Annotated in this window: 51 protein-coding genes and 2 pseudogenes (2 of these 53 running past the window's edge); 43 read left to right on the forward strand and 10 right to left on the reverse strand. The window is 60.6% G+C overall.

What is annotated here, in order from left to right:
• On the reverse strand, positions 1–675 hold the 5' portion of the coding sequence (locus GH665_RS08560) for a GNAT family N-acetyltransferase (RefSeq protein WP_153135495.1). 27 nt of this gene lie to the left of the window's left edge; the window shows 675 of its 702 coding nt (coding positions 1–675); the start codon lies at positions 673–675; the stop codon falls past the left edge of the window.
• Between the two features lie 112 nt (positions 676–787).
• Between GH665_RS08560 and GH665_RS08565 the strand changes: the two genes are divergently transcribed.
• Entirely contained in the window at positions 788–1750 is a 963-nt protein-coding gene (locus GH665_RS08565) for a GlxA family transcriptional regulator (RefSeq protein ID WP_153135496.1), read from the forward strand.
• A gap of 228 nt (positions 1751–1978) precedes the next feature.
• Here the strand turns inward: GH665_RS08565 and GH665_RS08570 are convergent, their stop codons facing one another.
• Positions 1979–2947: a LysR family transcriptional regulator gene (locus GH665_RS08570; RefSeq protein ID WP_153135497.1), complete on the reverse strand. Its 969-nt coding sequence runs from the start codon at positions 2945–2947 to the stop codon at positions 1979–1981.
• A gap of 130 nt (positions 2948–3077) precedes the next feature.
• Between GH665_RS08570 and GH665_RS08575 the strand changes: the two genes are divergently transcribed.
• From GH665_RS08575 to GH665_RS08605, 7 genes are all read left to right on the forward strand, one after another.
• Positions 3078–4424 carry an MFS transporter gene (locus GH665_RS08575; RefSeq protein ID WP_246216167.1) on the forward strand — a complete coding sequence of 449 codons (1347 nt, stop codon included), beginning with the start codon at positions 3078–3080 and terminating at the stop codon, positions 4422–4424.
• Positions 4425–4558: 134 nt separating this feature from the next.
• Positions 4559–5629, forward strand: coding sequence for a porin (locus tag GH665_RS08580; protein ID WP_246216168.1), 1071 nt, complete (start codon positions 4559–4561; stop codon positions 5627–5629).
• A 114-nt stretch (positions 5630–5743) separates the two neighbouring features.
• Positions 5744–7243 carry an FAD-dependent monooxygenase gene (locus tag GH665_RS08585; protein WP_153135498.1) on the forward strand — a complete coding sequence of 500 codons (1500 nt, stop codon included), beginning with the start codon at positions 5744–5746 and terminating at the stop codon, positions 7241–7243.
• 4 nt (positions 7244–7247) lie between these two features.
• Positions 7248–8585 carry an amidohydrolase family protein gene (locus GH665_RS08590; protein ID WP_153135499.1) on the forward strand — a complete coding sequence of 446 codons (1338 nt, stop codon included), beginning with the start codon at positions 7248–7250 and terminating at the stop codon, positions 8583–8585.
• A gap of 11 nt (positions 8586–8596) precedes the next feature.
• On the forward strand, positions 8597–9571 hold the full coding sequence (locus tag GH665_RS08595; RefSeq protein WP_246216169.1) for an alpha/beta hydrolase: 975 nt from the start codon (positions 8597–8599) through the stop codon (positions 9569–9571).
• 39 nt (positions 9572–9610) lie between these two features.
• The gene (locus tag GH665_RS08600) at positions 9611–10453 is read left to right on the forward strand and encodes a fumarylacetoacetate hydrolase family protein (protein WP_153135501.1); all 843 of its coding nucleotides are present in this window, start codon (positions 9611–9613) and stop codon (positions 10451–10453) included.
• A gap of 60 nt (positions 10454–10513) precedes the next feature.
• Positions 10514–11524, forward strand: a complete 1011-nt coding sequence (locus GH665_RS08605) for a VOC family protein (protein ID WP_153135502.1) — start codon at positions 10514–10516, stop codon at positions 11522–11524.
• Between the two features lie 40 nt (positions 11525–11564).
• Here the strand turns inward: GH665_RS08605 and GH665_RS08610 are convergent, their stop codons facing one another.
• A complete protein-coding gene (locus tag GH665_RS08610) occupies positions 11565–12545 on the reverse strand; it encodes a LysR family transcriptional regulator (RefSeq protein WP_153135503.1) in 981 nt (326 codons plus the stop codon).
• A gap of 76 nt (positions 12546–12621) precedes the next feature.
• Between GH665_RS08610 and GH665_RS08615 the strand changes: the two genes are divergently transcribed.
• Together GH665_RS08615 and GH665_RS08620 are read left to right on the forward strand one after the other, a co-directional pair.
• Positions 12622–13515, forward strand: a complete 894-nt coding sequence (locus tag GH665_RS08615) for an MBL fold metallo-hydrolase (protein ID WP_153135504.1) — start codon at positions 12622–12624, stop codon at positions 13513–13515.
• Positions 13516–13534: 19 nt separating this feature from the next.
• The gene (locus GH665_RS08620; protein ID WP_153135505.1) at positions 13535–14533 is read left to right on the forward strand and encodes an alpha/beta hydrolase; all 999 of its coding nucleotides are present in this window, start codon (positions 13535–13537) and stop codon (positions 14531–14533) included.
• A gap of 109 nt (positions 14534–14642) precedes the next feature.
• On the opposite strand, the gene GH665_RS08625 is transcribed toward GH665_RS08620, so the two are convergent.
• A complete protein-coding gene (locus GH665_RS08625) occupies positions 14643–15734 on the reverse strand; it encodes a LysR family transcriptional regulator (RefSeq protein WP_246216170.1) in 1092 nt (363 codons plus the stop codon).
• 35 nt (positions 15735–15769) lie between these two features.
• Here GH665_RS08625 and GH665_RS08630 point away from each other — a divergent pair, with 35 nt between their 5' ends.
• From GH665_RS08630 to GH665_RS08640, 3 genes are all read left to right on the forward strand, one after another.
• A complete protein-coding gene (locus GH665_RS08630) occupies positions 15770–17590 on the forward strand; it encodes an adenine deaminase C-terminal domain-containing protein (protein WP_246216171.1) in 1821 nt (606 codons plus the stop codon).
• Positions 17591–17776: 186 nt separating this feature from the next.
• Positions 17777–18502 (forward strand): YczE/YyaS/YitT family protein, encoded by a 726-nt coding sequence (locus tag GH665_RS08635; protein WP_153135506.1) that lies wholly within the window; start codon positions 17777–17779, stop codon positions 18500–18502.
• 309 nt (positions 18503–18811) lie between these two features.
• Positions 18812–19894 carry a porin gene (locus tag GH665_RS08640; RefSeq protein ID WP_153135507.1) on the forward strand — a complete coding sequence of 361 codons (1083 nt, stop codon included), beginning with the start codon at positions 18812–18814 and terminating at the stop codon, positions 19892–19894.
• A 58-nt stretch (positions 19895–19952) separates the two neighbouring features.
• Here the strand turns inward: GH665_RS08640 and GH665_RS08645 are convergent, their stop codons facing one another.
• Positions 19953–21227, reverse strand: coding sequence for a LysR family transcriptional regulator (locus tag GH665_RS08645; protein ID WP_153135508.1), 1275 nt, complete (start codon positions 21225–21227; stop codon positions 19953–19955).
• A 437-nt stretch (positions 21228–21664) separates the two neighbouring features.
• On the opposite strand from GH665_RS08645, the gene GH665_RS08650 reads away from it, so the two are divergent.
• The 7 genes from GH665_RS08650 (at position 21665) to GH665_RS08680 (ending at position 30167) form a co-directional block, all read left to right on the forward strand.
• The gene (locus tag GH665_RS08650; protein ID WP_153135509.1) at positions 21665–22966 is read left to right on the forward strand and encodes a gallate dioxygenase; all 1302 of its coding nucleotides are present in this window, start codon (positions 21665–21667) and stop codon (positions 22964–22966) included.
• 160 nt (positions 22967–23126) lie between these two features.
• The gene (locus tag GH665_RS08655; protein ID WP_153135510.1) at positions 23127–24224 is read left to right on the forward strand and encodes a porin; all 1098 of its coding nucleotides are present in this window, start codon (positions 23127–23129) and stop codon (positions 24222–24224) included.
• Between the two features lie 75 nt (positions 24225–24299).
• Positions 24300–25649 carry an MFS transporter gene (locus GH665_RS08660; protein ID WP_153135511.1) on the forward strand — a complete coding sequence of 450 codons (1350 nt, stop codon included), beginning with the start codon at positions 24300–24302 and terminating at the stop codon, positions 25647–25649.
• A gap of 66 nt (positions 25650–25715) precedes the next feature.
• On the forward strand, positions 25716–26741 hold the full coding sequence (locus GH665_RS08665; RefSeq protein ID WP_153138319.1) for an amidohydrolase family protein: 1026 nt from the start codon (positions 25716–25718) through the stop codon (positions 26739–26741).
• Between the two features lie 2 nt (positions 26742–26743).
• Positions 26744–27427: a 4-carboxy-4-hydroxy-2-oxoadipate aldolase/oxaloacetate decarboxylase gene (ligK, locus tag GH665_RS08670; RefSeq protein ID WP_153135512.1), complete on the forward strand. Its 684-nt coding sequence runs from the start codon at positions 26744–26746 to the stop codon at positions 27425–27427.
• A 13-nt stretch (positions 27428–27440) separates the two neighbouring features.
• Positions 27441–28148 (forward strand): substrate-binding domain-containing protein, encoded by a 708-nt coding sequence (locus GH665_RS08675; protein WP_408274586.1) that lies wholly within the window; start codon positions 27441–27443, stop codon positions 28146–28148.
• Between the two features lie 246 nt (positions 28149–28394).
• Positions 28395–30167, forward strand: a complete 1773-nt coding sequence (locus GH665_RS08680) for a tannase/feruloyl esterase family alpha/beta hydrolase (RefSeq protein ID WP_153135514.1) — start codon at positions 28395–28397, stop codon at positions 30165–30167.
• A gap of 209 nt (positions 30168–30376) precedes the next feature.
• Here GH665_RS08680 and GH665_RS08685 read toward each other — a convergent pair whose 3' ends face one another.
• The gene (locus GH665_RS08685; RefSeq protein WP_153135515.1) at positions 30377–31291 is read right to left on the reverse strand and encodes a LysR family transcriptional regulator; all 915 of its coding nucleotides are present in this window, start codon (positions 31289–31291) and stop codon (positions 30377–30379) included.
• Positions 31292–31442: 151 nt separating this feature from the next.
• On the opposite strand from GH665_RS08685, the gene GH665_RS08690 reads away from it, so the two are divergent.
• From GH665_RS08690 to GH665_RS08775, 18 genes and pseudogenes are all read left to right on the forward strand, one after another.
• Entirely contained in the window at positions 31443–32324 is an 882-nt protein-coding gene (locus GH665_RS08690) for an NmrA family NAD(P)-binding protein (protein ID WP_153135516.1), read from the forward strand.
• Between the two features lie 208 nt (positions 32325–32532).
• Positions 32533–33432 (forward strand): LysR family transcriptional regulator, encoded by a 900-nt coding sequence (locus GH665_RS08695; RefSeq protein WP_030103005.1) that lies wholly within the window; start codon positions 32533–32535, stop codon positions 33430–33432.
• A 131-nt stretch (positions 33433–33563) separates the two neighbouring features.
• On the forward strand, positions 33564–34250 hold the full coding sequence (locus tag GH665_RS08700) for a histidine phosphatase family protein (RefSeq protein ID WP_153135517.1): 687 nt from the start codon (positions 33564–33566) through the stop codon (positions 34248–34250).
• 24 nt (positions 34251–34274) lie between these two features.
• Entirely contained in the window at positions 34275–35291 is a 1017-nt protein-coding gene (locus GH665_RS08705; RefSeq protein ID WP_153135518.1) for a phosphotransferase, read from the forward strand.
• Between the two features lie 42 nt (positions 35292–35333).
• Positions 35334–36098, forward strand: a complete 765-nt coding sequence (locus GH665_RS08710; RefSeq protein ID WP_153135519.1) for an SDR family oxidoreductase — start codon at positions 35334–35336, stop codon at positions 36096–36098.
• Between the two features lie 68 nt (positions 36099–36166).
• On the forward strand, positions 36167–37411 hold the full coding sequence (locus GH665_RS08715) for an acyl-CoA dehydrogenase family protein (RefSeq protein WP_153135520.1): 1245 nt from the start codon (positions 36167–36169) through the stop codon (positions 37409–37411).
• 250 nt (positions 37412–37661) lie between these two features.
• A pseudogene (locus GH665_RS08720) lies at positions 37662–38000 on the forward strand (AMP-binding protein); the annotation flags it as partial.
• A 617-nt stretch (positions 38001–38617) separates the two neighbouring features.
• Entirely contained in the window at positions 38618–39220 is a 603-nt protein-coding gene (locus tag GH665_RS08725; protein ID WP_153135521.1) for a 2'-5' RNA ligase family protein, read from the forward strand.
• Positions 39221–39349: 129 nt separating this feature from the next.
• Positions 39350–39751: a DnaJ family domain-containing protein gene (locus GH665_RS08730; protein ID WP_046568955.1), complete on the forward strand. Its 402-nt coding sequence runs from the start codon at positions 39350–39352 to the stop codon at positions 39749–39751.
• Positions 39748–40329 carry a tRNA adenosine(34) deaminase TadA gene (gene tadA, locus GH665_RS08735; protein WP_281357227.1) on the forward strand — a complete coding sequence of 194 codons (582 nt, stop codon included), beginning with the start codon at positions 39748–39750 and terminating at the stop codon, positions 40327–40329. The genes GH665_RS08730 and tadA overlap by 4 nt, the downstream gene beginning before the upstream one ends.
• A 27-nt stretch (positions 40330–40356) precedes the next feature.
• Positions 40357–41283: a muramoyltetrapeptide carboxypeptidase gene (gene ldcA / locus GH665_RS08740; RefSeq protein ID WP_153135522.1), complete on the forward strand. Its 927-nt coding sequence runs from the start codon at positions 40357–40359 to the stop codon at positions 41281–41283.
• A gap of 316 nt (positions 41284–41599) precedes the next feature.
• A complete protein-coding gene (locus GH665_RS08745; protein WP_153135523.1) occupies positions 41600–42340 on the forward strand; it encodes a GntR family transcriptional regulator in 741 nt (246 codons plus the stop codon).
• Between the two features lie 338 nt (positions 42341–42678).
• Positions 42679–44154, forward strand: a complete 1476-nt coding sequence (locus tag GH665_RS08750) for an NCS1 family nucleobase:cation symporter-1 (RefSeq protein ID WP_153135524.1) — start codon at positions 42679–42681, stop codon at positions 44152–44154.
• A 24-nt stretch (positions 44155–44178) separates the two neighbouring features.
• Entirely contained in the window at positions 44179–45045 is an 867-nt protein-coding gene (locus GH665_RS08755) for an aspartate/glutamate racemase family protein (protein WP_153135525.1), read from the forward strand.
• 259 nt (positions 45046–45304) lie between these two features.
• Positions 45305–46255: an allantoinase PuuE gene (gene puuE / locus GH665_RS08760; RefSeq protein ID WP_153135526.1), complete on the forward strand. Its 951-nt coding sequence runs from the start codon at positions 45305–45307 to the stop codon at positions 46253–46255.
• The gene (gene uraD, locus GH665_RS08765) at positions 46252–46773 is read left to right on the forward strand and encodes a 2-oxo-4-hydroxy-4-carboxy-5-ureidoimidazoline decarboxylase (protein WP_106351861.1); all 522 of its coding nucleotides are present in this window, start codon (positions 46252–46254) and stop codon (positions 46771–46773) included. The genes puuE and uraD overlap by 4 nt, the downstream gene beginning before the upstream one ends.
• Before the next feature lie 73 nt (positions 46774–46846).
• Positions 46847–47860, forward strand: a complete 1014-nt coding sequence (gene alc, locus GH665_RS08770) for an allantoicase (RefSeq protein WP_153135527.1) — start codon at positions 46847–46849, stop codon at positions 47858–47860.
• Entirely contained in the window at positions 47857–48369 is a 513-nt protein-coding gene (locus tag GH665_RS08775; protein ID WP_153135528.1) for an ureidoglycolate lyase, read from the forward strand. The genes alc and GH665_RS08775 overlap by 4 nt, the downstream gene beginning before the upstream one ends.
• A gap of 99 nt (positions 48370–48468) precedes the next feature.
• On the opposite strand, the pseudogene GH665_RS08780 reads toward GH665_RS08775, so the two are convergent.
• The 3 genes and pseudogenes from GH665_RS08780 to uraH all read right to left on the reverse strand — a co-directional run.
• Positions 48469–48812 (reverse strand): annotated as a pseudogene (locus tag GH665_RS08780) (type II toxin-antitoxin system HipA family toxin); the annotation flags it as partial.
• Positions 48813–48955: 143 nt separating this feature from the next.
• Entirely contained in the window at positions 48956–50149 is a 1194-nt protein-coding gene (locus GH665_RS08785; RefSeq protein ID WP_153135529.1) for a urate hydroxylase PuuD, read from the reverse strand.
• A 307-nt stretch (positions 50150–50456) separates the two neighbouring features.
• Positions 50457–50810 carry a hydroxyisourate hydrolase gene (gene uraH / locus GH665_RS08790; protein WP_012433320.1) on the reverse strand — a complete coding sequence of 118 codons (354 nt, stop codon included), beginning with the start codon at positions 50808–50810 and terminating at the stop codon, positions 50457–50459.
• Positions 50811–50996: 186 nt separating this feature from the next.
• Between uraH and GH665_RS08795 the strand changes: the two genes are divergently transcribed.
• Both GH665_RS08795 and GH665_RS08800 read left to right on the forward strand, forming a co-directional pair.
• Complete coding sequence (locus tag GH665_RS08795; protein ID WP_153135530.1) at positions 50997–51182, forward strand: hypothetical protein; 186 nt, start codon at positions 50997–50999, stop codon at positions 51180–51182.
• A 144-nt stretch (positions 51183–51326) separates the two neighbouring features.
• Positions 51327–52724, forward strand: a complete 1398-nt coding sequence (locus tag GH665_RS08800) for an 8-oxoguanine deaminase (protein ID WP_153135531.1) — start codon at positions 51327–51329, stop codon at positions 52722–52724.
• A 67-nt stretch (positions 52725–52791) separates the two neighbouring features.
• Here GH665_RS08800 and GH665_RS08805 read toward each other — a convergent pair whose 3' ends face one another.
• Positions 52792–53724, reverse strand: a complete 933-nt coding sequence (locus GH665_RS08805; protein ID WP_012433318.1) for a LysR substrate-binding domain-containing protein — start codon at positions 53722–53724, stop codon at positions 52792–52794.
• Positions 53725–53975: 251 nt separating this feature from the next.
• On the opposite strand from GH665_RS08805, the gene GH665_RS08810 reads away from it, so the two are divergent.
• The 3 genes from GH665_RS08810 to GH665_RS08820 all read left to right on the forward strand — a co-directional run.
• On the forward strand, positions 53976–55577 hold the full coding sequence (locus GH665_RS08810; RefSeq protein ID WP_153135532.1) for an ABC transporter ATP-binding protein: 1602 nt from the start codon (positions 53976–53978) through the stop codon (positions 55575–55577).
• 66 nt (positions 55578–55643) lie between these two features.
• Positions 55644–56750 (forward strand): ABC transporter permease, encoded by a 1107-nt coding sequence (locus tag GH665_RS08815; protein WP_106351863.1) that lies wholly within the window; start codon positions 55644–55646, stop codon positions 56748–56750.
• An 18-nt stretch (positions 56751–56768) separates the two neighbouring features.
• Positions 56769–57671: the 5' portion of an ABC transporter permease gene (locus tag GH665_RS08820; protein WP_153135533.1), read on the forward strand. 27 nt of this gene lie beyond the right edge of the window; 903 of the gene's 930 nt are visible here — the first part of the coding sequence; its start codon is at positions 56769–56771; its stop codon lies beyond the right edge, outside the window.

The following is a 57671-nucleotide window of genomic DNA, read 5'->3' on the forward strand; positions in this document are numbered from 1 at the left end:
GTTGAGGCGAAACGTGCGACGCAATTGGAACCCCAGCCGTTCATACAACTGAATCGCGGAAAGGTTGTCGCTGAACACGTGTAGAAACGGCGTGTCGCCCCGTTGCTCGATTTCTTTGCGCAAGAGTCTCATGAGCCGCCCGGCGAGACCTTTTCCGCGATGGTCGCTATCCACGCAAACGGCACTAATCTCAACATACCCGTCGAGGCGCATCCGTTCACCGGCCATCGCAATGAGATGCCCCTGGTCGCGAATTCCGATGTAATTGCCCATCTCGCCAGTCCGCCTGCCAAAAGGTCCAGGCTTGGTCTTCTGGACCAGATCGAGCATGTCGTCCGCATCCGCGTGGCCCAGCCGGATTACGTCCCGGTCGTCCGTACTTCCGGCTTCGCGGTTCAGGGCGATCATTTGATGGATCACGCCCAGGTACGTCGTTTGTAGTCCGGCGACCGGATCAATCGGCTCCGTGGATAGCAGGGCGACCTGCTCCTGAGGCCCCAAAAGTCGATGGAGCGCCTGGTATGCAGCGGGCGTTTCGGAGGCCAGCGCAGCGAACGGCGCCACGTCGGGATGGAATCGACGGGCGAGGCCGGCGCCTTGCCCAAGGTGCGCCTGCTTCGTTGTGAGGGCCGCCCAGATCGGACGGTTGAGCTCAGCCTGATTCGAATCTCTCATGATTGCTCCTTTTGTCAGACAGCGCATATCTTCGCCGCATTGCTGCGCAGTCTAGGCCTTCCCGTGGACCTGGGCTATAGTCGTAAAAGACATTAATCGAGGTATTTGCGACATGCGATTTGTCATTTTCGCGCTTGATGGTTTATTCGACACGGGGCTTACGGTGCTGCTGGACACCTTCGCGACGGCCAACGAACTGGCCGCTGCTCAGGGGGTTGCCACACCGCCTCTCGATGTAAGGGTGGTTGGCGTGCGCAGGCGCATTCGGACCGCGCACGGACTGTCGATGCTGGTAGAACCGGCAAGCACCGTTCCCCGACCGGACTGGGTGGTGGTGCCTGCGCCGAACGTCAGGCAGCCGGAGCGCCTGATCGAGGCGTTCGAGCGCCGCGACATCCGCGACGCGACGGCGCACCTTCGTACCTGGCACGCTGAAGGCGTCGGCGTTGCGGCCGCGTGTATCGGTACGTTCCTGCTGGCCGAGGCCGGGCTTCTGGATAATCGCGAGGCAACGACCACCTGGTCATTGGCGCCGTTTTTCCGCCAACGCTATCCGGCTGTCAATCTGGACGATTCACGGATGGTCGTCGCCTCGGATCGCCTGGTCACAGCGGGTTCGGCGATAGGCCATCTCGACCTCGCGCTATGGTTGCTGCGTCAGGCAAGCCCCGAACTTGCGACGCTCGTTGCCCGCTTCATGCTCATTGACAAGCGTTCGTCGCAGGCCGAATACATCATTCCCGATTACCTCGCCCACGCCGATCCCCTGGTCGCGCGATTCGAGCGATGGGCCCGCACGAATCTTTCGCTGGGTTTTTCGCTTCAGGCAGCGGCGGGAGCACTGTCCGTTGGACCACGCACCTTGCAGCGCCGTACCGAGGCAGTACTTGGCAAGTCACCCTTGGCGTTCTTCCAGGACCTGCGTATCGAACGGGCGCAGAACCTCGTCTCGATTGGCTACGACCTCGACACAATCGCAAGCGAGGTGGGCTACGCCGACACGGCAACATTGCGAACCTTGCTGCGGCGGAAGCTCGGCCGTGGGGTGCGGGAACTTCGTGCCGAAATGCGCTAGTGTCCCGGCAACGGATTGGCATTTCTTCGCGAACCGTGACTGGAAAAACAGCGTTCACCCATCAACGACAGCAAGATGCTGTGATGGCTTTTTCAATGGGAGCTCGCTAGTGCGCGGCACCAGTCACCGTATGGGAATGGCCTTGGCGGTCTGGTTCTGATGGCATACGGTGCTTAACGAAAAAAACGTTTGCCGTTTGGATCCCGGATCTCCGGAAGAAGCTCGCTGTCACGCTCGCCGCGACCGTTTGCCGGACGTAGCCGTTCCGTTGACCTCAGCCCGTTCAACAACCGGCAGGGCGAGTGCCGTTTCCCGCAATAGCGCACGCAACCAGGAGATGGCCGGATCGCGTTCCTGATATTTGTGCCACTGCACCTTCTCCACGAACTTCGGAATCCTGATCGGGCATTGCAGGATCCGCAGTGGAAACCGCTGTGCCATCTGAAGGGCTAGCCGCGTGGGCAGCGTGGCGATTCTCGACGTACCGAGGAGCAGTTCCGGGACCAGGGTGAAAGTCGGCGAAATGACATCCTGGCGGCGAACCTGTTTGCCGGTGGAGATCATCTGCGCGTCCAGGGTCACGCGCCTGCCGCCGCCCCATTCGACACCGACATGCGCCGATTCAAAATACTGATCGGTGGTAATCGTATTACCTTTGACCGGGTGGTCTGCGCACACCAGACATGTAAACGTGTCTTCAAACAATTTCTCGGCAGGGTGCCCCGCAACCGTGTTGAACTCGGGTGCAATGAGCAGCTCCACCTCACCGCCTTCCAGATGCTCCGGCGACTGTGGGCTGAGCGCCCTCAGGTCGAACTGCATCAATGGCGCAAGCCTGGCCGCTCTTCTTACGACTTCGGAAAGAAACACGCTGATCACGTAGTCGGACGACTCTATCGTGAAGCGCCGCGTCGAGGTGGCCGGATCGAACGTCGGTCTGGCGCGTGTGATGGTCTGAATTTGCAGCAGAACGTCTCTGACAGGTTTGACGAGTTCCGTGGCTAGCGGTGTCAGGACCTGTGTCTTGCCCACCGGCACCAGCAGCTCATCTTCGAAGTACTCGCGCAGGCGGGCGAGGGAGCAGCTCGTGGCGGGCTGGCTGAGAAACAGCCGTTCGGCCGCGCGGCCAACGCTGCGGGTGGACAGGATCGCGTCGAGCACGACCAGTTGGTTCAGATCGAGTTTGTTAAAACGCATCGTCGTATGACATTTACAGAATGGATGCTCTGCATTTAAACAATAAATTTTGTAAATGTCTCGCGAAATCTATACTTGCTGCAAATAGCGGCCCTCTGTGGCGCGCACAAAACCTTCGGAGACAGAGAATATGGAGGACCGCCGTAATCGCCAGTCAATCCTGCGGCAGTGGGGGCTGGTTGCCTGCCTGACTGTGGTGAGCATGCTGGCCCAGATCGACAAGAACATTCTCGTGCTGATGGTAGGGCCGATTCAACGGGACTTCGGGGCGAGCGATGTCCAGATCAGCCTTCTGATCGGCGCGGCATTTGCGGTTGCCAATATTGTGGTTGGGCTGCCCGCCGGCTGGTTGGCGGACCGGTTCAACCGGCGCGTTGTGATTGCCGTGGGCGTGGCGATCTGGTCGCTTGCCGTGGCTTCCAACGCAGTCGCGTCGGCGTTCGTGGCGCTCCTGGTGGCGCGAATCGTCGTGGGCGGCGCGGAAGCGTTGATTCCACCTTCGTCCTACTCGTTGATTCGCGACGGGGTCGACGAACAACGCCGGGCGCGTGCATTGTCCGTGTACACAATGTCGCTGATGCTCGGAACCGGGTTGTCGCTCGTACTGGGTGGCCCGTTGCTGGGTGCAATCCAGTCCGCCGGTATCCGCTCGATTCCCTTCATCGGTACGGTCTCGCCGTGGCAGGTCACGTTGTTTTTGATCGGCGTCGTCGGGCTGCCCATGAGTCTGCTCATTTTTCTTGCGAAGGAGCCGGGGCGGCAAGAAGAAGCATCCGCGGATGCGAGTCGCAGTCTGGCGGGCGTCGGCCGCTATCTTGTCGCGAATCGGGCGATATTTCTGCCGCTGACCTTGTTCGCCGTCTCCCACGCGATGATTACTTTCGGCCTTGGGAGCTGGATGCCGACCATGACCGCGCGCCGCTTCCATCTTGGTCTGCGGGAAATCGGCCTGATGCAGGGTGGCCTGCTGCTGACGATGGGGCCGCTCGGTCTGTGGTTCGCCGGCATGGCGATGGATCGGAAGGGAGGCAGGAGCCTCGCGGGCGTTGCACTGGTCGGTGTGCTCGTGACGATTGCCGTGACGGCGCTGACCGTCACGATGTGTCTGATCGGATCGGTGAGCGCATTCTGGGTCGTCGACGCCATGGTGGTGCTGTTCTCGTGGACGTTCATGGCAGTCACGTCGACAGTCGTGGCGAAAGTGGCGCCTGCATCGATAGTGGGCGCTGTCATGGCGATCGTCCTCGTTCTCAACGGGCTGATCGGACAAGGTGGCTCTCCCACGTTGATTGCATTGGTCAGCCAGCATGGTTTTGGAGGAAGCCCCGATGCATTGCCCCGTGCGATGGCTTCGGTATTCGCCGCTGCGGGCGCGGTCGCGCTTTGGGCCGCTATCGTTCTCTACCGCACGTTTCTTCGACAGGGCGGCGTAGTGGGTCCCGTCGCGTTAGGCGTTCACATTGGCGACGTGCGATGAAAATAGAACCGTAGGCCGAAAGGCTTGCCGACGATCGCGACCGGATATAGCGATCGGTGTGATCCCTGTTCGTGCTGCGAATCGCAGTTATAGCGGTCGTATCTGAACAGGGTTTGTGGAGGAGGTCAGGAGACATGGAAATGAAAACAAAATTATTAATTAGTATAACGATTTATATGGCTATTTCAGGCAGTGCTTATGCCCAATCGAGCGTAACCCTTTCGGGACTGCTCGGAACCGGCATTTCGTACAGCAATAACGCGGGGAAGGGCAGCAGCCTGTATCAGATGACCGGTTCCCATGCGGTGCCGTTCTGGGCAATATCGGGCAGAGAAGAACTGGACACGGATACATCCGCGTTCTTTCGGCTCAGTCAGTATGCTTTTATTAACAATGGCACGAGCTCGCCTTTCGAAAGCTACCTTGGTCTGAAATCCAGCAGAGTGGGGACGCTCACGCTAGGGTCCATGTACGACCTTCTTGCTGATCTTGTTCCCTTCACGTCTGAACGCTTCACCTCTTTCCTGGCGACTCATCCTGGCAACCTGGACCGGACCGTCGGTAATTCGCTCAACAACCTGATCAAGTACAAGTCGCCTGTCTTCGGAGGGGCGCTTCAGTTTGGCGCCCAGTATGGGTTCGGAGAGCAGGGGTCGGGGACCAACACGGGTCGTACAGTTGGCGCGGAGGCCAGCTTCACAAGCGGCCCGTTCCAGTCGGTGCTGGTGTGGGAATCCGTAGATGGCGTGCCGTATGCGCCATACACCAGGCTAGGCGTGAGCGAGTTGTACGGCATCAATTTCGGCGCCAGTCCTTCGCGGACCGTTAGCCAGAACCAGAACACGACCACGCTCGGCGTGGCCTACGCCGGCGACACCGTGCGGGTGATGGGTAACTACAGCTATACGCGCCTGACGGCCGCCGGCCAATCGGAAACGGCGCAGACCATCGATGTGGGCGCCTACAAGTACATCACGACGCAAATGCGCATCGGTGGCGGCTATTCATACACGAAGCTGGATACCTACAAATGGAATCAGCTTCACGCGCACCTCGACTACGCGCTTTCGAAGCGCACGAGCCTCTACCTGCTCAGCGTGTTGCAAATAGCAGGTAGCGGGCAACTGGCGGTGCTTCGGAATCAGGCGCCAGCGTCAACGTCACGACAACTGGAGATGGAAGTTGGGATGACGCATCTTTTTTAAGTAGAGGACGGCCGATGGGCGCGTCTGGCGTCGTCGCCACACGGGCCCGGTCGGACCCGGCGTTACAGGATCGCGGTGCAGGATCCGAATCCATAAAGTAGACGGAGAAATACGATGCAGTGGGATGTCATAGTGGTCGGCGGCGGTCCGTCGGGCCTTACTGTCGCGGCGGAACTGGCGGGAACAGGCGTTAAAACGCTGGTGCTCGAGCGGCGCACGGAAGGTGTCCAGTCACGCGCGGGCACGATCCTGCCACGCGTGCTGGAGTTGTTCGACGCGCGTGGCATTGCGGACAGATTCATCGAGAAAACGCGCAAGATCGCCGACTACCCGTTTCGCCCATCCCACATCTGGGCAGGTTTCCATCCGATCGAATGGAAGTATCTGGAAACGCGTTTTGGTTTCACGTTGGGGCTGCCGCAGAACCTGACCGAGGAAGTCCTGTGGGACTGGGCGGTGGAGTGCGGTGTGCATGTGCAGCGCGGCGCTGAAGCGCGGGACGTCCGCCAGCAGGCTGATGGTGTCGAGGTCGATGTGGCCGATGCCTCCGGTGTCATTTCGACGCTGCGCGCACAGTACCTGATCGGCGCCGATGGCGGCCGCAGTACGGTCCGGTCGAAAGTCGGCCTGCCGTTCGAGGGGCGTTCCGGCACGTTTCGCGGCATTGTGCTCGATGCTGAACTGAAGGCGCCGTGGCCTGGTGGACGGATCAATGTCGACAACGAAATGGGCTGGGTACGCGGCTACACGTTCGGCGAGGGCATTACCCGATTCAATATCGTGCACCGTGACCGCCGTCATGCGCCGAAAGACGAACCCGTCACGCTCGAAGAAGCGTTGCAGTGCATTCGCGATGTGCACGGTACCGATTACGGCATCGAGAAATATCGCTGGGCATCGCGATTCGACGATCAGATGCGTGCGGTGCCGAGCTTGCGGCACGGGCGCACCTTCCTGGTTGGTGAATCCGCGCGTATCCACTACCCGGCAAGCGGCGTAGGCATGAATTTCTGCCTGCAGGACGCTTTCAATCTCGGCTGGAAACTCGCCAACGTCATCAACGGCGTGGCTGATGCGGCCACGCTCGACACGTACGACACGGAACGTATTCCCGTCATGCATGCGCTGCTCGACAGCGTGAAGGCGCAGTGTGCGTTGCAGTTCAATTTCGAACCGGAGGCGGTGGCCCTCAAGCGCCGCATGCAGGAGCACATTGTTCCGTTGCCGGATGTGCAACGCAAACTGGTGCTGGAACTGTGCGGTCTGGAAGCGCCGTATCCGCGCGACACGGATAGCCATCCGCTAACGGGCCTGCGTTGTCCCGACTTCGATCTCGTGTTGCTTGACGGACGTTCCGTCGCGGTGACGGAGACCCTGCGCAGCCGGCACTTCGTGCTGCTGGATCTCGAGGGATTCAGCCGTCAGTTCGAAGCACTCGATGTGTCTGGCCTGCCGGTCACCGTGGTGCAGGCGCGCGCCGCGCACATTCCCGCCTCGATGGACGGCGTGAAGGCGCTGCTGGTGCGTCCGGATGGATACGTAGCGTGGGCCAGCACCGAGGTGAGGTGTGCTCACGAAGCCGCAGCGCAAATCGGCAAATGGCTGAAACGGTGACATCATGAACGAACAACGAACTCTGCTGACGGGTGGCTGGATCCTGAGTATGGACCCGGCAATCGGCGACCTGCGTAAAGGTGACATTCTCGTCGAGGGGACCGACATCATTGCCGTCGAGTCCCATATCGACGCCCCTGATGCAGAGCACGTCGACGCGCGCGGCATGATCGTGCTGCCTGGATTTGTCGACACGCATCGGCACACGTGGCAAACCAGCGTGCGCCATCGCTATGCAGATATCGATCCGCAGATTTACTTCGCCGAAATGCTGGGCGCGAAAGGCGCCGCGTTCCGGCCGGAGGATGTCTACATCGGGACGATGCTCGGCGCCGTTTCCGCGCTGGATGGCGGTATCACCACGATGCTCGACTGGTCGCACGTGCAGAACACGCCGGACCATGCGGACGCCGCTGTTCTGGGCTTGCGGGATGCAAACATTCGCGGTGTGTTTGCGCACGGTTGGCCGCTGGTGGACGGCGCGTCGTGGATGTTCGACAGCCAGCGCGGCCACCCCGATGACATTCGTCGTTTGCGCGAACGGTTCTTCTCGTCCGACGATCAACTTCTCACGCTGGCGATGGCGGCGCGCGGCCCTGAAATGGCGCAGCGCGACGTCTGGCTTGCCGATCTGCAACTCGCCCGCGAACTCGACATCCGTTCGTCCATCCATATGGGCGCCTATGCACGCAATGCGTCCGTGCGGGCCATTGCACAGATGCATGACGCCGGCGTACTGAGCGACGACCTGACGTTCGTGCATTGCTGCTTTTGCGGTGCGGACGAGATCGCGATGATGGCCGACGCGGGGGTCAGCGCATCGCTCGGTGTGCACTGCGAACTGAACGCGCAAGGCATCGGCGACATTCCGCTCGATCGACTGCTGGCGGTTGGCATCCGGCCCAGTCTGAGCGGCGACACCGAAACCAAATGCTCAGGCGACATGTTCACGCAGATGCGGCATGCGTTCGCCTATTACCGTTCGTGGATGGGCGGCAATCATTCGAGCGTGGCGAACGCACCGGCCACGCTTTCGATGCGTGACGTGCTCGAATTCGCCACGGTCGCGGGGGCGCGCGCGAACGGTCTCGATCACAAGGTCGGTTCGCTCACGCCGGGCAAACAGGCCGACATCATCATGATTCGCGGCGACGATCTCAATCTCACACCGGTTTCCGACGCGGTGGGTGCTGTTGTGCTGGCTGCCCACCCGGGCAACGTGGACACGGTTTTTGTCGCAGGGCGGCCTGTGAAGCGGCATGGCCACATGCTGGATGTCGACCTCGATGCACTGCGGCAACGCGCGTTTGCCTCCCAGCAATACATTCTCGGCTTGCAATGAGGGACGTCGACATGCCTCTGCCGCTCGATCCTGAACTGGCCGCTGTTGTGTCCGCGATGCGTGCCGCCAATGCGCCGCCACCATTTTCCGGCACGCCTGAGCAGGCCCGCGAGCGAATGCGGCGCGCCATCATGGCGTCGCGCGAACGCTTTCAGTTGCCCGTCGTCGGTGCGCTCGAAGATGCACTCGCGGAGTTTGGCGGCGCCCACGTACCGGTGCGCATCTATCGGCCGCAAGATGCGCGGCCCGGGTTGGCGACGATGGTGTTCTTCCACGGTGGTGGATTCGTGCTCGGCAGCGTCGAACTGATGGACGACGTTGCACGCAAGCTATGTCGGGACATGAACGCGGTGGTCGTATCTGTCGAGTACCGGCTGGCCCCGGAACATCCATTTCCTGCTGCGCACGATGACGCGTTGACGGCCACGTTATGGGCTATCCGTAACGTCGCGGCCCTGGGGGGCGATGCGTCGCGCGTTGCGGTGGCGGGGGAGAGCGCCGGCGGCAACCTGGCTGCTTCTACGGCCCTGACGCTGCGCGACCGGGGAGAACGCCTTGCTGCACAACTGCTCGTGGTCCCCGGTGTCGACCTGGCCCGGGACACCGTGCGGATCGAAGCGAAACGAAACGACTTTCCGATGCTGTCGCCATCGGACTTGCGCGATATCTCCCGGCTTTACATGGGGTCGAACATGGCGCAGGCCGGGACGTTTCCGCCGTCGCCTCTGCACGCCGAGGATTTTATCGGGCTGCCGCCCGCCATGATCGCCGTCGCTGGGCACGATCCACTTTGCGAGGAAGGGCTCGCCTACGCGGAACGTCTTCGCGCTGCCGGCGTTCCCGTGCAGGTGCACCGGTTCGAAGACATGTTCCATCCATTCTTTGCATTCTTCGAAGCTTCGGCAGCGGCGCGCCGTGCCAACGATGAGATTTGCCACGCCTTTGCCGCGTGGCTTCAGCAATACGCGTTGCCTGTCACTCAGTGAGGGCATGCGCCTTTTCATTTCAATGTACTGGAGATCGTTATGCGGTATGTGTCCTTCGTTAAGGATGGGAAATCATTGCTCGGCGTACGCGAGGGCAACGACATTCGTGTGATCGGAGATCAATCACTCGAGTCTCTGCTCACACGAGGTGTCGACCTCGCTACTTATGGGCGCGATCATGCGGGTACGGAAGTGGTGAGCGCAGACGACGTGAGCTTCCTGCCGCCGCTTACCCGTCCGCCGAAGATCGTTTGCATCGGCCTGAACTACGCGGATCACACCAGGGAGAGCAAGTACGAACAGCCGGACTATCCGACGATCTTCTTTCGCGTCCATACGAGTCTGATCGCCCATCAACAGCCGATGATCCGGCCAACCGCATCCGATTCGCTCGATTTCGAAGGGGAGATCGCCGCCGTACTCGGCAAGGGCGGCCGCTATATCAGCAAGGATGATGCGTTGTCCTGTGTAGCGGGCTACTCGCTCTTCAACGACGGCTCGGTGCGCGAATACCAGTTCAAGTCTCCACAATGGACAGTGGGCAAGAACTTCGACGGAACGGGCGCCTTTGGTCCGGACCTGGTGACGGCAGACGAATTGCCGGCTGGTGCGAAGGGGCTGTGGCTCGAGACGCGTTTGAACGGCGAAGTCGTGCAGGCGGCGAGCACGGACGACATGGTGTTCGATATTGCCAGCCTGATCAGTATTCTCAGCGAGGCGATTACGCTTGAACCGGGCGACGTGATCGTGACGGGCACGCCGTCGGGCATCGGGTGGGCGCGCACGCCGAGACTGCTGATGAAACACGGTGACGTCTGCGAAGTGAGCGTCGAGGGCATTGGCACGCTGCGCAACGAGATTGTCGACGAACAGGCGGCCTGAGCGGCCATAGCGGCGGACCGGCGGCGTTAGTGCTGGTGAGTCCGTCGGGAGGAGATTGTCATGACGAAGTCTGCAGCGGCGTGCTCCCGGGCGGGCGTGCATTCGATCGACCACTTCGCGCTAAATGTGCCTTCGCTCGTTGAAGCGGAGCGATTCTTCAATGCCTTCGGTCTTGACGTCACGACCGTGGGGGCAGGTGCGCAAGAACTCGAACTTCGGAGTGCGGACGGGCATCGTTGGGCGCGCATTTTTTCGGCCGACAGGAAGTCGTTAGCCTATTTAAGCTTCAATTGCTATGTGCGGGATTTGCCTGTGCTGCGTAAGCAGGCCGCGGCGGCGGGTGCAATGTTCGTGCCTTCGGCAAACGGTAACGAAGGCACTGGCTTCTGGTTTCATGACCCGGACGGTAACCTGATACAGGTCGCAGTTGGCCCCAAAACGAGTCCGGGCAGCAAGACGATCAGCGTGAACACTGGCGCTAGGGCGGATGTGCGAGGGGCTTGCACGCGTTCCGCCGTACAACCTGTCAAACCGCGCCGGCTTTCTCATGTTCTGCTCTTCACGCCGGACGTGCTGCGAGCGGTCGATTTCTATGAGCAGGCGCTCGGTCTGCGTCTGTCGGATAAATCGCAGGATCTGATTGCTTTCACTCACGCCCCGCACGGTTGCGATCACCATCTGGTGGCGTTCGCCAAAAGCCATGCGCGCGGCTGGCACCATTCGTCGTGGGATGTCGATAACGTCAACGTGGTCGGTGAAGGCGCGGCGCAAATGGCGGCGGCAGGGTTCTCCAAAGGCTGGGGAACGGGGCGGCATGTGCTCGGTTCGAACTACTTCCACTATGTTGAGGATCCGTGGGGGTCGTTCTGCGAATACTCGGCGGACATCGATTTTGTGTCGGCCGGACACGAGTGGCCGGCGGGCGATTTTGCTCCAGAAGATTCGCTGTACTTGTGGGGGCCGGACGTGCCGGCTAATTTCGTGCACAACACTGAAGTCCCGCCCGGAAATCGATTTGTCAGCGCGGCAGGGAGCCACCGGGGCTGCGATGGTGACCGCCCGCCCCGGTGAACATGACATCGCAAGCCGGAACCCGGAGCACGGGCGGTCGCTACGTACTCGAAGCAGCCAGGTTTATTGCGGCAAGGTCCTGGGAGGGCTCGTCGTCTTCGATCTCCGCCAGGATAGGCTGGACCTGTTGACGCAGCCATTCCGAAGCAGGGTCGCCGTCCGAATGTGCTGCCCATACCATCGAGATGGGCGTTACGGTCAGATCGAGAGGGATGGCACTCGTTGCAAGCCCCAGTAGCGAAGCGTAACGGCGAATGATTCGCGACGGCAGGGTTGCCAGCACGGGCGTCTGCATGACCGTGCCGAGCACGGTCAAAAATTCGGGTGCCGCCATGGCTACCTCCAACTCGACGCCGGCCGCGCGCAATGCATCTTCCAGACACCCGCGAATACTGGCGTTCTGGGAGACAAGCGCATGGCGCTGGCTCAGATAGACGTCGCGACTGATCGGCACCGGCAGATCGAGCAGACCAGGATTGAAGCAGCACATCAGGGATTGCTCGAAGAGCAGTTTTCTTCGATGGCGTTCCGCGCCCTCGTCAAAACATCCGATGGCGAGATCGATCGCGCCGTCGTCGAGCATCCGGTGCACGTCATCCGGTTGTGCCGGCCGGGCGAGCAGCCGGATCCTCGGCGCACATCTTTGCACCTGGGCCGTCAAGCCGGGCATCAACAGCACTTCCAGCTCGCTCGAAAAGCCGATCGAAAACGTGCGTTCCTCCGTCTCCGGACGAAACGTATCGCGCGACGTAATCGCATCCTGGGCCTGCTCGAGCATTCTGCCAATTGCAGCCGACAACGCTTCAGCTCGAGGCGTGGGTTTCATCACTTGCCCAACGCGAACGAAGAGCTCGTCATCGAGCAGCATGCGCAGCGTGCCGAGGTTATGGCTCATCGCCGATTGCTGGATCTTCAACCGGCCGGCCGCCCGCGTAACGCTGCGCTCACGCATCAGAGCGTCGAAGGCCACCAGTAGATTCAGGTCAAACGACCATAAATTGAAATGATCGATGGAGGGCATGATTTGAATCGATTTGTTCGTTTGGTGATCGAATCATAGACTACCGGCGTGGATTCAACCAGACGAGAACTTAACGATGATTCACCCGAATAAAACCTACAGGCTGGGCGACGTGACTGTCACCAGGATCGACGAAATGCGCCTGAACGTCGCGACGCCCGCTTTTCTTTACCCGGGCTGGGACCCTGCTGAACTTGATCCCAATCTGCACTGGCTGACACCACGCAACATGGATGAGGCAACCGGAAACCTGATCCAGAGCGTCCACACGTGGCTGGTCCGCACGCGGCACCACACGATCCTGATCGATACCGCCTCGGGTAACGACAAGGAGCGGCCAGGCAATCCGATCTTTCACCATCTGAACACGCCATATCTGCAACGACTCGCTGCCGCCGGTGTGCAACCGGAAGACGTTGACTATGTGCTGCACACGCACCTGCACGTCGACCACTGCGGATGGAATACCCGGCTTGTCGACGGTCGTTGGATACCAACGTTTCCCAACGCGCAGCATGTGTTCGCAAGGGCGGAGGAGGACTACTACAGCAGCCCGGCGAGTCATAACGAAGTCAACGTGCCAAGCTTTGGCGTCTTCGAAGATAGCGTCGCGCCGATCGTCGCTGCCGGGCAAGCCGAGCGCATCGACAACGAAGGCGGTGAATATCTCGACAACTTCACGTTCCGTCCGACCAAAGGCCACAGCATCGGCCACATGTCGATTGAGCTGCGCTCCAGCGGGCAGCAGGCTCTCTTTACCGGGGACGTTATGCATCATCCACTGCAGGTAGTGCGTCCTGACTGGAACTCGGTCTTTTGCGAATGGCAGGACGATGCGCGAGTCTCGCGTCGCTGGGTGCTCGAGCAAGGCGCTGAGCGCAATCTGCTTTTGTTCACCCCGCACTTTGCAGAGACGTCAGCGGGCTACGTTACGCGTCAGGGCGATCGCTTCGCCTGGCGCTACGAGTAATGGTCAGGAGCTTCACATCATGAGTCAGAATATCGTGGTAAATGGAACGGAGCTCGTCTTCGAGGAGTCGCGCGTACAGACCGGTACGCCCGGCATCGACCTTTACGTGCGCAACAAGCGTCCAGCATCGCTGAGCACGTTCACGCCCGAACGCACTATCGTAATGGTTCACGGCGCGACCTTTTCATCGGGAAGTCTTTACGACGTTCCGTTCAACGGGATGTCGTACGTCGACTACCTCGCGGCGGCGGGATACGACGTCTATGCGCTGGATGTGCGCGGCTACGGGCATTCGGCTCGTCCGCCTGAAATGGAACAGCCCTCAGACCAGAGTCCGCCGCTGGTCAACACAGACACGGGTGTGGCCGACCTCGGTGCCGTGGTGAAGCACGTTCTCCAACAACGGGGACTGAAGAAAGTCTGCATCTTCGGCATGTCCTGGGGTGGCACCGTCGCGGGTGCCTACACGAGTCGCAACAACGACAAGGTCCACAAGCTGGTTCTGCTAGCGCCGCAGTGGCTTAGTGATAAACCGATCCCGATTGATGCGGGCGGACCGCTCGGCGCCTGGCGGCTGGTTCCCGTGCGCGAGAGTAAGGCGCGCTGGCTTTCCACCGCACCGGAGTATGCCCGCGCCGGCCTGGTGCCGGAAGGCTGGTTCGAGCAATGGGCCGATTTCACGCTTGCCGAGGATCCGTGGAGTCGGGAACGGGCGCCGAATCAGCTTCGCGCAAGCAATGGGCCGATCCAGGATATTCGTGACTACTGGCGCGCAGGACGCAAGTATTACGAGCCCGCCGACATCCGGGTGCCGGTACTGCTCGTCCACGGCGAGTGGGACATCGACGTGCCGATCGACCTGGCACAGGCATTGTTCCTGGAACTGAAGAGCGCACCGTATCGTCAGTGGGTTGAGATCGGTGAAGCCACTCACCTTGTTCTACTCGAAAAGAATCGCTTGCTCGCATTTCAGGCGATCAGGGATTTTTATGATCACGCGTTCCGGGGGGAAACCTGAAAGCGGTCTCTGGTGTGTCAGGGAGGTCACGGACCGGTTTCATAAAATAAGGATACCAAATATTTCCCGAGCGGATTAGCGCGGGCGTGCCCCATTTCGCGGGTCAGCGTCACCCGCTCATCGCCCCCAATACGCCCATGATTTCCTCGGCAAGCAGCAAGCTCGCAAGACCGTGTCCGACTTTTTCGCGTCGAACGAGGGAGAGGACGTTCCTGCTAAAGACGCGGTCGCGAATCTGTCGGTAAGTGAGAATCTCCTGGCGGTGCTCCTCCGCGATGTCGAACTTGCTGAGAAATGCGATGCTTTCACTCGCGGCGGCGAGGCGTTTCATCGTTTCGATCGAGTTCGTTCGAAAAGCCGGCTCGACACTGAGTCCCGCTTCCACAAAAGTATCCGCGACGATGCCGTGCATAAGCATGGATCGGTCGGCGAAAATGAGCGGATAAGAGGTGCAGTAGGCGAGCGGTATGGATTCCATGCGCGCCAATGCATGGCTCGGTGCGATCACCGCACCGAGGCGCGTGTCCATCTCCCAAAGGATCTCGAGCTGAGGCGACGCCGCCAGGTTGAAGCCCAGGCCCACATCGGCTTCACCGCTGACAAGCGCGTCCAGGATTTCGCGCCCCGACATCGCCCTGATCGAGATCTTGATATGAGGGTGGTGCGCGCAGAAACTTGCTGCTGCCGTGGAGGCGATTCCGCTGGCCAGTCCGGTCACGGTGGCAATGATCACCTCGCCCTTCTGCAGCGTCTTGAGGTCGCGTATCTCGGCTTCGACCTGGCGGTATTCCAGAATGGTTCTGCGCACATGGGCGAGCAGGATTTCTCCTGCCGGCGTGGGTCGCAGCCCGCGCGGCAGGCGTTCGAACAGCGGTTCGCCGATTTCCTCTTCAAGAAGCAACAGATGCTTGTTGATGGCAGAAGGGGCAATGTGGAGCTTTTCGCCGGCACCGCGAATCGAACCGGAACGCGCAACCTCGTCGAGGTAGCGCAGCAATCTTGAATGGAGCATGGTCGGCTGCCTCTCTGGTCGGTCGCCTGTCTCTCTCGGGTCGGCATAGCGTACTCGAAAAGTGCACACTCCGTGCAAAAAACACTTCTTTTTAGAAACACTCACTTCAGTCTTAATTGCATCAGTCGCGTTGGTTGGCGATTGGATGAGAAAGAGGTCGATCAGCAGGCTGTCGATCAGTCCCTCCATAAATATGTCCGCATCTACGCTGGTCAATTTGTTCGTTGCGGCGCAGCAAGAAGCAGACTCAACTAATTAATGAAAGTGAGACAACCATGTATCAAGAAGTCAGCGAGAGAAACGTCGCAGCACCGGGGCAACATGGCAACGCCAGTGCCCACTACGATCAGGTGAGAGCGATTTTCGAAGTACTCAACGGAAGGAAGGAGGCTGATCTTCTTCTAAAGAATCTGAATATCCTCGACGTCCACAGCGAAACTGTCTATCAAGGTTCCATCCTCGTTTACGACAAGCGCATCGTCGCGTTGAATCCGGACGAAACGGCTATCAAGGTGCGTGAGGTTTTTGACGGCGAAGGTCTTTATGCCATTCCAGGGCTGATCGACGCTCACGTCCACTTCGATGCGCAATTGGCCCATCCGGCTGCGTTTGCCGAGGCCATCGTCCCGTGCGGTACGACCACTATTTTCTCGGAGTGCCTCGATTTTGTGAGTGCGGCGGGCGCGGAAGCGGTGGAGGCAACCGGGCAATTGTTCAAGAACCACGAACGTCTACCCTATCGGGTATACGCGTTTGCACCTGGAAAGAAAACTTCCGTGGCGGTCACCGACGCGCTGCTGAAGATGGATCCGGTGATTGGCCTGGGCGAACTCGCGCACCTGACCTACAGCGTGGGCAATGACGACGACTTCCGCAAATCGGCCTTGGGGCGCGCCAAGGGCGGTTTCATGAACACTCACTGGGGCGTGACCACGCTGTCGGACATGATGCTGAACTACATGCCCGCGATCGGCGCCTTCGCCAACCACGATGTCTGGAAGGAAGACGACATCGAGAAAAGCGTCCGCTACGGCCTTCAGACGCAAATCAAATTTGGCGTCGGCAGCAGCGAGGTGATTAAAATCATGCTGCGTGCGATTGTCAAACGTAAGTGGCCTGCCGAGAATTTTCAACTGTGCGCGGACAATATCTCGGTCGACCGCCTGTTGACCAAGGGGCATATGGACTGGATCGTTTCGCTATGCGCCGAAATGGGCATCGCACCGATCAAGGCGATCAAGATGGCGACGCTCTATACCGCGCGTGCATTCAGGATGGACAACAAATTCGGTTCGCTGACGCCAGGCCGGTTCGCGGATATCGTGCTGACCGACAGCCTGTCGAAGATCAATCCGCGTTTTGTCTTCAAGGACGGCGAACTGGTCGCCAAGGATCGCAAGCTGTTGAAGCACGCCGACATCGACTACTCCGGCATGGTGAAAAAGCCGGTTCCAGGCCTCGGCGATCTGACGCCGGAACAACTGGACCTTGTGCCACTGGAAATCTCGGCGGACGGCAAGCAGGCAAAGGTGTACCTGTTCGACGTCTACGGCCGGGGCCACGAAAAGTTCTATCAGGAAGTGTGGGTGCCGTTGCGGGACGGCAAAGTCGTCACGGAAGTAGGGGGCGTCAAGCTCAACCGGATTTCGATCGTGCAGCGCTATACCGACGGCAAGCGCCATGTGGTCAACGGTCTGTTCAAGGGCGTTTATGTCGATCGCGGTGCCGTGGCAACGTTTTGGCCTGCGCCCAAAGCCTACTTCGTTGCGGTCGGACAGGATAGCGCAGAAATGTGCCACTGCCTCCAGCGGGTCGACACCTATGCGGGCGGTTGTGTCGTCACCGACAACAAGGAAGTCAAGGCGGTGCTGCCCCTCGACATCTATGGCGTCCAGGCCAACATGAACCTTTCCGAGTTGCTCAGCGCGACCCGTGCCGTCGACGCCGCGTTGGAGGCGATGGGCAATCGCAATGAAGGCGAGCCTGTAGTGAACAAGCTTTTGACCTTGTTCATCTCTCTTGACCGGTTCGGTTTCATGGTTTGACGCTAACGCCATAGGAGGAGAAGGCCGGTGGGTGCGCTAGATTCCCGCCGGCTACGTTGGCCCGATATGGAACCCGGCACGTTCACTCCGGCAATCACGGAAAACGCCTCACCATAGCGCGGTGTCCCATCATCAAGAAAAGCGAACAGCACCGCACAGAAGCAGGAATACAACCAAGGGGCAGTAATGGCGCACCATGCAAGGGAAGCTGAAGTCATCGATACCGGGAGCCTTAAACGGCGCTGGATCACCTACATCATTGGTATTTACATACTGACCATGGGTATCAGTCTGGCCATCAGGGCGGGCATAGGTATTTCGCCGCAAAGCAGTCTGACCCGAACGATGACCCTCGTGTACCCGCGTCTCAGCCAGGGCACGTACAACTTCATGCTTGAGTTGTTCATGCTGTTTCTGACTTATCTGGCCGCGCGGAAAGACTTCAAACTGAAGAATTTCGCCTCGCTGATTCCGGCGTTTGTGCTGGCCACGTGCCTGGATCTGAACCTGATGCTGACCAGGTCGATCGGTTTTCAGGACTATCTTCCGAAGTTCTTCCTGTTGGTTTTCGCAGATGCATTGCTGGCTTTCGGCCTGTTCCTGATGATCCGGGCGAATCTCGTACTCATGCCGATCGACATGTTCGTCAATACGCTTTTCAAGCGCACGGGTTTGAGATGGGGGGACATCAAGACGAGCTTCGACTGCACGCTTCTGATCATTAGTGCAGTGATCGGTTTTGCCCTGCTGGGGGGCCCCAGGTTTATCCGCGAAGGCACGTTCATGAATGCCATTCTGGTGGGGCAGTACATCAAACTCTATTTCTTCCTGTTCCAGAAAATCAAAACTACGATCGCGTCGTATCACCGAAGATCGTTGGAGCAACAGTCCTACTCGCGTCAGCGCTTTTGAATCAAGGAGATTGCCAGCGCGTGAATCGATGGCAATCGTCCAGATTTGCGTGTCGCGGCAAAGTCGACGCTACGCACTTGCCAACGCGGGATTTATCAAGTGCGGCGCTCGAGGTAATCGATTGTCTGTGATCGCGTGATCGCCAGCCGGCCGCATCCGCCGCGCTTCCGCATTTGATTTGCAGCCTGACCACAGGGCCCGATCCCGGCCTCAAGTACAAGTTGCGCCCCGCAATTACCACTGGCTTCGAGACGTCAATCACGACGTCGGCATCCACTCGTCATTTAAAAGAACGAAAGAGGTAATACCATGTTTATAGCAAGTGCCCCCACTGCTTTGCTGAACAGAATCTATCGTGCTACTGCGATAATCGCCTTTATGCTGATAGGCGCTCACGCATACGCGCAATCGAGCGTGCAGCTGTATGGCATCGTCGATACATGGGTTGGGGTTCAGAAGTATCCCGGCAAAGCTGCTAGCTGGCAGGAAGGCGGCGGTGGTCTGTCTACTTCGTTCTGGGGCTTCGGTGGTCAGGAGGACCTGGGTGGCGGCTACAAGACGATCTTTGCTATCGAGGGATTCTTCCGTCCACAGAATGGCGCGTATGGTTCCTTCAACGGAGATCCGTTTTTCTCGCGTAACGCGTACGTCGGTCTCACTACACCCTTAGGCACCGTAACGCTGGGACGCCAGAGCAGTCTGCTGTATTTGCAGGCATGTCAGTTCAATCCGTATTACGCCTCTTTCACGTTCTCGCCGACCATCGTGCAGATGTATGCCGGCCTGGGTACTTATCCGGCGTACAAGACCGATCAGGGGATTGTCGGCGGGACCGCATGGAGCAATGCGGTGCAGTACGCCACTCCCGATCTGCACGGATTCGTCGGCCACGCAATCTACGCGTTCGGCGACAGCAGTTCGGGGAACGGTAGCAAACAGTATTCGCTGCAGGCCTCTTATCGAAATGGTCCCTTTGCCGCCGGTGCCGTCTACCAGTACGCGAACTTTAACTCGACGGCCGGTGACCTGAATTCCTTGATTAAGGGCTTTCACAGTCAGACAGCGACCCAGCTCGCGGCTTCGTACGAGTTTTCGATTGCGAAGCTGTACGGCGAGTACACCTATACCGACAACAACGTCATCAACAAGGATTTCCACGTCAACATGTTCGAGGGCGGCGCGACAATCACCGTCGGAGTGGGCAAGATCCTGGCGTCGTATGCGTATTCGCGCGATTCCGGCGGACTGAACCAGACCCGTCAGACCGCATCGCTGGGATACGACTATCCGCTCTCCAAACGTACCGACCTCTACGCCGTATATATGTACGACCATTTTGCCGGTTTGTCGTCTGGCGAGACGGCTGGAGTGGGGATGCGCGCGCGATTCTAGGCATGCAGCACCGCCGTCAAGGTCGGCCGGCCCTCCGAGCGATTGCGTTGTGAACTGTTTAACGCGACAACACCTGAGACTTCACGTGAGCCCCCGGCCCGCTGACCGTGCGCCCAGCGTCAACCACCGATAGACGAATCGCATCGATCAACGCTCGTGCGGCGGGAGACGGGTTGCCCGTCGAACGCGTGATCAGTCCGATGTCACGCCGGGTGTTGTGCAATTTGACATCGAGAACCGCTAATTGCCCTGACTGAATCTCCAGATGCAACTGGTGGGCCGATACCGCAGCGATCATGTCCGTGTCGAGCAGCAAGCCGCGGATCACGGCAAGGTCAGCTGTCTCGACAGTCGGCATGGGCGGTTTCACTTTTATCCGCTTGAACTGCGCCTCGAAAAACGCACGCGCCGGTGCATTGCTGCGAGGCAGTACCCACTGCGCTTCTCGCAAATCGGTGATGGTCAACTCGGGCACGCGGGCGAGCGGATGATCGGGGCGCACCAGCAGCGCCATATCCGACGACATCAGGCGTTCGTTTTTCAAGCCGCTCAAGGCGTCATTGTCCCGCAGCGCGCCGAGGATAAAGTCGATATCTCCCGCACGTAGATCCGCGACCAGCGCTTCATAGGCGCTTTCGTTGGTGACGGTACACACGCCTGGATTCTCTTTGGTGATGCGCGCGATCGCTCTGGGCAAGATCAAGGTGCGTCCGAGTGGCAACGCGCCAACTGTCACCGTGCCCTGAATCTTGCCATGCGTTGCCGCGATATCGTCGGGTATATGCCTTAATTCGTTCAGCGCACGGCGCACGCGCAGCAGAAACGTTTCGCCTTCAGTCGTGAGCAGGATGCCACGTGGGCTGCGATGAAATAACGTCAAACCGGCGCCGCTTTCCAGCACGCGAATTGCCGTGCTCACCGCCGGCTGACTGATGCCGAAGGTCCTGGCCGCGCTCGGCATGTGCCGATGGCGGGCGAGAGCGGCAAACAGCTGAAGCCGCCGTGTATTGAGCAGATAGGCGGGCAACGCGCCTTCCGTGGCAGGCCGGCGGCGCGCCTGCCTCGCCGAGCACCACTGCGCGAGCTCTTCCAGTTCGGCAAAGATCCGCTCGCACCGCTTCAGAACGGCGCGGCCCACCGGGGTCGGCAGCATGCCCGAGGGACTGCGGTCGAATAACGGTTCGCCAAGCGCCGATTCCAGTTCCTGCACGGAACGAGTGACGGCGGACTGGGCGCGAAACAGCGCGGCGGCTGCACGCGTTGCGCTGCCCGTATCGGCTACGAGTCGGAACGCGCGCAGTTGCGACAGGTTGAGAAGTTCGTTGTTGCTCATGAATGACGGTCCTGCTGACAGACCTTGATGAGTGAGGCGAGCGTCAATCCCGGCCATTGCGCCGTACGGCTGTAGGGACCGGATTGCGAACTGGTTAATGAGGTATCTATTCCATTTATGGGCCAGGACGACTACGGATGGGCGACCTGGATATCCTCTGGCCGCCTGGATTTCGGGGAATGCCTGATACACCGGGGGTTTCAGACCTTCGAAGCAGATGAAAACCGGCAAGAAGCCACGCTGCGGACGGTATCACCGCTATCGAACGTGGTTTACCCTCGCCTTCCTGATATCCCCGTTAATCCCTATATTTGTATCGTAAAGCAGGCCCTATGGAAAGCATCACGGGCCGCAGGTTATTCGTAAGCATTTTTCCGGACTCGCCAGACGTGCGGTCTCGTCTGGCGGCTGAACGAGTTTATTTGAGGAGTAGTGGCATGGCATGGATCGTCGGCGGCATTGCTGCCTCGCACACACCCACGATTGGTTTCGCGTTCGACAAGAACAAGCGCGATGATCCAGTGTGGGCGCCGATCTTTGAAAATTTCGCGCCGTTGGCGGACTGGCTTGCCGAAAAGAGCCCTGACGTGCTGGTGCTCATCTACAACGATCATGTCACCTCGTTCTTCTTCGACCATTACTCGGCCTTTGCTCTGGGCGTGGGGCCCGAGTGGCAGGTGGCGGACGAGGGCGGCGGCGCACGGGACCTGCCGCCAATCAAAGGACATTCGGGGCTGGCCGCCCACATTGGCAACTCGCTGATGACAGACGAGTTCGACATGTCTTTCTTCCAGAACAAGGCGCTCGATCACGGTTGCTTCTCACCCCTGTCGATGCTTTGCCCACATACGCCGGAGTGGCCGGTGAAACTTGTGCCGCTGCAGATGGGCGTGCTGCAACTGCCGGTTCCGAGCGCACGGCGCTTTTACAAACTTGGGCAAGCACTGAGACGTGCAATCGAGAGCTATCCGGAGGATCTCAAAGTGGCGATCGTCGCAACGGGCGGCCTGTCGCACCAGGTGCACGGGGAACGCGCGGGCTTCAATAACACGGAATGGGATCAGCGTTTTCTCGATCTCTTTGAGCGCGATCCAGAGCAACTGGCTGAGATGACGATTGCCGAGTACGCCGAGCTGGGTGGATTCGAAGGGGCGGAAGTGGTGATGTGGCTGACGATGCGAGGTGCGTTGCCGTCCAACGTCGTATGCAGGCATCGTAGCTACTACCTGCCGTCAATGGCAGGTATCGCCACTGCGATCTATGAAGGGGAAGAGAGCGAAACGAAACCTTCCGTCGTGGAGCGGCACCGGCAGCGGATGGCCGTTCAACTCGCCGGCGTCGAGAAGATCGAGGGCACCTATCCGTTCTCAATCGAAGTTGCCGTTCGCGCATATCGGATCAACGACTACCTTCACCGAATGGTGGAGCCGGCGCATCGCGAAGCTTTCCTGGCCGATCCGGAAGCCAGCTTTGCGGCCGCGGACCTGTCTGACGAAGAGCGAGACCTGATCCGCCGTCGCGATTGGCGCGGCCTGCTTCACTATGGCGTGATCTTCTTCATGCTCGAGAAGCTGGGCGCGGTGACGGGCGTGTCGAACCTTCACATCTACGCCGCGATGCGCGGGGAGACGCTGGAGGCGTTCCAGCAGACCCGTAATGCGCCCGGCGCGCTCTACTCAGTGGCGGGAAAGACTGCTGGAAAGCTCGACTGGGACAATGCAGAGAAAGGGAAGGGTTGAGAAACCGGTTGACGGCGCGTTACCGCCGCGCCGCTGCATTCGCTGGAAACGTCAGCTCCGTTTGATCAAGTAGACGTACGTTTCGAGGGCAGTACCTCAGATATTGGAAAGTTAGCCATTATCGAATTTAGTAAAACTAATTAAACTGTAAGGAGACGCTGTGAAGAACACAAGAAAAATCTCACTGGCATTGCTGGGCGCTACGTTTGCCGCGACAGGTGCGCATGCCCAGAGCAGCATGACGCTGTTCGGTTTGATCGATACGGGTATTACGTACGTCAGCAATCAAGGGGGCAAGCACAACGTCAAGATGGATGATGGCGTGAACGGGCCCAATCTGTGGGGTTTCAAGGGCGCTGAAGATCTGGGTGGAGGCACCAAGGCCATCTTTGAACTGGTAGACCAGTTTCAGGTGGACAACGGCCAGTTCATGCCGAACTCGAGTCTGTTCAGCCGGACCTCGTTCGTTGGATTGACCAACGACCGGTTCGGGAAGCTGACGCTCGGCAACCAGTACGACTTCATGACGGATTCGCTCTATTTCGCCGGCGACGATCCGGCCGAGCTGTCCGGCCACTTCTATGATTTCCGTGCGGGGCCGTTCCAGAAACTGGCGCTGCCGCAGAATCCCACGGGCGCGTTTGACTGGGACCGTATGGCTGGAGAACGTATTGCGAATTCCGTGAAATACACGTCGCCTGTTTTCGGTGGTTTTAGTGCAGGCGCGATGTATGGCTTTGGCGGAGTAGCGGGGTCTATCGGCGCAGGCAATTCACAGAGCTTCGCGCTGAATTACGCTGCGGGGTCATTCGGCGCCAACGCAGCGTTCACCAACATCAAGTACTACACAGCCGGCGCACCCGACGTCAGCGTACGCAACTGGGGCGTGGGTGCGCACTATCACTTCGGCTCGTGGATCGCGAATGCGCTTTTCACGACGGTGCACAACTCCGCGAACGGTGCGGCAGTGTACGAAGGCTCGGTCGGCGCGCATTACTTCATCACACCCGCACTTAGCGCGGGGGCGTCGTACATGTACATGAAAGGCAACGCGACTGTGGACAACAACCACGCTCACCAGATCGGGGCCAACGTTGACTACGCACTGTCCAAGCGGACGAGCGTCTATGTCCTCGGTCTTTATCAGCGTGCCAATTCTGACGCTCAGGCGCAGATCAACGGCTTGAACAGTTCGGATGGCGCCTCGAGCGATGCCACCCAGGCGATTGCACGCGTGGGCATTCACACCCGCTTCTAATCGGTGCGCGATTGCAGAACCGTTCACGATGGGTGCCTCGTGCCAGACATGCAGGAAGGAGACAGGAGTACAGCAATGACTAGTGGAAAAACAATTGATATCAAAGCCTTTATCGACGCGCGATCCATCTCGCCGTACCAGTGGCTGCTGGTGGCGCTGTGTTTTCTCGTGGTGACTGCCGATGGCATGGACGTCGCCATCATGGGTTTTGTGGCGCCTTCGATTATTCACGACTGGGGGATTTCGCGCCCCGCCTTCGGTCTGGTGATGAGCGCGGCGCCGCTCGGTCTCGTGATCGGCGCGCTAGGGGCCGGACCTGCATCGGACCGTGTCGGCCGTAAGTGGGTGCTGATTACTTCCGTGTTCCTGTTCGGTGTGTTTACGATTGCGACGGCCTTTACGCAGTCACCGGTGGAAATGGCCGTTCTGCGCTTGCTGACAGGCATTGGCCTCGGCGCTGCGATGCCTAACTCGACAACGCTGCTGTCGGAGTACGCGCCACAGCGTAAGCGTTCGCTGCTGATCACGATCATGTTCACCGGCTTCAATCTGGGTTCGGCACTGATCGGTTTTGTTGCCGGCTGGCTGATTCCCGAACATGGCTGGCGCTCGGTGTTGATTTTCGGCGGCGCGCTGCCGTTGGTGCTGATCCCGTTGCAGGTGTGGCTGTTGCCGGAATCGGCCCGTCTGCTCGCGGTGCGCGGCGCATCGCCCCAGCGTATCGGCGCGGTGTTGGGCCGGGTGTGCGGCGCGCGTTTTTCCGGCGAAGAGGTTTTCGTTTCCAACGAACCGCCGTTGCCTACACGCAAACCAATCAGTGTGCTCTTTTCGCACGGCTACGGCTTCATGACGGTGGCGCTTTGGGTGACCTATTTCATGGGCCTGCTTGTCATCTATCTGTTGACGGGCTGGTTGCCGACGCTCATGAAGGATGCCGGACTGACGGTCACTGCTGCCGCTAACGTGACGGCGATGTTTCAGATCGGCGGAACGATCGGCGCCATTCTGGTCGGCTGGATGATGGACAAAGTGCGGCCGGCGCCGGTCATCAGTGCGGCCTATCTGGGCGGCGGCCTGTGCGTGCTTGCGCTGGCGTGGATCGGGGCCTTGTCGTCGTCGCTGGCGCTGCTGGTGTTCGCCGCGGGCTTCTGCATGAGCGGCGCGCAGACGGGATTGAACGCGTTTGCACCAGGCCGTTATCCGACCGTTGCACGCGCAACCGGTGTCAGCTGGATGCTCGGCATGGGCCGCTTCGGTAGCATTTTCGGCTCCGCAATCGGCGGCGCGTTGCTCGGTTTCGGCCTGCAGTTCGGGGTGATTCTCGCGATGTTGGCCGTGCCTGCGACGCTGGCTGCAGTCGCCATTCTAATGGCCCAACGGGCGAGGGCCGGCGAGCCCGCGCCGCAACCCAATACGGCGCACTGACGTAGTAATCGGGCGATGCCACACGTGGCATCGCGCCAGCAATCAATTTAGCTGCTTGGAGCAATGATGATCATCGACATCCACGGCCACTACACCACGGCGCCAAAAGCGCTGGAAGGGTGGCGCAACCGCCAGATCGCAGGCATCAGCAATCCGGCGGAAAGGCCGAAGACATCCGAACTGCGGATCGGCGACGACGAGTTGCGGGAGTCGATTGAAAGCAATCAATTGCGGCTGATGCGCGAACGCGGTCTCGATCTGACTATCTTCAGCCCGCGTGCGAGTTTCATGGCGCACCACATCGGCGACTTCGAAGTGTCGAGCACGTGGGCCGCGATCTGTAACGAACTTTGCTTCCGGGTGAGCGAGCTCTTTCCGGACCATTTCATTCCGGCGGCAATGCTTCCGCAAAGCCCGGGTGTGGATGTCGCCACTTGCATCCCTGAACTGGTCAAGTGTGTCGAGCAGTACGGCAATGTCGCGATCAATCTGAATCCGGACCCGTCGGGTGGCCACTGGACGAGCCCGCCGTTGTCCGATCGCTACTGGTATCCGATTTACGAAAAGATGGTCGAATACGACATCCCCGCAATGATTCACGTGAGCACGAGTTGCAACGCGTGCTTCCATACCACCGGCGCGCACTATCTGAACGCGGATACGACGGCATTCATGCAGTGCCTGACATCGGACCTGTTCCGCGACTTTCCAACCCTGCGCTTCGTGATCCCGCACGGCGGCGGCGCGGTGCCATATCACTGGGGGCGTTTTCGCGGACTTGCCCAGGAACTCAAGAAGCCGTTGCTGAAGGATCATCTGCTCAACAACATCTTCTTCGATACCTGCGTGTATCACCAGCCGGGTATCGACCTGCTCACGCGCGTGATTCCGGTGGACAACATTCTGTTTGCCAGCGAGATGATCGGCGCGGTGCGTGGCATCGATCCCGAGACGGGAAACTATTTCGACGACACAAAGCGCTACATCGAAGCCGCGCACGTCGATGCGGATGAGCGGTACAGGATTTACGAGGGGAACGCACGACGTGTCTACCCACGTCTGGATGCAGCATTGAAAGCGAAGGGGCGTTGATCATGGTTGAGCTTGGAGTGGTATATCGCAACATTGCGCGAGCGGACGGCGATGTCGCCGCGAAGCTCGGTGCGCTTGGAACGGCCACGGTGCATGAAGCCATGGGCCGCATCGGCCTGATGAAACCCTACATGCGGCCGATCTATGTCGGCGCACAGGCCAGCGGCACCGCCGTCACGGTTTTGCTGCAACCCGGGGACAACTGGATGCTGCATGTCGCGGCGGAACAGATTCAACCCGGAGATATCGTCATTGCCGCGGTAACGACGGATTGCACGGACGGTTACTTCGGCGACCTGCTGGCAACGAGCTTCCAGGCACGCGGCGCACGAGGGCTGATCATCGACGGTGGTGTGCGCGACGTGCGTGTGCTGACCGACATGAGGTTCCCGGTATGGAGCAAGGCAATTTCAGCCAAAGGAACGGTCAAGGCAACGCTCGGCTCGGTGAATATCCCTGTGGTATGTGCGGGTGCGCTGGTGAGCCCTGGGGATGTTGTCGTGGCCGACGATGACGGCGTAGTCGTGGTTCCCGGGGCGTCGGCGCACAGCGTGCTCGAAAAGGGGGCCGCGCGCGAAGCCAATGAAGCGCAGAAGCGGGCGAGGCTGGCGTCCGGGGTGCTGGGTCTGGACATGTACAACATGCGCGAGCCTTTGCAAAACGCCGGACTGCGTTATGTCGACTAAAAGGGCCGCAGGCATGGTTATCGAACCCACCATGAGCCCGACGATCACGGGAATTTCTTCGATGGCTACCCGCAACGTATTGGCCGATCTCGTCAACCAGTACGGGCGCGAAGCACGGCAACGGGTGTCGATCGAATCGGTCGGTGGCGTCGAGGCGGCTCAGCGCCTTCTGGGTGGCGAGCCGTTCGATATCGTGGTGCTGGCGGCCGATGCGATCGACCGGCTGGTTGCCGCCGGCCGGGTCGTTGCGGGCAGTCGGGCGGACCTGACCCGCTCGCACGTGGCGATTGCTGTAGCGGCCGGTGCGCCGCGCCCCGACCTTTCTAATGAAGGCGCCGTTCGGGAAGCCGTTCTCGCTGCGCGCAGCATCGGCTACTCCACGGGGCCGAGCGGTACGCATCTGTTGCGTTTGTTCGAGCGGTGGGGCATTGCCGGGACGATTGCGCCGCGCATTGTGCGGGCCCGGCCTGGTGTTCCCGTAGGCTCGCTTGTCTCGAGCGGAGAGGTTGAACTCGGTTTTCAGCAATTAAGTGAGTTGGCGAGCGAGGCCGGCATCGACGTCGTCGGGACGCTGCCGCCTGATATCGAAGGCGTTACCGTTTTCGCGGCTGCGATTTGTACGGCATCTGAACGAACGGTGCAGGCGCAGGCACTCATCTCATTCCTCATCTCGCCGCAAACAGCATCAATCAAGCTTGCACATGGTATGGAGCCTGTCTGAGGTAGTCCGAAAGTGCATGGGGACGATATCAAGCATGTCTCGTCATCTATGTGGCTATAAATTAGATATGCAAAATAAGCAAATTTACTCGCTTTAATTTGGAAAGCGCCGGCGCGAAAAAAGGAGGTGTAAAAGAATCAAAATAAATAAGGAATATTAATTACTCCGTCATGAAGGTATGCCGTGTGCTCGTGGCAAACAGAGACGGTTTTGATGTCCGATAGAGAGACAGGTTAGGAGACAAGCATGAAAACTCGGCATTCCATGGGGCTGCTCGCTCGCGTCCGTGAGCGAGCCGGCTCGTTGCTGGCGGTATTCGCCATCTGCACCACCGCTGTTCTTGCGGCCGCTTGCGGCAGCGGTAGCGGTAGCAGTGGCATCAGTTCCACTCCGGCGACGCTAGCCGCCGTAGCGCCGGTTATCGATTGTTCGAAGCTGGCCGCGGTGGACATCACCGACATCGGCGGGGCGGGCAGTTCGATTACCTCGGCTACCGTGACCGCGGCCACGGTCAATGGCGCCACCGTCAACTTCTGCACGGTGAAGGGCACGCTCGCACCGGCGAATACTTTCGAGGTGGCGCTGCCTGTCAGCACCTATACGCAACGCTTCGCGGCACTCGGATGCGGCGGTCTGTGCGGCACGTTGAGCGATCCGACCCAGCAAAGCTCGTTCAGTTTCAGCTATACCTGTCCTTTGGTTCAGCAGGGCGGCTTCGTGACGGCGGCGACCGACATGGGCCACTCGGGCCAGAGTTCCGCGTGGACCACGAATCCGCAGCAGCAGGCCGATTTTGCCTACCGCGGCCAGCACATCACGACACTCGCGGCGAAGAAGCTGATTAAGGCCTATTACGGGCAGGCACAGAAGTACTCGTATTTCGTGGGATGTTCGGACGGTGGCCGCGAAGCCCTGATGGCCGCGCAACGCTACCCGAACGACTACAACGGCATCGTCGCTGGCGCGCCCGCCGCCCACTTCCAGATCCAGAACTCCCTGTATCACGGCTGGAGCGTGAAATCGAACAGCAGCACCGGCACCAGCACCGGCAATGCCGTGCTCTATGCCGACAAGGTAGCCGTGCTGCACAAAGCGGTGGTTGCCGCTTGCGGCGGTCAGCTCAACGTGCCTGACGGCTTGCTCACCGATCCGCGCATGTGCAATTTCGACGCGGCATCGATCCAGTGTCCGAACGGTGCGACGAACACCAGCAATTGCCTGACCGCTGCCGAGGTCTCCACCGCCAGCAAGATCTACGGCGGCCCACTGGATGCCACGACGGGTGAGCGCATGCTGGCCGGTTCGCCGCAACTGGGTTCGGAAATCAACTGGATCGGTGTCGAAGTGCCGACCACGAACTCGACCGCGGCGCCCGTACCCGTTACAGGTCTTTTCAGTTACTCGATCGTGACCGGCGCCTACAACCTCATTTTCACGGGGTCGCCGAGCATGCCGAACATCGACACCTTCGGCTATCAGGACGCGAGCTTCTATCCGAACTTCCTGCAGGCAAACCACCCTCTCATGGATGCGACCGACCCGGACCTGTCGGCCTTTCAGAAGGCGGGCGGCAAGCTGATCCTGTGGCACGGCTGGGCTGATCAGCACATCTCGCCGCTCTTCACGATCAACTACTACGAGGCTATGCAGAACACCATGGGCGCGTCGAACGTGGATGCGTTCGCGCGGCTGTACCTCGTGCCGGGCGTGGGCCACTGCGGCGGCGGTGAGGGCTTCCCCAACATCGACCTGGTGACGAAAATCACAGGCTGGGTCGAGCAGGGCAGCGCACCGAATGCGGTCATGACGTACCAGACCGATTCGTCGAACGCCGTGACCGCGTCACGCCCGGTGTATCCGTATCCGGCCGTGCCTCAGTACACCGGTACCGGCGACTGGCGCGACGGCGCCAACTATACCCAGGGCGCCGCGTTATATAACGCGCCGACGCCTGCCTGGGCGGGTAGTAGCTTCTACACGCCGTACACCGCGACGACGGAGGGCGTCGCGGCCCCCTGAGCCGTTCGCCGCTCATGGAACTATGGCCGGCTCTGCGGAGCCGGCCTATCCGTTTGCGACCAGACGGCATGGAGTGACGTCGGTGAAAAAATCGCTGACCGGATTGCTCGGCGAAATGCTCGTCGGGGAGGCGTGATCGACGAGAATGCGCGCGTCGGCACTCTTCCATCCCACGGCTACGTCAAGAGGCACCAGGCTGATGGGTGTCGCTAACTCGCACTCGTCAAAGCGACGACAAAGTCAAGAAACACTCTTGCCTTGGCCGGCATATGGTGCCTCGATGGATGGTACGCATAGAGCGGGAACCGCTCGTCCGGCCAGTCGGGGAAGAGGTTGACAAGCTGTCCGTCCCGGATCAGATGCTGGGCTCCGGACAGCAGCATCTGCGCGATGCCAGAGCCGGCCAGACACGCGTTGAGGAGTGCGCTCGGGTCGTTCACCGTCAGGCGTCCATTCGTTTCGACAACCAGCTTTTTCCGTTTGCGATGAAACTCCCACGGATACGGCTTGCCGGTTTCCGGGTTGCGGAATTCCAGGCACCTGTGCACGCCGTGCCCCAACTCCTGAGGCTCCGCTGGCCGCCCCCGGCGAGCGAGGTACGACGGCGATGCGACCGTGACAACCGCTGTGTCGAGCAACTTTCGCGCGACCAGACTCGACGAACGAGGTTCGCCAAATCGCAAGGCCAGATCGAAGCCGTCCATGACGAGGTCGCCAAGCTGATCTCTCGCAATGAGCTCGAGTTCAAGTTCGGGATGCAGATCCATAAACTCGTCGAGCTTTGGACCCAGAATGATTCGCGAAAAAACCGGATCCAGATTGATGCGCAGCTTCCCGCGCACGGTCACGGCGCCGCCCGCTGCGGCTGCGGCCGCTTCTTCCATTCCCCTTAAGTGCGGCATGACCTGTTCGTAGAACCGTCGCCCCTCTTCAGTGAGGGAAACGGCGCGAGTCGTCCGGTTGAAGAGCCTTATTTTCAGCCGCCTTTCGAGTCGGGCAATGGCCCGGCTGACCCCGGGCGGCGACATGCCCATCAAGTCGGCGGCGGCCACGAACGTCCCCGCATCGACGACGGCCGCAAATACGCTGATACCGCTAGAGAGATTCTCGCTGGACGATCTCATAGGCCTTGCACCGTGCGTAAAAAAACACACTATGACGAATTAGTAACTATGAGTCATTTAATAAGTGCTATTCATATCATTTAGTTTCTCCTCGCGTTTACCCACAATGCATCCCGGCAGCACACATTTATCCAGGAAAGGAGAAACTGCAATGTATGCAATCACAGGGATAACAGGCAAGGTTGGCGGTGCGCTGGCGCGCACGTTGCTCGCAGCGGGCCAGCCGGTACGCGCGGTGGTGCGCGATGCCGCTCGGGCACGTTCGTGGGCTGAGCGCGGGTGTGAAGTGGTCACTGCCGACATGGACGATGTGGCATCCCTTACCGCCGCTTTCGACGGCACGCAAGGCGTCTTCATTCTGCCACCGTCCGAGTTCGACCCGTCGCCAGGCTTTCCCGAAGCACGTACGGTCATTGACGCGGTACGCGGAGCGCTTCAGGCGGCGGCACCTGGCAAGGTTGTCTGCCTGTCGACGATCGGCGCGCAGGCCACTGAGACTAATCTGCTCACGCAACGTACGCTGATGGAGCAGGCGCTTCGCGAGTTACCGATGCCCCTGGCATTCCTGCGTCCCGGGTGGTTCATGGAGAACGCTGCGTGGGACGCCGTGCCGGCCCGGGACGATGGGATTATTCGCAGCTTTCTGCAGCCGCTCGACAAGGCTGTGCCGATGGTTGCGACCGCGGATGTGGGTCGCGTCGCCGCGCAACTGCTTCAGCAAACCTGGCGCGGCGTGCGGGTCGTCGAGCTGGAGGGGCCGCAACGTGTGAGCCCGAACGATCTGGCGGCGGCATTTGCCGGGGTGCTCGGTCGCCCGGTCCGTGCGGAGAGCGTGCTGCGTGAAACATGGGAGGCGTTGTTCCGGTCCCAGGGGATGAAGGAGCCGTTGCCGCGTATGCGCATGCTCGACGGGTTCAATGAAGGCTGGATCGCCTTCGAAGGCGATCCAGCCGAGATCGTCAAGGGCGAAGTGCAGTTGGCAACCGTTCTGCGAGACCTCGTCTTGCGCGATACGTCGCTGAGCGATTCCTGACGCATGCCCAGGCGAGCCGTTTACCCTCCCGACGATCGCGCAAAGCATCTTCATGGCCCTGTCTGGCTGTCTGGCTGTCTTGCGCTCGCGGGAGTAGACTCGCCTGGGTTGCTCCGTGTCACCACGCCGATCGACGTTTTGCGCCGATGCCTGCGCGTGATTAGAAGGAGCGGTGAAATCGGTTCGAGTGGCGTCGGGGAATGTGCGAATGCGTTTGTCCAAGGTTGATCTGAATCTCTTCGTAGTCTTCGAAGCCGTCTACAGAACACGAAACCTGACGCGCGCCGCGGAGATGCTGTTCATCACCCAGCCTGCCGTCAGCAATGCGTTGGCGAGGATGCGCAAGGCGTTCGACGATCAGCTTTTTGTCAGTACATCGGCCGGCATGATGCCGACCCCCGTTTCGGAAAACATGATCGGCCAGGTTCGTGAGGCGTTGCAGCTGCTTGATTCGAGCACTCACGTTGGGGGACGCTTCGATCCAGCCTCGTCTGAGCGTACGTTCCGGCTCAGCATGACCGATCTCACGGAAGCACTTCTTCTGCCCGCGCTGGAGGAAGTGCTGCAGCAACTGGCGCCCGGCATCCGGATCGAAAGCTACTTTACGACGCGCCGCGAGGTTCCGGAAGCGCTGGCCAGCGGGGCCGTCAATCTCGCGATCGACGCGCCGTTGATCGACGACCCTTACCTCGAGCAGGAGCCGCTGGGCCGCGACCGTTATGCCTGCATGCTGCGCCACGATCATCCATTCACCAGAAAGAAGCTGACGATCGACGACTACCTCAAGTTCGGCCATATCCATGTATCGAGCCGCCCGCAGGGATCGGGTCTCGTTGACGCCGAGCTGACCAGGCTGGGCCTCAGGCGATCGATTCAGACGCGCGTTCAACACTATCTGGTCGCTCCTCTGATCGCGATGCGAACCGATCTCGTGCTCACGGCCCCCCTCGTGCTCCTGCAGCGGTATGACGCGCGAATTCTTGCGCTGCCGTTCGATCTTCCGGATCTTCAATCTCATTGCTACTGGCATCGAAGCGTGACCGGAGACCCGGCGCATCGTTGGCTGCGCGAGCAGATTGGCCGTCTCATGCGGGAAATGAACCAATAAGCAGAGTCGTCGCAGGCGTAGGGCGCTACATACAAGGTGTCACGAAAACTTATAGCGGACTATCACAACAATAAATTTCCTGAATGCCGTGACGCTGAGTATTCTGCTAGCTATGTTGAAGCGAGGACGGCATGGCAGAACTCTATCTTGTACGGCATGGCCAGGCGTCTTTCGGCGCCGAAAACTATGACGAGCTATCTTCTTCCGGTCGTATTCAATCGCGTTGGCTCGGCGAGTACTTCGCGCAGGCGAACGTGCAGTTCGATCGCGTTGTCATGGGCACGATGCAGCGGCATCGGCAAACCGCCGATGGAATTCTGGCGGCGATGGGTGGCCTGCAAGTCGAGATCGTCCAGGACGCGGGTCTGAACGAATACGATTTCGCGGCCCTGTTCGCCGCCCTCGGCGAGGAAGGCTCGCCAACGGGTTGGTCCGCAGGTCTGTCGGCCACAGGTTCAAAGAAGGACTTCTACAAAGGGCTCAGACAGGTGCTGCAGCTTTGGGCCGATGACCGCTTGCCGGGCCGGGTTCCAGAGACGTGGCATCAATTCCAGACGCGCGTCCAGCGTGCGCGTATCGACATCCAGCGGACTGGCGGCCGGCGCGTTCTGGTGGTGAGTTCAGGTGGCCCGATCGCGGTCACTGCCCAACAGGTTCTGCAGGCACCCGCGGCAACCGCGATTGCGCTGAACCTGCAGATTCGGAACAGCAGCATTTGCCAATACGTCTTTAACCACGACGCGATGTCGCTGGTCAGCTTCAATTCCGTGCCGCATCTCGAACATGCCGAGAGGCGTGAATTTGTCACCTACGGCTGATCTTCGCCAGGTTTTCCCCAAGCCATGAATGCTCATTCCCAATTCGACACCGAAGATCTCACACGTTATCTGACGGCGCACATGCCCGGGTTTCAAGGGCCCTTGTCCATCGAGAAATTTCCCGACGGACAATCCAATCCGACGTTTCTTCTGAACGCACAAAGCGGCCGCTATGTACTGAGGCGTCAACCTTCCGGCGCGCTGCTCAAGTCCGCCCATGCCGTTGACCGTGAGTTTCGCGTGTTGTCGGCGCTAGGCAGGACACCGGTCCCTGTCGCCCGTGCGTATCACCTTTGCGAGGACCGCGACGTCATCGGCAGCCTGTTTTACGTGATGAGCTACGAGGACGGCCGCATCTTCTGGAATCCGGCGCTGCCGGAAGTGCCCGTCGAGGAACGTGGCGCCATCTACGAGGCGCTGATCGGCACGATGGCGGCGCTCCACGACGTGGATATCGACGAAGCCGGTTTGTCGGACTACGGCCGCCCAGGCAACTACTTCGTGCGTCAAATCGACGTCTGGACCAAGCAGTATCGCGCCGCGCAGACCGATGTGCTGGAAGCGATGGAATCGCTGATCGAATGGCTACCTGCTCATTGCCCGGCGGAAACTGGCAAGCCTTCGCTCGTGCACGGAGATTTTCGTATCGACAATCTCATCTTCATGCACGGTGCGCCGCAAGTGCGCGCCGTTCTCGACTGGGAGCTATCCACGCTCGGCAATCCACTCGCTGACATTGCGTACTTCTGCATGTGTTTGCGGCTTCCGCCCGGCAGTCATATCGCCGGACTCGCGGGGCTGGATCGACGAGCGTTGGGCGTGCCGGACGAGACGTCGATTGTCGAACGGTATTGCGAGCTTCGGGGTATTTCTTCGATTGAGAACTGGAACTTCTACCTGGCGTTCTGCTTTTTCCGGCTCGCCGCTATCGCACAGGGCGTGAAGAAGCGGGCTTTGGGCGGCAACGCCTCGAATGAAAAGGCGAGGCAGGTAGGAGCGATGGCAGGGGCGCTTGCCAGGATGGGTGCCGACCTGATTTGAGCCCACGCAGAAAACTGGAACGTAGATATAAGGACGCTGATTGTGACTACTAATTTGTTTGATCTGAAAGAAAAGATTGCGCTGGTAACGGGCGCAAGCCGCGGTATCGGCGAAGAGATCGCGAAGCTGCTCGCCGAACAGGGCGCGCATGTGATCGTGTCGAGCCGCAAGCTGGAGGGTTGTGAATCCGTGGCGCGCGAGATCAGCGAAGCCGGCGGCAGTGCTGAAGCGTATCCGTGTCATGTCGGGCGCATCGAGGATATTCTCGCGATCTTCCAGCATATCCGTGCGCGGCATGGCCGTCTGGACATCCTCGTCAACAACGCGGCGACCAATCCGTATTTTGGCCATATTCTCGATACCGATCTGGCGTCCTTCGAGAAGACGGTGGAAGTGAACCTGCGTGGCTACTTCTTCATGTCGGTGGAGGCGGGCAAGCTGATGCGCGAGCACGGCGGCGGTGCGATCGTCAACACGGCTTCGGTTAATGCCTTGCAGCCTGGCGATATGCAGGGCATTTACTCGATCACCAAAGCCGCTGTTGTCAACATGACGCGGGCATTCGCGAAGGAGTGCGGACCGTTGGGGATTCGGGTGAACGCACTGCTGCCCGGATTGACCAAAACCCGCTTTGCGGGCGCGCTTTTCTCAGATCAGGCTACCTACGAAAAGTGGCTGTCGCAGATCCCGCTGCGGCGCCATGCCGAACCGCGCGAGATGGCGGGTACTGTGCTTTATCTGGTGTCCGATGCGGCGAGCTATACCAACGGAGAGTGTGTCGTCGTCGACGGTGGACTGACGATCTAGTCAAGCGGTCGACGCATGGTAATGGTCAATGCGTCGGCGAGATCAATCACGATTCTGGAAGAGTAAAAATGGACTTTGCCTATAGCTCGAAAGTCGACGCGCTGCGCACTCAGGTGCGTGCCTTCATGGACACTCATATCGTTCCGCGTATCCGGCAATGGCACGACGAAGTGAGTGCGGGTCAATATCCGGTTTCCTTTATGGAGGATCTGAAGGAGCGCGCGCGTGGAGAGGGGCTCTGGAACCTGTTCCTGCCACATCTGCGCGATGACGAACCCGGTACCCGCCTGACCAATCTCGAGTACGCGCCGCTCGCTGAAATCATGGGGCGGGTGTCATGGGCGTCCGAGGTATTCAACTGCAATGCGCCGGACACAGGGAATATGGAGTTGCTCCACATGTTTGCCACGCCCGCGCAGCGCGAGCAGTGGCTCGAACCGCTTCTTAACGGCAAGATCCGCTCCGCGTTTGCGATGACGGAGCCGGCGGTAGCCTCCTCGGATGCGACCAATATCACGACGTCGATTCGTCGCGACGGTGACGACTACGTTATCGACGGCCGGAAGTGGTTTATCACGAACGCCGCGCACCCGAACTGCAAGCTCTTCATTGTGATGGGGAAAACGGATCCGGACGCGGCGAGTCACAGTCAGCAGAGCATGATTCTTGTTCCTCGCGACACACCGGGCGTCAAGGTGATCCGCAATATCACGGTGGTCAATCACACGGCGCCGGAAGGGCACTGCGAGATCGAGTTCAAAGGCGTGCGCGTGCCCCGGTCGAATCTTCTCGGCGAAGAAGGCAGCGGCTTCGCGCTTGCGCAGGCGCGTCTCGGACCGGGACGGATTCACCATTGCATGCGTTCGATCGGCGCCGCGGAACTGGCGCTCGAGTTGATGGTGGAGCGGGCCCAGACACGCACGGCGTTCGGAAAGACGCTGTTTGAGCATGGGACGGTTGCCGAATGGATCGCGAAGTCACGAATCGAAATCGATCAGGCGCGGCTCTTCGTTCTCAAAGCCGCGTGGATGATCGACAACGTGGGCGCGAAGGAAGCGCGCAAGGAAATCTCGATGATCAAGGCGCTCGTGCCGGGGGTTCACACCGCCGTTTGCGAGCGGGCGATGCAGGTATTTGGCGCGATGGGGCTGAGCCCCGACACGCCACTGGCCGATAGCTGGACGTGGGGCCGTGCGTTGAAGTTCGCGGATGGTCCGGACGAGGTTCACCTGCAGAGCATTGCGCGGATGGAACTCAAGGCGCAGCGCTATGAACCGGGCAAAGGGAATCCGTATCTGACGGCACCGGTGTAACGTTTTAGCAGCGGTTTCACAGCTTTAAATCCCCCGTCCAGCAAGGCCGCGTTTCGTCAGACGATTCGCGGCCTTTTCGTTTCTCCCCCCTTCGTGTATGCGGCACTCCCCCATTCAGGGGGTACTTCCCACGTCCCGACATTTGCATGATTGTCCCAACGCGTTTATCGCAGCAGGCCGAGAAAATAACCCGACAACATTCGCCTGCCATCCACGCTTGCCATCCAGTTTGGGACTGAAGGAGACACAGATGCAGGACGAAGTCACGACACCAGGATCCTCCGCCTACGCCTATCCGTTGCTGATCAAGCAACTGTTGCTTACACCGTTTGTTCAGGCGCAGGACGAAGAGATAGTCTACCGGGACCAGTTCCGGATGACCTGCGCCACGCTGCGCGAGCGTATCGCGCGCCTCGCCAACGGCTTGAGCGAACTTGGCGTGCAGCACGGCAGCACCGTCGCGGTGATGGATTGGGACAGCCACCGCTATCTCGAGTGCTACTTCGCGGTGACGATGATGGGCGCCGTGCTGCAGACCGTGAATGTGCGGCTGTCGCCGGCCGAAATCGCCTATACGATCAATCATGCGAGGAAGGCAAGGCGATGGACATGAGCAGGTGGAAAATCATCATCGGCGGCGGCGCGTTGCCGCAAGGGCTTGCCAAAGCGGCGCTGGAGCGGGGCATCGACGTGTTCGTCGGTTATGGCATTAGTCAGGGCCTGAATGGCGCGAAGTGCTTGGAAATGCCTCAGAGCCCGAGAAGACTCATGGACTGCCATGCTCCCTCTGGTGGAGCTGCCTGTTGGGTTCGCCGGACAACCGGTAGACGTGCAACTCGCCATTTTTTGCAGAGTACGAGGACGCATTTAGCAAGACTATTCCGACCGGCAGCTTCATCCGCAACCCGCAGATTCCAAAGCGCTTTTTTGCTCTGAAGGAATGAACGTCGGGATCGCTGGCGTTGTCGGCGGGACCAGCCGGGTACATGAGGCGCGGAGTCTGGTTTGCCGCACCTGAGCCGTGTCATTTGCTGAAAATACTGTATGAATGTACAGTATTGAATGTATTCGGCCGATCAGCGAATGCACGCGCTTCTGAGGCCCACCTCCGCGGTCGACTCTTCCACGCTTTTCAGAGGCGTCGGCACGCGCGCACTATTGAGCGGAGATTCATTCCCATGCCGGCTTTATCCCGTCAGGAACGACATGCCTGAACAACTCTGGTTGCCCGGTCTCGAGGCGCCGCCAACGCCAACAGACGGGCTCTTTTTCGCAATCTTCCCCGATGCCAGTACGGCAACCGGCATTGCGAAGCTCGCGCAGCAACTGTGCGGCGAAACGCGCTCGAAGAGCAAGCCGCTCGCGGCGGGCCGATTGCACGTTACATTGGTCCATCTCGGGAATTTCGCAGGCGGTTTGCCGCAGAAACGTGTTGAGGCGGCGATGCGTGCGGCCGCGTCGATCCGGATGAAACCCTTCACGGTCGAGTTCGACAAGCTGGTGAGCTTCGCGGTGAAGCCGAGGCCGGGGCCGTTGGTGTTGGGCGGAGACGACGGCCTCGTGGGGCTTCATGCGCTGCACGACGCACTTGGGCTGGCCCTGCAGGACGCAGGCTTTGGCGATCGCGCGGTGATGCCCAGCACGTCGTTCACCCCGCACGTTACCCTCGCTTACGGTATGCCTCCATTGCCCCCACGTCCCATCGAGTCTGTTTGCTGGAACGTGCGGGAATTTGCGTTGGTGCACAGCTTGCTCGGGCGTACGCGGCATATCGCATTGGCCCGATGGCCTCTGGTGGGCGCGGAGTAGCGGCTCATTCACGCCATGCGTCCCTCAAATACGCTGAATCTGAAAACCAGGGGGATTCGTCGGTCACACGGCCGGAACGCTCGCGCGCTCCCTGATAGAATGCTCGGGCCGCAACGTAGTGGACCGCAGATGAAATTGCTTGATGCGTTAGTCGAACAGCGTATTGCCGCCGCAGCCGCACGCGGTGAGTTCGATGATTTGCCGGGCGCGGGCGCGCCGCTGCCTCTGGAGGACGATGCACTGGTCCCGGAAGAAGTGCGCGTCGCCAACCGGATTTTGAAGAACGCGGGTTTCGTGCCGCCGGCTGTCGAGCAGCTGCGTGCCTTGCGCGACCTGCAAGCGGAGCTGAATGCCGTGAGCGACCGGGCTACCCGCTGCCGTCTCCAGGCGCGCATGCTGGCGCTGGATATGGCACTTGAATCGCTGCGCGGTGGCCCGCTGGTCTTGCCGCGCGAATACTGCCGGCGGATTGCCGAACGGCTCTCCGAGCGCGTCGGCAACCTCAATATGGCCGATACGGGTTCGCAGTGAGCGAGCCGCTTGTCTCGGACCGGGATCGCCATTTCATGGCGCTCGCCCAGGCCGCCGCCGAAAAGGCGCGCGCAGCCGGCGAAGTACCGGTAGGCGCGGTGCTCGTGCGGGGTGACGAAGTCATCGCCACAGGGTTCAACCATCCAATCGGTGCTCACGACCCCTCGGCGCACGCGGAAATGGTTGCATTGCGCGCAGCCGCGCAAGCTGTCGAAAATTACCGTTTGCCGGGCTGCGAACTCTATGTGACGCTGGAACCGTGCCTGATGTGCGCCGGTGCGATCATGCACGCGCGTATCGCACGCGTCGTGTTCGGGGCGCGGGATCCGAAAACCGGAGCGTGCGGCAGTGTTGTCGATGCATTCGCGAATCCGCAGTTGAATCACCACACCACGGTGACCGGTGGCGTGCTCGAAACCGAATGCGGCGCCGCGCTCAAATCGTTCTTCGCCGAACGGCGGCGCGCAAGCCGCGAAGCCCGCGCGGCGGCACGGGGCGAACACGCGGCAGCAGGCGGCGAAGCGCCGTCCGGGTGCACTGCGGCACACGGTGAACCGGGGCCGGCTGAGCCGCTCTAAAACAACAACATCCAACAGGTCTCGCCAATGACCGTCCATCGCACCATTGAACTGATCGCGCCGTCCGGCTATCCGCACGATTCCGAGGTGCTGCATCGCGCGTTGCATCGCTTGCATGCGCAGGGGCATCGCGTTGAAGGTGAAGAGGCGACAAGGCGCCGCTACTTGCGATTCGGCGGTACCGACGGCGAGCGCGCCGCCGATCTGAACCGGCTGGCCGACCCCTCGCGGGCGTTGCCCGACATCGTGCTAGCCGTACGTGGTGGCTACGGCGCGGTGCGCATCCTGCACGGGCTCGACTACGAAGGGCTGCAGCGGCGGTTGACCGATCAGCCGGTCGCGCTGGTGGGGCATAGCGATTTCACCGCGGTGCAGCTTGCTTTGCTGGCGCGCGCCGGCGTGAAGACTTTCGGCGGCCCCATGCTATTGAGCGACTTCGGCGCGCCAGAGTTGAGTGAATTCACCATGCAGCACTTTTGGTCCGCGCTGACCGGCCCGACCATGACGGTAACGAGCAATGTGCCGCAAGCACAGGCCGCCGACGTCACCGGCATGCTGTGGGGGGGCAATCTGGCGGTGCTCACATCGCTGATCGGTACGCCCTATATGCCGCCGGTACAGGGCGGCATTCTGTTTGTAGAAGACGTTAACGAGCAGCCTTTCCGGCTCGAACGAATGCTTTATCAGTTGCACCTGTCGGGCATTCTCGCGCAGCAGCAGGCACTCGTACTCGGCGACTTCTCCGGCAGCAAACAATACGATTACGACAATGGCTATGACCTGCACACGATGATCGAGCAGGTGAGGTCGGCGATTGGGATTCCGGTGATCACCGGTCTGCAGTTCGGCCATATTCCCAACATGCTGACGCTGCCGGTCGGCGCGGACGCGCACCTCGTTGCCAACGCGCACGGATTCAAACTGACCGTATCGGGTTATCCGACCCTCGCGTGACATAGCCTGAAGCGAGGAGGCGGGCGCTTGCCCGCTTTCTTTTTCGCATTGAAAACGCAACTAACGGTCTATTTGGGTACACGTCAACCAGCAGAGCCGATCCATGGAGGTCCTTCACTTTGTTGACAAAAATCGTCTTCAGTGGACGGCTGTCGGATAGATTAATTAAACTTGTAGCGAAACGCAGTAGGGCCCGCGTAGCGGTTGCGCTGACTTTCAGCATCGCCGAGTCATCCAGATTGTCGAAATTAATAGCAAAAATTGTTGACAATTTTTATGTCCATTCTAAGATAACCAACATACCGAGACGAACATCATGTCCGATACAGACTCAACTGCTGCCAATGGTTCGAAACCCGAAGCGATCGCTGAGCGTATTCGTGCCGCGATCCTCGAGCATCGGCTAGCACCTGGCGCCAAGTTGACAGAAGCTCAGTTATGCGAAGTATTCGGTGTGAAGCGCGGCCCGATCCGGCAGGCGCTCGCACAACTGGCGACCGATCACCTCGTCGACCTTGAACCGAATCGTGGTGCGTTCGTTGCGAGTCCGTCGCTGCAGGAGGTGCATGAGGTGTTCGAAATGCGCCGGATCATCGAGTTGGCTGTGGTTGAAAAGATTTGCGGCGGTCATGGTATGCGCCGTTTGAAGAGCATCGGCAGCATGATTGGCCGTGAACGCAAAGCGTTCGAAACACGCGATTTTCCGGCGTGGATCCGTCTGTCGGGCGAGTTTCATACAGAGCTTGCCGGACTCACGGGCAACACCGTGTTGTGCAACTGCCTGAACGGCCTGGTGGCGCGTTCCACGCTGATTTCCGCACTGTATGAGTCGCTCGGACGCAGTCCTTGCTCGTTCGAAGACCATGAAGCGATTCTCGCCGCGCTCGACGCGGGCAATGCCAAAGAGGCGGCGGCGCTGATGTCGCGCCATTTGCAAAGCGTCGAGTTGAAGATGCTGGAGCGCCCCGTACGCGGCGCAGCCGATCTGCACGAAGTGTTCGGTGCACTTAACGGCGCACCGAAGGGAGCACTCAAGGCCAAGTCCGCGCCACGCTGAGGCATGCGGCCGGTGCGCGCTCGTTGCTGGTGCGTGCCGCACTGAAGTGAACTGAACCGAATCAGGCGTTGCAAGGCGGCTCGGCGTGAGCGCTGCCGGCTTGCGCACGCGTGGCCGTCATGGGATGGCGGTCTTCAAGTAGTAACGCATCGCCGGGAATCCGCGGCTACAAGCGGTGCGATAAGCACAAGTACATCACGTACGGAGACACCCGCGGCACCGTCAACCAGTCGGCTCGAACTCCTTCTATCTCCTGACGGGGAAGAAGAGGGCGGCTGGCATGACCGGTGCAACGTCCTTCGATTTGCTATCGACGGTCCCTATCCCAAGGAGGAATCATGGCTCAGTTCAGTGCAGCGCCCGGCAATCCCGCAATCCCCACCTACGCAGACGTGCCCAGCGATCCGCTGATACCCGCAGGCTACAGCGAGAGGCTATACAACGAAGACCTGGCGCCGTTGCGCCATCAAACCTGGGGTGCGTACAACATCTTCGCGTTCTGGATGTCGGATGTGCACAGTGTCGGCGGCTATGTGTTCGCGGGCAGTCTGTTTGCGCTTGGGCTGACGAGCTGGCAGGTGCTGATCGCACTGCTTGTCGGCATTACGATCGTGAATCTGCTCTGCAATCTGATTGCCAAACCGAGTCAGGCGAACGGCGTGCCTTATCCGGTTGCCTGCCGTGCTACGTTCGGCGTACTCGGCGCGAATATTCCTGCCGTGATTCGCGGCTTGATCGCAGTCGCATGGTATGGAATCCAAACTTATCTGGCTTCGAGCGCGCTGGTGATCGTGGTGCTGAAGTTCGTCCCGCAACTGTTGCCGTACGCGGACGTGCATCACCACGGTTTCATGGGGCTCTCCACCTTGGGCTGGGCTGGTTTCATGTTGCTGTGGGTCTTGCAGGCGCTGGTGTTCTGGCATGGCATGGAAACCATCAAGAAGTTTATCGACTTCGCCGGTCCGGCAGTCTACGTGGTGATGTTCGTTCTCGCCGGCTACATGGTGTATCGCGCAGGATGGCGAAATATCGGCATCAACCTGGGTGGCGTTAAGTATCACGGTATGGAGGTTGTGCCGGTGATGATCACGGCGATCTCGCTGGTGGTGTCGTACTTCTCCGGACCGATGCTGAATTTCGGCGACTTTTCGCGCTACGGCAAGAGCTTTCGAAGTGTGAAGCGCGGCAACTTCTGGGGGTTGCCGGTCAACTTTCTCGCCTTTTCTCTGGTGACGGTGGTGACGACCGCAGCCACGCTGCCGGTGTTTGGTCAACTGATCACGGACCCGGTCGAAACGGTAGGCCGTATCGACTATCCGACCGCGGTGATTCTCGGTGCATTGACCTTCACGATAGCAACCATCGGCATCAACATCGTCGCTAACTTCGTGTCGCCGGCCTTCGACTTTTCGAATGTCGCACCGCGCCTGATCAGTTGGCGTGCAGGCGGCATGCTCGCCGCGGTGGCGTCGATCTTCATTACGCCGTGGAATCTGTTCAACAATCCGGCGGTGATTCACTACACGCTCGACATACTCGGCAGTTTCATCGGGCCTTTGTATGGCGTCCTGATCGTTGATTACTTCCTCGTGAAGCGTCAGAAGATCGTGCTCGACGATCTCTACTCGGTTTCCCCAGATGGCTCGTACTGGTACCGCAACGGTGTCAACTACCGCGCCGTGGCTGCCTTGCTGCCTGCGGCGCTCATCGCAGTGATCTGCGTGATGGTGCCGACGCTCGACGGCATGGCCAATTTCTCGTGGTTCATCGGGGCGGCATTGGGTGCCGTGTTCTACCGCGTGCTTGCTCGTTGAGCCAGCGCTGCAACAGGAGTCGATATGCGCATCAAATTGATCAATCCAAATACGACGCAACGCATGACTGAAGCGATGGGCCGCTGCGCGCGGGAAGTCGCCGCGCCCGGCACCGAAGTGATCGCGGTCAGTCCGACAATGGGGCCGCCGTCGATTGAAGGCTATTACGACGAAGCGCTCGCGACGCCCGGGTTGCTGGCCGAGGTGATTGCCGGCGAGCGCGAGGGTTGCGACGGGTACGTGATCGCCTGCTTCGGCGACCCGGGGTTGTACGCCGCCCGCGAGTTGGCGCGCGGGCCGGTGATCGGCATCGCCGAAGCGGCGATGCACGCCGCGAGCGTGCTGGCGCCGGGGTTTTCGGTGGTGACCACGCTGGCGCGCACCTGCGGGATGGCGTGGCATCTCGCCGAGCGCTACGGCATGAAACGCTTCTGCCGCAATGTGCGCGCCACCGACGTCGCCGTGCTGGACCTGGATAAACCGGGTTCGGCGGCGCGCCGCATCATCCTCGACGAATGCCGGCGCGCGCTGGAGGAGGACGGCTCGGACGCGATCGTGCTCGGCTGCGCCGGCATGGCCGAATTGTGCGCGGAGATCGAGGATGCCCTCGGGGCACCGGTGATTGAAGGCGTGACGGCGGCGCTCAAATGGACGGAAGCGCTGGTCGCGCTGCGGCTGTCGACGGCCAAGCGTGGCGACTACGCCCGGCCGCTGGCCAAGCGTTATGACGGCGCGCTGGAAGCTTTCAGTCCGGCCGATGTGGACCCAAATCCCCGGCCGCGCCGCGATTCGGGTGCAAGAGTCGCGGAAAGCGCAAATGCGGCGGGTTTACTGCGGGTAAACACCACGGAAAGCCCGGTGGAGGCGGCTTTACACATACATCCAGTCTGACACGCACTATCTGCCCGGGTGTATGGGCGCACCCGGGCGTTTTCGCTACACTGGTCCCACTCGGCGCTGGTACCCCGACGCTATTTTGCTGCTGCTTCTGGTGCCGCTATTCAGGGTTGTTTCCGCCCGCGCCGGCATCCGTAACACGCAAATGCGCACAAACATTCGCAAACGCTTGCCGAACGCACGCAAACCCCACGTGCCTGTCACGTGAGTTCCCGGCGAATTTTACGTACCGTCATCACGCTTTCGTTAAACCATGCCACTCGACTCGAACTATCCACGCGATCTGATCGGCTACGGCCGCCACCCGGTGCAGGCGAACTGGCCGGGTCGAGCGCGTGTCGCGGTGCAATTTGTCCTGAACTACGAAGAAGGCGGTGAAAACTGCGTGCTGCACGGCGACCCGGGCTCGGAGCAGTTTCTGTCGGAAATCGTTGGCGCGGCATCTTACCCGGCGCGTCACATGAGCATGGAGTCGATCTACGAATACGGTTCGCGCGCGGGCGTGTGGCGCATTCTGCGCGAATTCGAAAAGCGCGGCCTGCCGCTCACGGTGTTCGGCGTCGGCATGGCGATCGAACGGCATCCTGAACTCGCGCGCGCCTTCGTGGAACTCGGCCACGAAATTGCTTGCCACGGCTATCGCTGGATTCACTATCAGGACGTGTCGCCGGAGAAAGAAGCGGAGCACATGCGCCTCGGCATGGAAGCGATCGAACGCATCACCGGCGAGCGCGCGCTCGGCTGGTACACCGGCCGGGACAGTCCCAACACGCATCGCCTGGTCGCTGAATACGGCGGCTTCCTGTATGACTCGGATTACTACGGCGACGATCTGCCGTTCTGGATGGATGTCGAAGTGACGGGCGGCGCAAAGAGCCCGCAACTGATCGTGCCGTACACGCTCGACACCAACGATATGCGCTTTGCAAGCCCGCAGGGCTTCAACACCGCGGACCATTTCTTCACGTACGTGCGCGACGCATTCGACGTGCTCTACGAAGAAGGCGACGAAGCACCGAAAATGCTGTCGATCGGCATGCACTGCCGCCTGCTCGGCCGCCCGGGGCGCTTTCGCGCACTGCAACGTTTTCTCGATCATATCGAACAGCACGATCGCGTGTGGGTGACGCGTCGCGTCGATATCGCGCGGCACTGGCGCGAACATCACCCTTACCAACAAAACAACCGCGGGGCAGCGGCATGAAGGCGATGCAATACACACTGGACCAACTCAACAGCACCTCGACCGACGCGTTTGTCGCAGCGCTGTCGGGCATTTTCGAGCACTCGCCGTGGGTCGCGGAAATCGCCGCGCAACAACGGCCGTTTGCCAGCATCGACGAGCTGCATAGCAAGATGTCGAACATCGTCGAGACTGCCGGTGAAGAGAAGCAACTGGCCTTGATCAACGCCCACCCGGAGTTGGCCGGCAAGGCCGCGGTGCGCGGCGAGTTGACGGCCGAATCCACACGTGAGCAGAGCGGGGCGGGTCTCGCCCAGTGTACGCAGGAAGAATTCGACAGGCTGCTGGCGTTGAACAGCGCCTATCGTGAGAAGTTCGGCTTTCCGTTCATTCTCGCGGTGCGCGGTTACGACCGGCACGGCATCATCGCAAACTTCGAGGCACGCGTGAACAACAGCCGCGCGGATGAATTGCGCGCGAGCCTCGATCAGATCTACCGTATCGCACGTTTCCGGCTCGACGACCTGATCGACGCGTAAGGTTTAAGGCACGCGTCGCGGGCTTCGCGCCGAAACGTTTTTTCAGTACCAACAAACATTAAGGAAGACAAAGATGGCACTCCCGATTCTCGATCCCAACGCACCGGAATTCACGCGCCGCTATGTGAATCTGGCGGACCCGCGTCTGGGCGCGCAGGCCCTCGAGGCTAGCGACGATTTCTTCGCACCGAAGGAACGTATGCTGAATCCGGAGCCGGCCGTCTTCATTCCGGGCAAGTACGACGACAACGGCAAGTGGATGGACGGCTGGGAAACGCGCCGCAAGCGCGCCAACGGTTACGACTGGTGCGTGGTCAAGCTCGCACGCCCCGGCGTGATCAAGGGTCTCGACCTCGACACCAGCCACTTCACGGGCAACTTCCCGCCGGCGGCTTCGGTTGAGGCGGCGCGAGTCGTGGACGGCGTGCCGAACCAGTCGACGCAATGGACCGAAATCGTCCCGTCGACCACGCTGCAAGGCAACAGCCATCACTATCACGAAGTCGGCGACACGAACGCTTACACGCACCTGCGCGTGAACATTTACCCGGACGGCGGCATTGCGCGTCTGCGAGTGTATGGTCAACCGCAAGTCGATTGGGCGGGCGCAAGCCGCACGGAGCAGTTCGATCTGGCAGCGATGGAAAACGGCGCGTATCTGGTCGCGGCGAATAACCAGCACTTCGGCGCTGCATCGACGATTCTGATGCCGGGCCGTGGCGTGAACATGGGCGACGGCTGGGAAACGCGCCGTCGCCGCGAGCCAGGCAACGACTGGGCGATCGTCGCACTGGCACAACCGGGCGTGATCAAGAAGATCGAAGTCGATACGGCTCACTTCAAGGGCAACTTTCCGGACCGTTGCTCGATCCAGGCTGCGTATGTGACAGGTGGCACGGATAGCTCGCTGATTACGCAAGCCATGTTCTGGCCGGTGCTGCTTGGCGAACAGAAGCTGAAGATGGACAACCAGCACTATTTCGAAAGCGAAATCGCCGCACTGGGTCCGGTTACGCACGTGCGCTTCAACATCATTCCGGACGGCGGCGTCTCGCGTCTGCGTCTGTGGGGCACGCTCGCATCATGAAAACACTGGCTATCGAACCCTTGACGAAGGAAGCGTTTGCCGCGTTCGGCGACGTGATCGAACTCGAAGGCGCGAAGCAGATTCCGATCAACCTCGGCACCACGATCCGCTTTCACGATCTCGCGAAGGTGGACGTGACCGACGAGAACGGACGCACGCTGGTGAACCTGTTTCGCGGGCAGCCGCGCACGTTGCCGTTCGAGGTGAAGATGCTCGAGCGTCATCCGCTAGGCAGCCAGGCCTTCGTGCCGTTGAACGACAAACCGTATCTGGTGGTTGTGGCGCCGACGGGCGAACTGGATCCGAAGCAGATTCGCGCGTTCGTGACTAGCGGCTGGCAAGGCGTGAATTACGCGAAAGGTGTCTGGCACCATCCGCTGATCGCATTGGGCGACGTGAGCGACTTTATCGTCGTCGATCGTGGCGGCGATGGACTCAACCTGAACGAGCAGGATCTGGCCGAGTCGTTCTGGCTCACTGAAGATGCGTTGAGCGCGGTGAGCATTTGAGGTCGTTGCAGATAGAGCAGGTTGATTATAAAAAAGCCCACAGTGCATGCTGTGGGCTTTTTTCATTTGTGGAAGGCGAGGGCGACGCCAGGTGATCTCTCAGCTACGCTTGCCTAAGAGCGGTGAGTGCCCGATCACTTCGCGCGCACGTTCCGCAGGCTCTGGCGCGGAGAATCCCGCGGCTTCGATTGCCGGTTTGAGCCCTTTGAATTGCAGGCTTTTCTCAGGCGACGCCGCGACGCCATGCCGTCGTCCCAGGCGTGGAGCATGTGTTTCGCGACGTTGTGCCACTGCGGTTCGTTGCGCGCCGCTTCAATTAGTTCGTGACCGACGGCGACCGCCGAATCGCACAACGCTTCGACCATCTGCGCGTATTGCCGTGGCGTGATCCCCATGCGGGTGTTGAAAAAACGTTCGAGCGTTTTGCCGGCCGCACATGTTTTCGACACCATAGGCTGGTAGCCCATTGCCATCGCTGACAAGCAACGCCAACCGCGTGGCCAACAAAAAAGCGGGCTTCCCGCTTACGCGAAAACCCCGCTTCATACTGCTCTGCCAAACCGGGCAACGCGCCCGGCCAAGCTCATTACTTCGCCGCACCGCCTTCGAACCACGCGGCGATTTTCATCCGCTCGTCGTCGGTCATGTGCGTGACGTTGCCCAGCGGCATCGCCTTCAAGGTTACCGCCTGCTGATAGATCCGCTGTGCGTTCTGCGAGATCTCGTCCGGCGTATCCAGCAACACGCCGGCCGGGGCGCTACCCATCATCGTCGGATGAGCGGAGTGGCATGCCACGCAGCGCTGTTGCAGCACCGGCGCGATATCGGCCACCTTGACCGTCGGTGCATTCGCAGCCTGCGCTTGCGGCACGACCGGCTTCGGCATCGTCCAGAAGAGGGCGCCGAACATCAGCACGATACCGACCAGCGGCAGATACCACAGCACCTGGCCACGGTGACGCATCACGAAGAACTGGCGAATCAGCGCACCGGCCAGCATGATCAGCAGCAGCACGACCCAGTTGTACTGATTCGTGTACGTCATCGCGTAGTGGTTCGACAGCATCGCGAACACCACCGGCAGCGTGAAATACGTGTTGTGCACCGAGCGCTGCTTGCCGCGCTTGCCGTAGATCGGGTTCGGCGTTTCTCCCTTGAGCATCGCGGCCACCATCTTGCGCTGACCCGGAATGATCACGAAGAACACGTTCGCCGACATGATCGTTGCCAGCATCGCGCCCATGATCAGGTAGGCCGCGCGGCCCGCGAAGATATGGCATGCCAGGTACGCTGCGATCAGCACATAAATGCCGACACAGACGCCGAGCACCTTGTCTTTGTTACCGAGGAGACGGCACAGCGAGTCGTAGACGATCCAGCCGGCGGCGAGGAAGCCGAGCGCGGACGCGACGGCCACGACGGGGCCCATATCCAGCACGTTCTTGTCGATCAGGTAAGTGCTCGGCGAGAACAGATACAGCACCGTGAAGAGGCTCGCACCCGACAGCCACGTGGTGTACGACGGCCACTTCGACCAGTGCAGGTCGTCCGGCATTTCCGGCGGTGCAACGGTGTACTTCTGCATGTTGTAGAAGCCACCGCCGTGCACGTGCCACAACTCGCCGAACACGCCGCGCTTGCGCTGGTTCGGGTCCGTAGGCGGTTTCAGGCTGTTGTCGAGCGCGACGAAATAGAACGATTCGCCGATCCATGCAATGGCGGCGATGACGTGAAACCAGCGCAAGGCCAGATTCAGCCAGTCAGTGATAAAGCCTTCCATGAAACTCCTCCACTTCTGATTCGTTGTACGCGCAACGATGTAGGGCGCTTTCGGGGGCCCGCAAACGGGCCGTCGCATGCATGACATCGCTGCACAAACTGCGGGGTGAAAGACGCGGTGCGCTCAGTTCGCACAGCGCCGTTTTTTATTGGAACTTCGGGTCGAGTCGCTCGCGTTCGATTGCGCTTCGCGGGTGTCTCCAAGGATCCGCACAGTGCAATCGGGCGCGCTCGGCAATACAGCGCGACTTCAACCTCGTCCTCCTCCAACGCCTATCGACAAAGGCTTCGTGCGCTCAGTTGCGCACTTAGCTGCCGCGATAGGTGCTGTACGACCACGGCGACACCAGTAGCGGCACGTGATAATGCGCACCGGCATCGGCCACGCCGAAGCGCAGCACAACGCGGTCGACGAAACGCGGCTCCGGCACCTTCGTGCCGATCGAGGCAAAGTAATCGCCGGCGCCGAACACGAGTTCGTATTCGCCCGCAACCAGTGCGTCGCCTTCGAGCAGCGGCTGGTCGCAGCGGCCGTCGTCATTGGTGGTGGTGGTTTTGAGCGCGCGGCGGGTGTCGCCGGAGAGCGCAAAGAGTTCGACCTTGATGCCCGCGCCGGGACGGCCGTTCGCGGTGTCGAGCACGTGGGTAGTGAGCTTTCCCATTCGCAATTTTCCTTATGTGAATGCGAGGTTTCGGCGGCGGCCCGATCCAGAATACGTTGCGGCGGATCGAGGCTCCACGTCAGTGGCTACATACCCGTCGGCGAATTGAAGCGAGCGCCGTGGCAGCCATTGTAAAAAGGATGTTCATGTCAGCGCGCGCGAGATAGGAAAGATAATAGCTGGCGCATGACAGACAGCCTGCTGAAAGCCGCATCGGGTCGATTGGTTCGACTATTGCCGTGCAATTCGATCGTACCGGCACCAAAAAAGGCCCACTATATCGACAGTGTGAAGTTGGGTATCGCACCGGCGCGAGTTGTCAGCATTATTTTGGCCATCGAAGGTTACACCTGTGCGCCGCAACAAACCTGAGTGAAGCGCGGCACACCCCGAAGACGGCGGAATTACGCTGGGTAACCGGGCCAACGGCGTTCGACGGGACGCGGCGGCACGGTTGGCGTGCCGTCACATCGCGTTCGAACGACTTTGCACGGAAGCAATGAAGCGGAGAAACGAATGACGATGGAACAGGCGGCGATGCAGCCAAATAAGCCTAAGAAAACGATGCTGGTGAAGCACGCGGACGTGCTGGTCACAATGGACGGCGCCCGGCGCGAACTGCGCGACGGCGGCCTCTATATCGAGGACAACCGGATCGTCGCGGTCGGACCGACGGCTGAATTGCCGCAAACGGCCGACGAAGTGCTGGACATGCGCGGCCAGCTGGTGATTCCAGGGCTGGTGAACACGCACCACCATATGTATCAGAGCCTGACGCGGGCGATTCCGGCGGCGCAGAACGCCGAATTGTTCGGCTGGCTCACCAACCTCTACAAGGTGTGGGCGAACCTCACACCGGAGATGATCGAAGTCTCGACCCTGACGGCGATGGCCGAGCTGTTGCTGTCCGGTTGCACGACGTCGAGCGACCATTTGTATATCTACCCGAACGGCAGCCGCCTCGACGACAGCATCGTCGCGGCGCAGCGCATCGGCATGCGTTTTCACGCCGCGCGCGGCAGCATGAGCGTGGGGCAGAAGGACGGCGGTTTGCCGCCGGATTCGGTGGTCGAGCGTGAGGCGGACATCCTGAAGGACACGCAGCGTCTGATCGAGACCTACAACGACGAAGGCCGTTACGCGATGCTGCGCATGGTGGTTGCGCCGTGCTCGCCGTTCTCGGTGAGTCGCGATCTGATGCGCGAATCGGCGGTGATGGCGCGGCATTACGGCGTGTCCTTGCACACGCACCTGGCGGAGAACGTCAACGACATCGCGTACAGCCGTGAGAAGTTCGGCATGACGCCGGCCGAGTATGCGGAAGATCTGGGCTGGGTCGGTCACGATGTCTGGCATGCGCACTGTGTGCAACTCGACGACGCGGGCATCGAACTGTTCGCCCGCACGGGCACGGGCGTCGCGCATTGTCCGTGTTCGAACATGCGGCTCGCGTCGGGGATCGCGCCGGTCAAGCGCATGCGTCTCGCCGGTGTGCCGGTGGGCCTGGGCGTCGATGGATCGGCGTCGAACGACGGCGCGCAGATGGTTGCGGAAGTGCGCCAGGCGCTGCTGCTGCAGCGGGTCGGCTTCGGGCCTGATGCGATGACCGCGCGTGAAGCGCTGGAGATTGCGACGCTAGGCGGCGCGAAGGTGTTGAATCGCGATGACATCGGCGCATTGGCGCCGGGCATGGCGGCGGATTTCGTGTCCTTCGACCTGCGTCAGCCGCTGTTTGCTGGCGCGTTGCACGATCCGGTCGCGGCGCTGGTGTTCTGCGCGCCGTCGCAGGTGAGCTATAGCGTGATCGGCGGCAAGGTGGTGGTGAAGGACGGTCAGTTGGCGACGCTGGAACTCGGGCCGGTCATCGAGCAGCACAACCGCCTGGCGAAAACGCTTTACGAAGCGGCGGCGTAACCGTAGAGGCAGGGTAGGTCTGCCGGCATCCGCAAACACGGGATGCCGGCAGACCGCAACGCAAAGATCAAGGCTTGTCGATCAAGGTCTTGGTCGCTTCGGCGACCAGACTGCGCAACCAGCGCACTTCGTCGGAGTAATGCACGCGCTCGTGCCACAGCTGGTAGTACTGCATCGGCGGGAAATCGAGCGGTGCGGGTACCACGGTCAGCGGCAGGAACTTGGCGTAGTAGTCGGCAAACAGGCGCGTGGTCGTGAAGATCAGGTCTGACTTGATCAGCACGTAAGGCGCCAGATTGAAGTACGGCAACGTGACGACCACGTGACGCTTTAACCGTTCGCGCGCGAGATGCACGTCGATCGCGCCCCGTTGGCCCACCGAGTAAGGAGTAGGCGCAAGATGCGGCGCATTCAGATACTGGTCGAGCGTCAAGCCGCCGCGTTTGGCGAACGGATGTGCGTTGCTCATCAGGCAGACGATCTGATCGACGAACAGATTCGACAGGTGCAATTGCTCCGGCGGTTCAGGCCAGTTGCCGACCACGATGTCGAGCTTGCCGTCTTCGAGCGCGAGTTCGTAGTCGAACGCCGGCCCGAGCGAATGGAATTCAAGCGTCGCGTTCGGCGCGGCCTGACGAAAGCGCTCGACCACCGTCGGCACGAACAGCACGTTCAGGTAATCCGGGCAGCCGATCCGGTAGCAACGGATCGAGGTCGCCGGGTCGAAGTTGTGCTGCTGGAACTTGATGCGTTCGATTTCGCGCAGCGCGTTTTGAACCGGTTCGAGCAGGCGCAGGCCGTACTCGGTCGGCACCATGCCGGATTTGCCGCGCACCAGCAGCGGGTCGCCGGTGATGTCGCGCAAACGGCGCAGCGCCGCGCTGATGGCGGGTTGCGATTGATTCAGTTTGACGGCCGCGCGCGTAACGCTGCGCTCCATCAACAGGGTGTGCAAGACGCGTAATAAATACGTATCGATCGCCTCGCGTTGCTGACTCATGACTTCTCCGAAATATATGTTCTGGCTGATCGTACGGGCGTGGGGTTATATGGCTTTTAATATGAACACAAAGCCACGTCAAGAGTGGGATACCCGCAGAGCACGCTGCGACGGGGGTTTGCGGGGAATTTTGACGGCTCGACTGGGCGGGTCGATTTAGGTATTGTCATCCGGTTGTGGTGACGGATCGCTCGCTGACAGAGCGGGCGGACGCGCTGCGACCGGCAGTCTCTGACGTACTACGGAATCACATGAGCGACTCTTCTTATAGCGACGGCGCCGCCGCGCAGCCGGCAAGCAGGCCGGAACAGGCGGCGCCCCGGTTGATGCTCCAGGGCATCACCAAACAGTACCCGGCCGTGCGCGCCAACGACGACGTCACGTTGATCGTCGCGCCGGGTGAAATCCATGCCGTGCTCGGCGAAAACGGCGCCGGCAAAAGCACGCTGATGAAAATCATCTACGGCGCGGTGCGGCCCGACGCCGGCGAGATCCGCTGGGAAGGCCAGCCGGTCGAGATCGCCAGTCCGGCGGCGGCGCGCAAGCTCGGCATCGGCATGGTGTTCCAGCATTTTTCGCTGTTCGAGACGCTCACGGTCGGCGAAAACATCGCGCTCGCACTCGACGAGCCGTTCGATCTGAAGACGCTGGCGAAGCGGATTCGCGAAGTCTCCGCCGACTACGGCCTCGACATCGACCCGCAGCGGCACGTGCATAGCCTGACGGTGGGCGAGCGGCAACGCGTCGAAATCGTGCGTTGCCTGCTGCAGAACCCACGTCTGCTGATCATGGACGAACCGACTTCGGTACTCACGCCGCAAGCGGTCCGCAAGCTCTTCGAGACGCTGCGGCGTCTCGCGGCGGAAGGGTGCAGCATCCTCTACATCAGCCACAAGCTCGACGAAATCCAGGCGCTATGCGACACCGCCACGGTGATGCGCGGGGGGCGCGTGACCGGTCACGTCAAGCCGAAACAAGAGACGCACGCGTCGCTCGCGCAATTGATGGTCGGCCATTCGCTGCCCGATTACACCCGGCGTGAGCACAAGCCGGGCACCGTGCTGCTCGATGTAAAGCAGTTGTCGGTGGAGAGCGACGACCCGTTCGGCACCTCGCTTCATAACGTGTCGTTCGGCGTGCATGCCGGCGAGATTTTCGGCATTGCGGGTGTGTCGGGTAATGGGCAGGCTGAATTGCTGTCGGCTCTGTCGGGAGAAAAGCGCGGCACGCGCGCCGATGCGGTCACGATCTGCGGTAAGGCGGCTGGGCGGCTCGGCGCGGGCGGCCGGCGCGCGCTCGGTTTCGGCTTCGTGCCCGAAGAGCGTCTCGGCCGCGGCGCGGTGCCGGCGATGAGCCTGTCGGAAAACGCGTTGCTTACCGCGCATCGTCAGCAGATGGTCAACGCCGGCTGGATCAAGGCCGGCGCGATGCGCACTTTCGCGAAACGTTGCATTGAAGCCTTCGACGTCCGTTGCGGTGGCTCGGAAGCGTTGGCGCAAAGTCTCTCCGGCGGCAATCTGCAGAAATACATCATGGGACGCGAGATTCTGCAGGCGCCCAAGGTGCTGGTGGTCGCACAGCCGACCTGGGGTGTCGACGTCGGCGCGGCAGCGTTCATTCGTCAGCAGTTGCTCGACCTGTCCGCGCGCGGCGTGGCGATTCTGGTGATCTCGGAAGAGCTGGAGGAATTGTTCGACATTTGCGATCGCATCGCGGTGCTTGCGGGCGGCAGACTCTCACCGGTGCGCGCCACGGGGGCGACCAATGCCGAGGAAATCGGCCGCTGGATGGCGGGTTTGTTCGGCGACCGCGAGGGTTCGGCGCCGTCGGCAGAACAGCCGGCGCATGCCTGATCAGATGTCCGATTGGGCAACCGATCGACGTTAAAAAACCAGAACCAGACATAAGCACACGCTCCCATGATTCTTCCGTATCGACTCGAAGCCCGCACGACGCCGTCGCGCACGATGCAGCTTGCCGTGCCGCTGATCGCCGCGCTGCTTACGCTCGTGATCGGCTTTCTGATCTTCGGCCTGGTGGGCCGCGATCCGCTCGAAGCCATGCACGCGTTCTTTATCGAACCGCTCTCCAGCGTGAATGGCTGGTCCGAACTGCTGCTGAAGGCTTCGCCGTTGTGCCTGATCGGCCTTGGCCTCGCGATCGGCTATCGCGCCAACGTCTGGAACATCGGCGCTGAAGGGCAGATGCTGCTCGGCGGCATTGCCGCCAGCGGCGTCGCGATCTATTTCGATCAGGCCACTGGCTGGTGGATTCTGCCGACCATGATGATCGCCGGCGTGCTCGGCGGTATGGCGTGGGCTGCGATTCCCGCGCTGCTGAAAAGCCGCTTCAATACCAACGAGATTCTCGTCAGCCTGATGCTCACGTATGTGGCTACGCAGTTGCTGATCTATCTGGTGAGCGGTCCGTGGCGCGATCCGCAGGGCATGAATTTCCCGCTCTCGGAGATGTTCAGCGGCGACGCGTTGTACCCGACGTTTTCCGGCGACTGGCACTGGAAATGGCTGCGTGGCACGCGCCTGAACGCTTCCATTTTCATCACACTGATCGCGATACCGTGTGTGTGGCTGTTCATGCGCAAGAGCTTCGCGGGTTACCGGATGAACGTCGGCGGCCTCGCGCCGCTCGCCGCGCGCTACGCCGGTTTCTCCGACAAGAAGACCATCTGGACGTCGCTCCTGATCAGCGGCGGTCTGGCGGGTCTCGCCGGTATGGGCGAGATCGCCGGTCCGATCGGCCAGTTGCAGGCGACGTGGTCGCCGGGCTACGGCTTTACCGCGATCATCGTCGTGTTCGTCGGACGGCTGCATCCGGTCGGCATCGTGCTCGCGAGCTTGTTGATGGCGCTGTTGTACCTCGGCGGCGAAGCGGTGCAGACCTCGATGCAATTGCCGCAGGCGCTCTCCGGCGTGTTCCAGGGGCTGCTGCTGTTCTGCCTGCTGGGCGCCGACCTGTTCGTGAACTATCGCGTGCGCCGGCGCTCCGCCGCCGCGCAAGCCCACTGATTTTCCCGGCGGATCTCCATGGATATTCAACAAGCCAGCGCGCTCACCTCGAGCGCCGTCACCGCCGCGATTCCGCTGATGTTCGCGGGTGCGGGCGAACTCGTCACCGAGAAGTCGGGCGTGCTCAACCTCGGCGTCGAAGGCATGATGCTGATGGGGGCCGTGACCGGCTACGCGGTCACCGCTATAACTGGCAGCCCCTGGCTCGGCGTGCTTGCCGCGATCGGCGCCGGTCTCGCGATGTCGCTGCTGTTTGCGTTCCTCACACTCACCATGTTGGCCAACCAGGTCGCCACCGGCTTGTCGCTGACCATCTTCGGCATCGGTTTGTCGGCCTATGTCGGCAAGCCGTACACGTCGGCAGCGGTGCGCGCCACGATCGACACGTGGACCATTCCGGTTCTCTCGAAGATTCCGGTGCTCGGGCCCGCGTTCTTCAGCCTTACGCCACTCGATTACCTCGCGTTCCTGATGTTCGCGGTGATCGGCTGGTTCCTGTACCGCACGCGCGCGGGCCTTGTGCTGCGCTCGGTCGGCGAATCGCCGCAAGTGGCGCACTCGGTCGGCTTTCCGGTGGTCGGCGTGCGTTACGGCGCGGTGGCCTTCGGTGGCGGTATGGCGGGTCTCGCCGGGGGCTATTACTCGATCGTCAACCTGCACTTGTGGCAGGAGCAGCTTACGTCGGGCCGCGGCTGGATCGCGCTTGCGCTGGTGGTGTTCGCGACCTGGCGTCCGGGACGCCTGCTGATCGGCGCGCTGCTGTTTGGCGCCGTGACCGGTTTGCAGTTTTACGCGCAGGCTATCGGCGTGCCCGTGCCGACGCAGTTTCTGGCGATGCTGCCGTACGTCGCCACTGTTGTCGTGCTGGTGCTGATCTCGCGCAACCCGAACACGATTCGTCTGAATGCGCCCGCGTCGCTC

The organism is Paraburkholderia agricolaris, from assembly GCF_009455635.1.
GTDB lineage: Bacteria > Pseudomonadota > Gammaproteobacteria > Burkholderiales > Burkholderiaceae > Paraburkholderia > Paraburkholderia agricolaris.

Bases quoted from the DNA above. Each gene is read 5' to 3' on its own strand.
- GH665_RS08675 (WP_408274586.1), top strand. From the start codon at position 27,441: ATGGTTATCGAACCCACCATGAGCCCGACGATCACGGGAATTTCTTCG.
- GH665_RS08645 (WP_153135508.1), bottom strand. From the start codon at position 21,227: ATGAGCAACAACGAACTTCTCAACCTGTCGCAACTGCGCGCGTTCCGA.
- GH665_RS08700 (WP_153135517.1), top strand. From the start codon at position 33,564: ATGGCAGAACTCTATCTTGTACGGCATGGCCAGGCGTCTTTCGGCGCC.
- GH665_RS08595 (WP_246216169.1), top strand. From the start codon at position 8,597: ATGCCTCTGCCGCTCGATCCTGAACTGGCCGCTGTTGTGTCCGCGATG.
- GH665_RS08705 (WP_153135518.1), top strand. From the start codon at position 34,275: ATGAATGCTCATTCCCAATTCGACACCGAAGATCTCACACGTTATCTG.
- GH665_RS08715 (WP_153135520.1), top strand. From the start codon at position 36,167: ATGGACTTTGCCTATAGCTCGAAAGTCGACGCGCTGCGCACTCAGGTG.
- GH665_RS08625 (WP_246216170.1), bottom strand. From the start codon at position 15,734: ATGGAGGGACTGATCGACAGCCTGCTGATCGACCTCTTTCTCATCCAA.
- GH665_RS08660 (WP_153135511.1), top strand. From the start codon at position 24,300: ATGACTAGTGGAAAAACAATTGATATCAAAGCCTTTATCGACGCGCGA.
- GH665_RS08755 (WP_153135525.1), top strand. From the start codon at position 44,179: ATGCGCATCAAATTGATCAATCCAAATACGACGCAACGCATGACTGAA.
- GH665_RS08575 (WP_246216167.1), top strand. From the start codon at position 3,078: ATGGAGGACCGCCGTAATCGCCAGTCAATCCTGCGGCAGTGGGGGCTG.
- GH665_RS08665 (WP_153138319.1), top strand. From the start codon at position 25,716: ATGATCATCGACATCCACGGCCACTACACCACGGCGCCAAAAGCGCTG.
- ldcA (WP_153135522.1), top strand. From the start codon at position 40,357: ATGACCGTCCATCGCACCATTGAACTGATCGCGCCGTCCGGCTATCCG.
- GH665_RS08620 (WP_153135505.1), top strand. From the start codon at position 13,535: ATGAGTCAGAATATCGTGGTAAATGGAACGGAGCTCGTCTTCGAGGAG.
- GH665_RS08690 (WP_153135516.1), top strand. From the start codon at position 31,443: ATGTATGCAATCACAGGGATAACAGGCAAGGTTGGCGGTGCGCTGGCG.
- GH665_RS08805 (WP_012433318.1), bottom strand. From the start codon at position 53,724: ATGAGTCAGCAACGCGAGGCGATCGATACGTATTTATTACGCGTCTTG.
- ligK (WP_153135512.1), top strand. From the start codon at position 26,744: ATGGTTGAGCTTGGAGTGGTATATCGCAACATTGCGCGAGCGGACGGC.
- GH665_RS08600 (WP_153135501.1), top strand. From the start codon at position 9,611: ATGCGGTATGTGTCCTTCGTTAAGGATGGGAAATCATTGCTCGGCGTA.
- GH665_RS08610 (WP_153135503.1), bottom strand. From the start codon at position 12,545: ATGCCCTCCATCGATCATTTCAATTTATGGTCGTTTGACCTGAATCTA.
- GH665_RS08695 (WP_030103005.1), top strand. From the start codon at position 32,533: ATGCGTTTGTCCAAGGTTGATCTGAATCTCTTCGTAGTCTTCGAAGCC.
- GH665_RS08775 (WP_153135528.1), top strand. From the start codon at position 47,857: ATGAAAACACTGGCTATCGAACCCTTGACGAAGGAAGCGTTTGCCGCG.
- GH665_RS08615 (WP_153135504.1), top strand. From the start codon at position 12,622: ATGATTCACCCGAATAAAACCTACAGGCTGGGCGACGTGACTGTCACC.
- GH665_RS08640 (WP_153135507.1), top strand. From the start codon at position 18,812: ATGTTTATAGCAAGTGCCCCCACTGCTTTGCTGAACAGAATCTATCGT.
- uraH (WP_012433320.1), bottom strand. From the start codon at position 50,810: ATGGGAAAGCTCACTACCCACGTGCTCGACACCGCGAACGGCCGTCCC.
- GH665_RS08815 (WP_106351863.1), top strand. From the start codon at position 55,644: ATGATTCTTCCGTATCGACTCGAAGCCCGCACGACGCCGTCGCGCACG.
- GH665_RS08570 (WP_153135497.1), bottom strand. From the start codon at position 2,947: ATGCGTTTTAACAAACTCGATCTGAACCAACTGGTCGTGCTCGACGCG.
- GH665_RS08680 (WP_153135514.1), top strand. From the start codon at position 28,395: ATGAAAACTCGGCATTCCATGGGGCTGCTCGCTCGCGTCCGTGAGCGA.
- GH665_RS08730 (WP_046568955.1), top strand. From the start codon at position 39,350: ATGAAATTGCTTGATGCGTTAGTCGAACAGCGTATTGCCGCCGCAGCC.
- GH665_RS08810 (WP_153135532.1), top strand. From the start codon at position 53,976: ATGAGCGACTCTTCTTATAGCGACGGCGCCGCCGCGCAGCCGGCAAGC.
- GH665_RS08635 (WP_153135506.1), top strand. From the start codon at position 17,777: ATGGCGCACCATGCAAGGGAAGCTGAAGTCATCGATACCGGGAGCCTT.
- GH665_RS08585 (WP_153135498.1), top strand. From the start codon at position 5,744: ATGCAGTGGGATGTCATAGTGGTCGGCGGCGGTCCGTCGGGCCTTACT.
- GH665_RS08745 (WP_153135523.1), top strand. From the start codon at position 41,600: ATGTCCGATACAGACTCAACTGCTGCCAATGGTTCGAAACCCGAAGCG.
- GH665_RS08800 (WP_153135531.1), top strand. From the start codon at position 51,327: ATGACGATGGAACAGGCGGCGATGCAGCCAAATAAGCCTAAGAAAACG.
- GH665_RS08725 (WP_153135521.1), top strand. From the start codon at position 38,618: ATGCCTGAACAACTCTGGTTGCCCGGTCTCGAGGCGCCGCCAACGCCA.
- GH665_RS08785 (WP_153135529.1), bottom strand. From the start codon at position 50,149: ATGGAAGGCTTTATCACTGACTGGCTGAATCTGGCCTTGCGCTGGTTT.
- GH665_RS08590 (WP_153135499.1), top strand. From the start codon at position 7,248: ATGAACGAACAACGAACTCTGCTGACGGGTGGCTGGATCCTGAGTATG.
- GH665_RS08565 (WP_153135496.1), top strand. From the start codon at position 788: ATGCGATTTGTCATTTTCGCGCTTGATGGTTTATTCGACACGGGGCTT.
- GH665_RS08580 (WP_246216168.1), top strand. From the start codon at position 4,559: ATGGAAATGAAAACAAAATTATTAATTAGTATAACGATTTATATGGCT.
- GH665_RS08750 (WP_153135524.1), top strand. From the start codon at position 42,679: ATGGCTCAGTTCAGTGCAGCGCCCGGCAATCCCGCAATCCCCACCTAC.
- GH665_RS08605 (WP_153135502.1), top strand. From the start codon at position 10,514: ATGACGAAGTCTGCAGCGGCGTGCTCCCGGGCGGGCGTGCATTCGATC.
- uraD (WP_106351861.1), top strand. From the start codon at position 46,252: ATGAAGGCGATGCAATACACACTGGACCAACTCAACAGCACCTCGACC.
- alc (WP_153135527.1), top strand. From the start codon at position 46,847: ATGGCACTCCCGATTCTCGATCCCAACGCACCGGAATTCACGCGCCGC.
- GH665_RS08795 (WP_153135530.1), top strand. From the start codon at position 50,997: ATGACAGACAGCCTGCTGAAAGCCGCATCGGGTCGATTGGTTCGACTA.
- GH665_RS08685 (WP_153135515.1), bottom strand. From the start codon at position 31,291: ATGAGATCGTCCAGCGAGAATCTCTCTAGCGGTATCAGCGTATTTGCG.
- GH665_RS08650 (WP_153135509.1), top strand. From the start codon at position 21,665: ATGGCATGGATCGTCGGCGGCATTGCTGCCTCGCACACACCCACGATT.
- puuE (WP_153135526.1), top strand. From the start codon at position 45,305: ATGCCACTCGACTCGAACTATCCACGCGATCTGATCGGCTACGGCCGC.